This window comes from Pseudoalteromonas sp. P1-9, from assembly GCF_001399975.1.
In the GTDB taxonomy this organism is placed as follows: domain Bacteria; phylum Pseudomonadota; class Gammaproteobacteria; order Enterobacterales; family Alteromonadaceae; genus Pseudoalteromonas.
This window is the reverse complement of record NZ_LKBD01000020.1, coordinates 1-57671: the sequence shown is the minus strand read 5'-3', so window position 1 is coordinate 57671 and position 57671 is coordinate 1. Positions and strand designations below refer to the sequence as shown.

Genomic DNA, 57671 nt, shown 5'->3' with positions numbered 1-57671 from the left:
AGCGAAAGGCATGCCGGAGCTACACAAGCTAACGCCGATTATGGCAACGCTGCAAGACAAAGGCTTTAAAGTAGCGATTGTTACTGACGGCCGCATGTCGGGCGCATCAGGTAAAGTGCCAGCGGCTATTCACCTTGCGCCAGAAGCAGTAGAGGGTGGTTTTATCGCAAAAATCCGCGAAGGTGATTTGGTAACACTTGATGCTCCAAATGGCGTATTAAAAGTACATGTTGCTGATGATGAATTTGCACAGCGTGAAATTGAAATCAGCGAACAAGTTCAGACATTTGGTACAGGCCGTGAATTGTTTGAAGGTATTCGTCAAACAGTATCTAGCGCAGATTTAGGTGCCAGTGCATTTGGTCTTATCTACCCAAATACAAACCAATAACAGGAAGTAAAAATGAGTATTGAAAAAATTCTTCAAGCAGCACCGGTAGTCCCTGTTGTTGTTATTAATAACCTTGAAGATGCAGTGCCACTTGCAAAGGCATTGTACAACGGTGGTTTGCGCGCATTAGAGATTACCCTGCGTACACCTGTAGCGGTAGAAGCAATTAAACAAATTAAACACGCATTGCCAGAAGCGTACGTTGGTACAGGCACTGTAATAGATAAAGCAACATTTAACGCATCAATTGAAGCGGGCGCTGATTTTATGGTGAGCCCTGGTGTTAACGATGAGTTGTTAGCGCTTGCCAGTGAAACTGATGTGCCATTTTTACCAGGTGCCGCAACACCAAGTGAAGTGATGCAGCTGGCAGCAAAAGGCTTTGGCTTTTTAAAGTTTTTCCCAGCAGAAGCCGCCGGTGGTGTGCCAATGTTGAAGTCAATTTTTGGTCCACTACCACATGTTAAGTTTTGCCCAACTGGCGGTGTAAGCCTTGCCAGTGCGCCTAACTATCTAGCACTACCGAATGTAGAGTGTGTAGGTGGTACTTGGATGTTAGATAAAGAATTAATCGCAAATAAAGACTGGCAAGCAATCGAAGAGTTAGCGCGCCAAGCAAGTAAAGTGAATGAGGGTGAATAAGATGATCAGAGTAGCTATTAACGGTTATGGCCGTATTGGACGCAACGTATTACGCGCGCTTTATGAGTCAAATCGCGAACAAGAAATTAAAATTGTTGCAATTAACGACTTAGCACCAGCTAACGTAAATGCACACCTTACACAGTACGATTCAGTGCATGGTACGTTTGGTAAAAAAGTAACGCTTGCTGAAAACACACTGGTTATCGATAACGACGAAATTGCATTAGTGCAAGAGCGCGATCCTGCGAACTTGCCTTGGGCTGATTTAGCAGTCGACATTGTACTTGAATGTACTGGTCTTTTCACATCACGTGACGCGGCAGCAAAGCACATTGAAGCGGGTGCAAAACGTGTAATCGTATCTGCGCCAGGCACAGATATGGACGCAACGGTTGTGCACGGTGTTAACTCAGATGTATTAAACGCTGATAGCATTATTATTTCAAATGCGTCGTGTACAACTAACTGTTTAGCGCCTGTTGCTAAAGCGCTTAACGATACTATTGGTATTGAGCAAGGCAGCATGACAACAATTCATGCTTACACTAACGACCAAAACCTATCGGACGTGTACCACAGCGATTTATACCGTGCACGTAGTGCAACACAAAGCATGATCCCAACTAAAACCGGCGCAGCAAAAGCAGTAGGCTTAGTATTACCTGAGCTTGCTGGTAAGCTAGACGGCATGGCGGTACGTGTACCAACTATCAATGTATCACTTGTGGATTTAACCTTTGTTGCTAAGCGTGACACGACAGCTGAAGAAGTAAACGCAGCGGTTAAAGCAGCAGCTGAAGGTGCAATGGCAGAAGTACTTGAGTACAACGAAGCACCACTTGTATCAATTGATTTTAACCACAACCCAGCGTCTTCAGTATTCGATGCAACGCAAACTAAGGTTGATGGTAAATTAGTTAAAGTAATGGCTTGGTACGATAACGAGTGGGGTTTCTCAAACCGCATGCTCGACCAAGTAACAGCATTAGGTAAGTTTTTATAATTTGCTCTACCGACTAAGTAAAAACGGCTGCATCTGCAGCCGTTTTTGTTTTACAATGCTAAAAAACAAAGGATTGTTTATGAGTTTAGCATCACACCCTGCGACATGGTCGCACTCAATTGCCAAGTCTAAATTTCGCGTTATCGCATTTTCACTTCTTCATTTTGCTTTACTGTTTTTTGCCCTTTGGCTGTTTTTTGCCCTTTGGCTGATGTTTGACCAAATGTAACTTGAGCAGGATATTAAGGCACTTACGTTTACTGATTTACTTAGTTCGAGCAGCTTAGTGTTATTTATTGGTGGGTTTTATCCGTGTTTCTATCTGTATGCCATTTATCGTTTACTTGAAGCGAATGCGTCAGACTCTAAGTTATAAAAGTCTTATGGTCACTGTAAGCTTGTTATAAAATGCGCATTATCACCTAATTTTATTTACGTTTATTTTGTTTTAGTTTTTGTGAGGGAATATGAAAAAATCATTGTTGGTTATTTTTGCTTTATTATTTTTAAGTGCATGTAGGGACCGCAGACTGTGTAAAACAAATTTTTCTTTAATGTTGTTTGCTGTTAGTTAGAAATCTTCGAAGAAGATTTCGTTCGAGTTATTTTTTGTGGTGAGCATACTTTTCTGTATGCGAGCGAAGTTATTAATTCTATAACTCCATTATTGCTTTCTTTAAGTCCTGAACACCCATAATCGATATCATTCGCTTCATATTATAAGCCAGAACATGGAGATTCATTTCGGTACTCACGTTTTTGAACTGTCGGGTCAAGAAATGCGTTGCTCCCATTCACATTTTGATGGTTCCGAATGGGTGCTCTATTTTTTTTTACGGATAACGGGCGTCTCTCGTGCATGGTCGAGCCGTTCTAGCATGGCTTCGGTTTCTGCTTCTTGGATCCGACGTTTTATGCGCCTTGGAGCTCGTTTGGATGTGGTACGCTGACTCCGTATTTTGCAATCGCGACAAGCGATATGATTGAAGTAAGTCTCTAAGTGCAATCCACCTTCAAATACTTGCATACGGTTTTGCATTTCTTCACCAGCAGGACAAATATACACACCCTTTTCAGGGTCATATTTAAAGCGAGAGAGATTGAAAATGCTTTTTTACTTGAAGCTGATGTGTCTGTTTTCGGCATATGTGGATTGGCTCCTAAATCGAGCGAGGCTTTCACATTTTTACGACTGTAATAACCTTTATCAGCCATCACTGTAATATCTGTTTGGTTTAAAGCCTGTTGAGTTAATTTTGTTAACCTCGCTAACTCACCTCTATCCATCGTGGTAAACAATTAAGTGATGCTTTATGTCTACTGCACTTTGAATGTTGTAACAAACTTGACGCTCCATGTTTTTAGTTTTGAGCAATCTGGCATCTGGGTTGGTTAGTGATAGTTGTTTGTCTGGGTGAGCTTCTACGACTTTTTTGATTCCCTGTAAGTCACCTAAGCGCTTTTGTAGCCAAGCCAGCTCATCTTTCATGACTTGCAATTTTTTTCTCTGGCACTTCGTCACTATCAACGTCATCTAATTGCTTGAGGTACTTTTCTATACTGGCCTCAACCCGTTCGGTATGGCCTTTAGCTTTTTGTGGCGTAAAGTTGTTTGGCTTACTGTTCACGGCTTTAAACTAGCGCCATCAATCGTTACTTTACCTTTACTGAATATACCCATTTCTCGGCATATAGTGACAACAAGCTTGTTTAATGCCTTGGGCATTGTCACGCCTGAAGTCAGCTATGGTTTTGAAATCAGGCGTTAAGCACTAAAATAACCGCATAAGTTCGATATTTCTATTGGCTTCGTTTCCTAATCTTCTCGATGACTGAACACGATTAAGATACCCCTAAATATATAGTTTTAAAATGGTGGCTGGGTGATAGCCAGGACGGCCAGTTTGTTTAGCAACAACGCTATTAAACCCCATTTGCTCAAAATTGAGTTTATCTAAAAACACGTCAATAACGCGAACTTGGTTATTTCAACAATGAAGTCATTCAGAATTTCAGGAAATAGCGTGGCTTGAGTACGGCTTTGCCCCTATATATGGTTAGACATAATTAGCTAATATCTAACATTAACTTGCTGATTATTATATCAATTAAGACAACTATTAATTAGACTTATTGATCATAAGTAGCGAGTGCTTAGAGCAAAAGGTGATCAGAGTTTTCACACAGCTTGAACCGTTGCCAGACGATAGGTTATCGTATGCCGGTGAGTAAAGAAATGTATTTTATAATCTTACCTGACGGCATAGTTTCTGTTAAGCGTCTAAAGGACGTTGGTGGCACTGAAGTTAATGGACACCACCCTACAGAAATCAACTATAAAGTCATCACGATTTATGGGGAAAACCCACCAAATGTTTAATAATGATTGAGCTAAGTAGTGTTCATCAAGCTTATTAATTCCTTTGGCCACAATACTGTGTAATTACTTAATTAAAATCATTTGTTAATAGCCATTTAAACGTATAATTTATGATCGAAAAGAGAGACGAGTTCCACACAAGAATATACAAAAAAAGCTATTTTAAAGACGTTATATCAACTAAAATGAGCTTGTGTATTACCCTCATTAAAAATCAAAATAAACTTTAATTAACAATTGCTTGTTTTTTTGGAGTGCGCTCAAAAAAGCATTGCTAAGACCTCAATTTATACTGACTTAAATTTGATTTAACCAAAAGTAAATTCGAGTATAATAAAAACTTTAATTGCTTATCATATGATACAAGAAACCAAATTTTTTAACGAGCACGAAATGAACTCTTCAAAATCAATAATTCAAAAATCAGGAATATCTTTTGGCACTAGTGGGGCTAGGGGGCTCGTATCTGACTTTACTCCTGAAGTTTGCGCTGCATTCGCTTTATCATTCACGCGCGTGATGCAGAGGTTTTATAAATTTAATAGGGTAGCGATAGCGATTGATAATCGTCCTAGCAGTTATCAAATGGCCCAAGCTATAAGTGGAGGGCTTGAGCAAATCAATGTAGAATCAGAGTTTTATGGAGTTATTCCTACCCCCGCCCTAGCGTACTTTGCGATGCAAGAAAATATTCCATGCATAATGGTAACCGGTAGTCATATCCCTTTCGACCGTAATGGCTTAAAGTTTTATCGACCGGAAGGAGAAATAACTAAGGCGGATGAGAGCTTAATTTTATGCGAAGATGTGCCAATGAAAGCTTTAAATTCGTTGCCAAAACTTAATGTTTTACCTGAAGCTAAATATGCTTACATTATGCGAAATGTAACCCCATTTTCAAAAAACACTTTGACAGGAAAACGTATTGGTATATACGAACACTCAAGTGCTGGGCGTGATATTTACAGGGAAATATTTGAACAACTCGGCGCTGAAGTGATATCACTGGGGCGCAGCGATATGTTTATTCCAATTGATACAGAGGCGGTATCAGAATTAGATAAGGAAAAAGCGCTAGATTGGGTTCGGGAATATAATCTGGATGCACTGTTCTCAACTGATGGAGATGGTGACAGACCTCTTTTGTCAGATGAAAAGGGTGAGTGGTTAAAAGGGGATACGTTAGGTATTCTATGCTCTAAATTATTAAAGATAAAAGCGATCTCAACACCAATAAGTTGTAATACCGCTATAGAAAGAAGCGGAGTCTTCGAAATTGTGATACGAACCAAAATTGGTTCTCCCTATGTAATTGCAGAATTTGATAAACTAACTCGTGACTATTGCTCCGTAGCTGGTTTTGAAGCTAACGGAGGGTATTTACTGGCTAGTGAAGTCGAGTTTAATCAAACAAAAATTAAGCCGCTGCCAACTAGGGATGCAGTCCTACCAGCTATTATAGTTCTTAGTCAGTTGTTTGATGAAAGTTTATCCTCGTTAGTATCTAAGTTACCTCATCGATTTACTTCTAGTGACCGTATTAAAAACTTTTCTCGAGAACGCAGCTCGAAGCTAATAGAAAATATAAAACAGTCTTCTAGTTGGTTAGAAAAATTGGGACTTAATGAAACTTTACTCAGTCTTGAACATACTGATGGAATACGTATGACCTTTGAGAATGATTTAATTGTTCACCTCCGCCCTTCAGGTAATGCGCCTGAATTAAGGTGTTATGTTGAATCCGACAATCAAAACGAAGCAAACTTTTATGTTCAAAAAGTTTTAAATAATGCTACGCGTTTTTGTGTTTAGTAAAAACTAACTATCGCACATTAGCTTCGATTCTACTTGGAATTACGTTCTACATTATATGGACAGAGAGTGAAGATGAGCCGTTTGAATAAACGTTCTATTCTCTATCCATGTATAATGTTAATTAGCAGCGACTTTGATTACATTAATTTAGTGTTGAGTCACATGTAATTTGTTACTATAAAAACTACTAAGTTAAAGTTGAACAAAAGTTTAATGATATTAATTAGCGAGCGTTTCTGCTACATCGGCAATTTGTTGGCGCAGCCAAATATGGCTTGCATCACGGTGTAACAATGGACTCCAAATCATATCGAGTTCGAACGGTGGAATAGGGAATGGCGGTTCGACTATTTTTAGCGCATTATCACTTTCATAAATTTTAGCTACTTTGGTTGGTAGCGTGGCTATTAGATTTTGTGCTTTGGCAAGGTGGATAGCCACATGGTAATTACGAGTGAATGAGGCAATATTGCGGTGTTTACCAAAATGAGCAAGTGCTTCGTCAACCCAGCCAAGTTTTTGTACATCGGCAGGGTCCATGCCCACACCCACACCAAAACCTGTTTTACTTACCCAAATATGACGGGCTTTTAAGTATGCATCTAAGCTGTAGTTTTCTAACACCGGATTATTGGCGTTCACCACGCACGAAAAACTGTCTTTCCATATACGCTTTTGGTGAAACGATTGCGGTAAATTATCAAACCGGTTAATCGCCATATCCACTTTGCCATTCTCTACATCGTGAAAGGTAACATCACTTGGCGTAACAATATCGAGTGTTGTATCAGGGGCTAAGGATTGTAAGCGGCTTAATAACATAGGTGCTAGGGTGCTTGCAGCGTAGTCGCTGGCCATGATACGAAACACGCGATTGCTGCTTGCTGGCTCGAAATCGCGGTTAGGCTGCAGTGTTTCTTCAAGCGTTAATAATACACCGCGGATCACAGGTTGTAGTTCTTTAGCGCGCTCGGTCGGTACCATACCGTCACTGGTTCTTACTAATATTGGGTCGTTTAACAGTGCTCGCAGGCGTTTTAAACCGTTACTCATAGCGGGTTGTGTAATGTTTAACTGATTCGCGGCACGCGTCACATTACATTCTCTTAGCAGGGTATCTAAATACACCAACAGATTTAAATCGACTTTACTAATATTCATTTTATTTATGTGGCTAAAGCATTTTATAGAAGACTTTAATAAACGAATGAATAAATAACAAGGTGTTATCGTAATTTAAATCTTAGACTTTCGGGGTAAGGGTAAATATCTGTACTTATGCCTTGTTTTATTTTTTGTTGTTCATCGCGCCAAAAACTTGCGGTACTGAGCTCAGGATGCTGGTCGAGCAGCAAGGCTTTAATATGTGGATCTGTGGTAACAAACGTGGTGAGTTGCTCAATAAAAACATCTTGAGGTGCAACTGAGTAGGCATCGGGGTAATCAAAATAACCGTCAGATTTAGGTAAATCGCGAAAATTCATATCAGTTAAATACTGCACTTCATCATAATCATAGAAAATAACGCGTTTGTGCTTAGTTACACCAAAGTTCTTTAACAGCATATCACCTGGGAAAATGTTGGCCGACATCATCTCTTTAAGTGCTTGGCCATATTCGCCCATCACATGGCGTTTATCTTGTTCGTTTGCATCTTGTAAAAACAAATTAAGCGGTGTCATACGCCTTTCAATGTAAAGATGCTTAATAATTAATAAGTCACCGTCAAATTCGAGTGAACCAGCAATTGATTTCTTAAGCCGGTTTAACAAAGGCTCTGGAAAGCGAGAAATTGGGAAGGCAACGTCTGAAAATTCAATGGTATCGGCCATGCGTCCGACTTTATCGTGCTGTTTTACTAATTGATATCGTTCAAGTACGGTGCGCCTGCCAAAGGGTTTACCATCACCAAATTTATCGCGAATAACTTTAAATACGTACGGGAAAGTAGGGTGGGTAAATACTTCCATAACCATGCCTGGAGTGCCTGCGGCTACTTCGAAATCTTCTTTGCATGAGGCTAGATGGTTTAAAAATTCGCGATAAAACTCACTTTTACCTTGTTTATGAAAACCAATAGCGTTGTATAGCTCAGCGGGTGTGCGGTTTGGCATAAGCTGATTTAAAAAGCTTACAACGCCAGACGGCGAGCGAGTATTGACCATAAAGTACGCCCGAGCAAAGCCAAACACCACACGCATTTGGATTGAGTTTGTTAGCACGGCATCAATATACAGTCCTTTATTTTTTTTGTGTAAAATAGGAATAATAAACGGCTGTACGCCGTTTTTGCTGACAATACGGCCGACAATGTAAGCTGCTTTGTTGCGATAAAACGGTGCTTTTAAGATATCAAAGCGCATTTGGTGGTTGCGCGAGTTTACATTAGGTGCTTGTTTTACAAAGGCCTTAACAATATTTTTAATATCTGATTCAAGGTCGATAAACGGTGCTTTTAAGTCGAATTGAGCGAATATTTGTTTAATGGTGGGCAAAAGGCCATCGACGACAGGAAAAAAGCTTTTGTATTCTTCTTCAACCGGAACCAGTGGCGCGGTTAAAGTACTTTCAACAAAAATAAAATCGTTATTAAAATATTTGCGGTGGTATAAACGGCAAAATACCGAGTTAAAAAAGGTTTCAGCCAGCTCGGCTTGCGGGTGAAAGCTCAGTAAATCGGTGTACTCGGCTTTCGTGGCAAGCCATAATTCGGTATCAATATGTGAGGCATCAATGCGGCGTTTTAACTTTTCAATACATTCATTTACGCGCTTGTCGTAGTAACTAATACGTTCAGCGCTAATGCGTTGCATTGATTGCCAATCGGCATTGGCAAAATGCACTTGAGCTTGCGAGGTTAGTCCTTGGAACAACGAATAGTGATGGCTAAACCCTTTTAAAATTAAGTTAGCAATAACCTGGCTCAACTGCATTTTTATATCCTTTATTGTTATTATGGGTGTTGACGACCTCGAGCGTGTTTAACAATAATCGCCACCGCTTCTTCGATATCATCGGTTACAGTGAACAACGAAAAGTCACTTTGGTCAATCAATCCTTTTTTAACTAGCTGTGCTTGCATCCAATCAACCAGCCCTTGCCAAAACTCTGAGCCAAATAGCACGATAGGCATTTTTGAAATGCGGCCAGTTTGCAGTAAAGTAAGTGATTCAAATGTTTCATCGAGTGTACCAAAGCCACCAGGCATACAAATATAGCCCATAGAGTATTTTAAAAACATTACTTTACGGGTAAAAAAATAGCGAAAATCAAGAGGTTGATTTTGGTATGGGTTAGGCACTTGTTCGTGTGGCAGTTCAATGTTAAGGCCGATGCTTTTGCCGTTTGTTGCACCGCGATTAGCCGCTTCCATGATCCCAGGGCCACCGCCAGAAATTACTGCAAACCCTTCATCGACAAAGCGTTTGGCAATATCGACGGTTGCTTGATAGTATTCATCACTTTGCTCTAAGCGTGCTGAACCAAAAATTGAGACAGCTGGACCTGTATCTGATAATTTATCAAATCCATCGGCAAATTCACTGATAATACGAAACATGCGCCATGATTCGTCACCCTTTAAATCATCGATCATTGTGCATCTCCTTTTAATACCATAAACCATGCGTCAATATAATCCGGCATATGTCGGTTTGCATCGTAATAGGCGTTAATGCCTGGGTAACTGCCCGCTAAATAGTCTAGCTGATACAAGTTATTTTCAAATGCGCCACCGGTATCGGCCATCACTGCCATGCGGTATTCGCTATGACTTTTAAAATCAAATTGCGCAAAAACTAATGCGCCCAGCCCGAATTGATAAATATCTCCTGCAAACGTTACTTCAGGTAATACTTCAATTTTATGATCAGCGTCTTTACCATAGCCTAAAATGCCATTCACTTGTTTAAAGTACCAGTAACGATTTTGTAAATATGGCTTAATTGCACGGTCGTAGCCAATGCCGTTATTGCGATGCACATTGTAAACACGCTGCTGCCCGCTAACATCAACGACGATAGTGCCTTGTAAAAGTGCTGACTCTAAATCTTCTCGTGACAAATAAACCAGCGGTTTTGCAAGTTTATTGGCGTCTATCACACCATCTAAAATAGCTTGTTTACCGTATTTGAATCGCGTTAGGTGTTTTTGTGTATTTGCGTCTTCTAGCGATAGATGTTTTTCATCAAACGGTAGTGCATAGAGTGGAAACGGTGTTTCGCTTGTTTTGCTGTCACTGCCGCTCGCTAAATGCACATAGTATTTTGTCATTAATACTTTATCTGCGGTGAGATTTTTAAGTAATGGTTTTTTGTTACTTAGCTTTTTTGCATGTTTTGTGTCTGAACTAATACGATAGAAATCATAATGCTTTGTTAGAAAATCAAAACTTGTAAGCTGATGAGTCTTATTCATATCATCGTGTTTGGCAAATTCACACAATGATTTAAGCGTTCGTTCGATATCTTTCTCTGTAATACCAAATTGTGCAAGTTTATTTGCATGGATCACAGCAGGGTCGTATTCGTTACCCAGTGCTCGATAGGCAAGGGTATTATTTGCAACCTGACAAAGCTTATCGCTATCAGTATTAATTTTAAGGCTTGTTGGCGGCGTTTGTTTGCTAATTGAAAAAGAATTTGCGAACAGGTGAGTTGAGTATATAGCGCAAACTAGAAAAGAAATTAGAACATTAAACTTCATTTAAACATCAATAAGTAAGCTAAGTGATAGATGCCAGTTTACTGATTTCAAAAGTGAGAAGCTAGAAAAACGGATAGATGCTGAAGCCAATAGAAGAAATTTAATAACGTAGAATAAAATTAGATATAAAGAATTATTACACGAGAAGATATTTTGGAAGTAAATGGTGGGTCTGAGTGAATTCGAATCACCGACCTCCACGATGTCAACGTGGCGCTCTAACCAACTGAGCTACAGACCCTCTATTTATGGTTCGCATTCTACATAGAATTTTTTGTTGCACAAGCAGAATTTTCACCAAAGGCGTTTAACTGATGGATTTATATGCAGTTTGCTGTGTTCTTTTATATTCATGTTAGATGGAGTTAGGTATTGGGCGTGAGTCTAAGACGACGCCAACTCAACCACAAAAGAACATCGGGCTTAGCCTGGTTGAATGTTGCAGCGTTTATACAGTTGTTGCCACCAAGTAACATGCGCTACTGAATAGTGTTTTAGGCTGTTATCGAGCGAAAGCGGGTGAATTTTTAAATCACTCTCGTAAGGCTGTTGGTACTGGTTTTGCCAAAGGCCAAGTAATGCTGGCTTTATTTGCATATATTCCTGCAAAAGATCGTTGTGATAGCCTTGAATTTTACTGCCATAGAATTTGCTAAAAATATTTGTGAGTACGGTGGCGCTTTGATTGTTATGTCCGGTTTTACAAATGTCGCTAAATGATACAGATTCGAGCGCTTTATTTTGCTGCTGTAGTATAAAAATCTGCTCGTACAACGCACGTAATAAACTTGGTAAATAGTTGTTTTTAAATAGTGTTGCTAAATGTGCTTCTAATTCAGCGGTGTTTATTTGGTTAAATTCTTGATTTACCAAGGCGCTTTTAACGCTCGCTAAATAATTTAAGGTATTGAGCGTGTGTTGCTTTTGCGTTTGGTTAACATCAAGCAGAGAATAAGATACAGGTAAATAAAGCGAGGCAAGTTGCTTATCTAAAAACAGCATCTTGTCCCAATAGGCAAACAGCAAATCAGCTTTTTGTTGTTTTACTTTGTTGAGCTGCTTTGTAAGCTCAGTGTCGTCAAGTGTTGCAACACAATTAGGCACCATTTGGATAAAACGCACGTTATATACAAACTCGCTGCTTGGACCGCTGACTTTCCCCAGCTGAGAATTGCGCTCAGCAATCAATTGACCTAATTGGCAGTGCTGTAACTTATTAAGTTGTAGAATGCCAATAGTGCTAGCATCGATGTTGGAAAAGGTTGGTACAACCAACTTTTTACTGTCTTGATAGGGGCTAAGCTCGGGTAACGTGAGCTGGGTATTTAAGCGTGTGTGGTACTCTAAATTAATCTCGCTAGGTACCTTTGAGCACCCAGCAAGTATTAAAATAATTAAGGCTGTTGTACTAAGCGTTATTAAATGGCGCGTTAGCAAGGCGTTTCCTCACGGTATAAATTAATAAAATTGCTGCGGTTGATAATCCAACAATAATGCCGAGCCAAAATCCCTCTGGTCCCATAGGCTCAACGATTAAATCAGTTAATGCTAATACGTAACCTAAACTAAAACCGATTAACCAATAGGAAATAAACGTAATATACGAAATAGGCGCGGTATACTTTAAGCCACGTAAAATACCGGTTGCGGCAACTTGCAGCGCATCGGGTAATTGATAAAAACACGCCAGAATTAAAATCGCGCTAGCGAGGGCAATAACTTCGCTATTATCACTATAAACACTACCAATCACGCTGCGTGATAAGAAAGTAATGAGCGCCACTAGCGTTGAAATCATCAGTGCTAATAACAAACTAGTTGATACGGTACTTTTTACTGCGGCATAGTTTTTTTGTCCGGTAAGATTGCCAACACGAATGCAAATGGCGAGCGCTAGGCTCAGTGGAATCATAAATAATACCGTTGATACACTTGCTGCAACTTGGTGACCTGATACTGCAATTGCCCCAAGCGGTGCAATAAAAAGTGGAATACAGGCAAATAACGTTACTTCAAAAAAGTGTGCAAGCGCAATGGGTGTGCCAAGCTTGGTAATCGTAAGTTGCGTGGCAAAGTGTGGTTTAATTGCACGAGAAAATAAAAAACGACCTTTCAAGCGTTTTGAGTACAGCATATAAATAAACAAACTGAACGCCATTGACCAATACACAATAGCCGTCGCGATTCCGCAGCCAGCACTGCCGTAGGCGTCGATACCGAATTTACCGTGAATGAAGATATAGTTGGCGGGAATATTAATTGCTAAGCCAATTGCGGCAATGTAAACCGCGGGCTTGGTGTATGCCATACCTTCGCAGACACAGCGAAGTACATTGTAAATTAAAAAGCCCAGTAAGCCCCATTTCACATAGCTAATATAACCAAGGGCAAGACCTGCGACTTCAGGTTCCATTTTGATATAAGAAAGCGGAACATCAACAAAGAATATGAGTGCTAAACCAAGTGCTGCAAGCACCAAAGCTAAGTAGAACCCTTGATACATATCATGGCGAATCGCAAATAACTTCTTCGCCCCAAAGTTTTGCGCCACCATACCCGTTAAAGCCAATAATACACCCAGTAGTGTCAGTAAAACTGGGTTCCAAATACCTAACGCAATGGCAAGCGCTGCTAAATCATAGGCACTTACTTGGCCCGCCATTACGGTATCCACAACGCCCATTAAAATCATGGTAACTTGGGCAATAAAAACAGGGATAGCCAAGCGAAGAATAAATCTCGCTTCAAAAACATTAAAGGACATACTTGCGCATTCTAGCAAAATAAGGAAAATCATAGTTTACTGAATGTAGAGATAGATAGGAATTAAATGTTTACTGGTATTGTACAAACAAAGGCGTCGGTGGTATCTGTTTCCAAAAGTGGTGAAATTATGCGCCTAGTTTTGTCTACTCCCAACGCATATTTAAATCATTTGGACATTGGTGCGAGTATTTCAATCAATGGTTGTTGCCTTACTGTGGTGGAATACGAACTCGGACATAAAGACGTAGTTGGCCAAGTGCATTTTGATGTGATCGACGAATCCTTGAAGCTCACCAACTTAGGTAAATTAAAACAAGGTGAAAAAGTAAACTTTGAACGTTCGGTTACCTTTGGTACTGAGTTGGGCGGACATATCGTCTCTGGGCATATCCATACCGTTGCAAAGCTTACGCGTATTGAACGTGAGCAAGATAACTGCGCAATGTTTCTGTCGTTACCGGAAAAATGGCTCAAATACATTAACTACAAAGGCTTTATCAGTGTAAACGGCTGCAGCTTAACGGTTGGCGAGGTCACTCACAACGGATTTTACCTACACCTAATTCCAGAAACGCTAGAAGTAACCAATTTGGGCCTTGCACACATTGGTAGCGAATTTAATATCGAGGTGGACCAACAAACCTATACTATCGTTGAAACCATCGAACGTTATATGAAAGCGAAAGGTCTCTAATTGCTGCCGAAAGGTTTAAAAAACCTGTTCGTCATCACTGTCGACACTGAGTTCCACTTTGTTGTAAATCCTATCTATGTGCATATTTAAATGGATAGGATTGCAACAGGCTGCACAGTCTTCGTAGTATTCTTGGTCGCCGAGTGTTGTATCAAGTTCTACATCGACATGATTGCCACAATGCGGGCAAGTGATCCGTTGAAATTTATGGTCTCTCATAGCAGTTTCCAACAATAAAGACACTTGTTAAAGTGTAGTCGAAAACCTTAATTTTACCCGCTAGTCTAGACCATATCGTTGCTGGATTTTAACAACTTGCATATGCGCATCTTCAATATATTGATTACCAAAAATATTTCCATGATTAAGCACGTGGTACAAGTTATAAATATGCTTTCGTTCTTGGTAAGTTTTGGGCAGTGGATAGGTATCTTGATAGCCAACATAAAAATCATAGTGAAATTTGCCAAACAGCTCGGTCATGGCAATATCGGCTTCGCGGTCGCCATAGTAGCATGCTGGGTCAAACACGCTCGGTTTGTGTTGGCAAAAGCCTACATTGCCTCGCCATAAATCACCATGCAGTAATGATGGCTGACAATGATGGGTATGTAGTATTTGCTTTATTAAATCGACAAAGCGGTCAATATCCACCAAATGAACGTGTTTTTCCGCCAGCAGTTGCAGTTGAAAACCAATTCGCTGTTCGGCAAAAAAGGTATCCCATTTTTTATGCCACTCATTGGGCTGCGCTGTTAAACCAATGTAGTTATCTAAATCAAAGCCAAACATTTGTTGTTGATGTTTTTTATGAAGTTCAGCTAATGTCACACCAAAGTGATACCAATCAGTTTCGTTGCCGTCATCTAAATCAAGCCATTCAATTACATGGTAGGCAAACTCATTACTTTGACCGATAAGCAGCGAATCGGCAACGTAAAAAGTGCTTTCTTTGGTAAGGGTGTTTAAACCAATGCGTTCTTGTTCAAAGTTATCGAGTTTGTCTTTACTTGCGACTTTAACAAAAAAACTCTGCTTATCATCCGAAAGTTTATAAAGCAAATCATCTCCAGAGTTCGACAGTTGAATTTTGTTCGATATAGCGAGGTTACAATGTAGAGTTTTTGACAGTTCGGTGATTAGGGCATTCCACATAATTAAGTCCTTCGCAGCGATTTAGTTTGCTAGTGGCGCAAGTACACAGTTGAGCAACAAACTAACTATAGTCAAGGCTCGTTATTTTTGAGCACCGTTTACAAAAAAGCACATAAAATAAGAAGAAATTCGGCTTTTTGCCCTTGCTTCTAGCCAAACCCAAACTTTAAAATAGCGGCGATTTGGGTTTAGCTGGAATTTGGAGGGTTAGTTGAACAAGCACGCTATCACCAATCTTGTCGCTGTGGTGTTAACAGTGACGGGTTTTATATTGTCTTTACCGTGGTTACTTAGCATTGGTTTATTTGCGTTATCAGGTGCGCTAACAAACTGGCTTGCTGTGCACATGTTATTTGAAAAAGTACCCGGTCTTTACGGTTCGGGTGTTATTCCAAATCAGTTTGAACAGATTAAATTAGCCATTAAGCGCTTATTTATGTCGCAGTTCTTTACTCAAGAAAATATTAATAAGCTAATGTCAGCAGAGCTGGATAATAGCGAGAATGGCATTGATTTCACGCCGATCATTGAAAATACCGATTTAAACCCAGCGTTTGACTCGTTGGTAGATGTGGTTGAAAACTCGCAATTTGGCGCGATGCTTGGCATGTTTGGTGGTACAGCAGTACTTGAACCAATGAAACAGCCATTTATTGAAAAAATGCAGTCATCGCTTATTGAGATCAGTAGCTCTGAAGTATTCCATAAAACTGTGCAAGCACAGCTAACCTCTAACACCAGTGCAGAAAAGCTCCAATCAAAAATTGAAGCGATCATTGAGGCGCGTTTAACCGAGTTAACGCCTGAACTTGTAAAAGAACTTATTCAAAACCTTATTAAAGAGCACCTAGGCTGGTTGGTTGTTTGGGGTGGGGTATTCGGTGGTTTATTTGGCTTACTTTCTCATTTTATTTAAAGTCGGCTATCCCTTAAAGAGCATTACGTAAAAACGGAGGCTGAGCCTCCGTTTTCTTGTTCTATTTCCTTCATTATCCAAACACCATGTTAAGGTTACTTGCTGCCTGAAACATAGATGATTTGTTTTTTCGTCATTGCTAAGTCTTGAATACTGGTTGATGTTTTAACATCTAAATTCATATAGTTGCCAGTGCGATTTAGCCCATACACGCTGGCGAATTTTGTTAATGACATATCATTACAGGTTAGTTTGTCATCAATCTGAAATTTTCTTACACGATTTTCCTTAATCGCTTTTTTCATTTCTAATGGTTTGTTTGATGCAAAAGCAATACAAAGCTCAGTACCTGGCGAATTATCTGCCGCGACAAATTGTGTATCTGCAGATGCGTTTACTGAAGCGAAAAGGGTGGTGCTAATAAGTGCTGCTGCTAAAACTTTCATGTTAAATTCCTCATTACAACATTAATTAAAGTAAGTGTTCACGTTTTCAATTGAACGTACTTATATAGTCGCTGAAACTCGAAAAAATGCTGTTAACCTAACGTGACAGGGTGTAAAAGAGTATTTCAAATGTGTCACTAGCGCATAAAAAACGCCACTTTTCATGGCGTTAATATGTGACATTTGCAACAAATAGATGAAATTATTTTTCATTGCTGAAGTAATTACACTTCGCTTTGTGTGAGTTTACCAATCGATGCCTTTACGCGCTTTAACGCCGTTGTCAAAGGCATGTTTGACATTACGTACTTCAGAGACAGTATCAGCGAGCTCTTCTAGTTTGCGGTGTGCAGCGCGACCGGTCACAATAACGGATTGCTCTTTTGGGCGGTTAGCAATCGCCATTAACACATCATCAAGGTCAATATAGTCGTAATTAATCATATAGGTGATTTCATCAAGTACGACCAAATCTATGGTGTCATCTGATAAACACTGTTTGATGTCTTGCCACACAGCTTGCGCAGCTTGCGTGTCTGATTCTCGGTTTTGCGTTTCCCAAGTGAAGCCTGTCGACATAACAAAAAAGGTGGCGCCGGCATTTTCAAGTAAATTGCGCTCACCGCATTCCCAACCACCTTTAACAAATTGTGCTACGGCGGCCTTTTGCCCATGACCTACTGCTCGTGCAACCGTGCCAAATGCACTGGTCGACTTTCCTTTACCATTACCCGTGATAACGAGAAATAGCCCTTTCTCTATGGTTGCTTTGGCAACTTTTTCATCGACCGCTTTTTTGATTTTTTCTTGACGTTTTTGATGTTGTTCAAATTTATCTGACATTGTTATTCCAAAAATAATAATACTAGGCAATATATCAACACTTCGAAGATTTGCTGAGCCGCGCCCAAACAATCTCCGGTATAGCCATTAATGTGTTTTTTAAACCAAGCGATAAGTACGCTGCGAACCGCGAAACAGGTCACAATGAGTGCTACTAGCTGTAGTAAACTCATGCCATACAAAAATAATACAGCACATAGTACACAAAAGGTAAGCCATAAACGGTTCCGAGCGCTGCTTGGCAAGTGTTTGGCAATTGGTTTTACTTTGCTCGTGGTGTCTTCTGTGACATAGGGGCATGTGCCTATAATACTGGTGGCAAATGTACGGCTTATACCATGTGCCGCGATTAATGCCATGACAATATGACTTGTTGCAACGAGGGTTTGATACTTGATTGCAAACAGTGAAATCAGAGCAAGTGTACCATAGGTACCAAGGCGCGAGTCTTTCATTATCTCTAACTTTTTATGGGTTTCGAATGCACCGCCAAAGCCATCGGCAACATCTGCTAGGCCATCTTCATGAAATCCGCCCGTAAGTAATAAACCAATTATTATTACCAGCACAACCGATACGCTAATTGGCAACACTGATTGCAAAAGGTAAACACATAGCCCGAGTAAACCCCCAATGAATACGCCAACTAGTGGAAAATAACCAGACGCCTTGTTGAGTTTGTCATCACTGTAGTCTTCTATATGAATGGGAATACGCGTTAAAAAGCTGAGCGCTAGTTTAAATAACGCGATTTCATGCTGTAACTTCATTACAAGGAAATTCCCAAATCTTCAAAACTGGCCATCTCATTATAAAAGTTAACTGCGGCTTCAATTAACCCTAGGCAAAGTGCAGCGCCAGTGCCTTCACCCAGTCTTAAAGAAAGATCAAGCAATGGCTCTACCGCTAATATTTCTAAAACTAGGCCATGAGCGGACTCGTTTGATTTATGGGCAAATACTAAATTAGTTTTAATACTTGGGTTGATTGCTAGGGCAACGGCCGCTGCGCTCGTTACAATAAATCCGTCAACCAATATCAATTTGTTGTGTTTAGAGGCTTCCAGCATAGTAAAGGCCATGGTAGCAATTTCAAAACTACCTAGCTGGCGCAAAATTTCGAGCGGTTGGTCGCTGTCTACACGGTTAACCGCCTTAATTATAAGTGAACGTTTGTTGTTAAGTTGTTGCTGGTCAATGCCAGTGCCATGCCCAACCACATTCTCTACTGGTAGCTTAAATAGTTTTGCAAATATAGCACTTGCTGGGCTGGTATTACCGATCCCCATTTCGCCAAAGCCTATAAGGTTAGTGTCTAGCTGTTGTAGCAGCTTTTCACTATGCAAGCGTGCTTTATCTAACTGTGTTTCCGTTAAAGCAGGCTCTACGCTAATATCACCACAAATATTACCTAAGCGAGCACTTATTAAACTATTATGCGTTGGTAATTGGGTCTGAATACCGCAATCCACAACCTTTAATTGCCAATTTGTAGACTTTATAAAGCTATTGATTGCTGCTTGTCCGTTTAAAAAGCAACTCACCATCAGTGTAGTAACGTCACTTGGGGCAATGCTGATATTGTGTTTAGCTATACCATGGTCGCCAGCAAATACAAGTAAAGTGGGGTTTAGAAGAGATAATGAATTTGCACTACTTTGGGTAAGTTGTATCGTAGCAATTTGCGCTGCAAGTTGTTCTATTTTACCTAGTGAGCCTAACGGTTTAATCTTACCGTTAATGGTGTTTTGAATTGTGTCGGCAATATTGTTGCTGGTAGACATCTGGATTTCCAAATATTTTTTAGTTATTGTGCGTGACAAACCCAGCAGTAACAAGGGCTTTTGCTTTTAATGAAGAAAAATTTAGTAATTGGTGGTGTGCGTTCTGGTAAATCCCGTTATGCCGAAAAAACAGCGCAAGAATACGCAACTCAGTTAGGACTTCCGGTTGTTTATATCGCAACTGCTGAAGCATTTGACGATGAAATGAAAAGCCGTATCGAGCGCCACAAACACACGCGCCCTAAGCAGTGGCAAACCATTGAAAGTGGGCCAAAACTAGTTGATTCATTGAATGCAATTGAAGAAACCTGCATTATACTTATCGATTGCTTAACGGTTTGGCTAAATAACTGTTTGTATTATCAACAAATTGATTGGCAAGAAGAAAAGCAGCGCTTTCTTGATTGGTTAGCGCGAACTAAGCATGCTGTGATTATGGTAAGTAATGAAGTGGGGTTTTCGATAACCCCCGATAATGCATTAGCGCGCCAATTTGCCGATGAGCAAGGTTGGTTAAACCAAGATGTTGCGCGTATTGCAAGCACGGTTACGTTTACCATTGCAGGGATCCCTCATGAGCTCAAACACGACTAATATTTACTTACTACGTCATGGATTACCTGAGGGTGATAAATGTTTACGTGGTTTGACGGATTTTGCGATCACCGAACAAGGACTTTCACAAATGCAGCAGGCAAGCGATGGGCTAACTATCGATGCCGTTGTAAGTTCGCCACTTAAACGTTGTTGTCACTTTGCTAAAACCTACGCCGATGACAAAAATCTCAGTTTTGAAACGATGAGTGATTTTGCTGAAATGGACTTTGGCGATTGGGATGGCAAACTATTTAGCGAATTATTTGAGCACCATAACAGCCAAATTATGGCATTTTTTAAATCCCCATATTCAGTATCACCTCCTAATGGCGAGACCATGGTGGCGTTTAATCAACGTGTAATCACAGCGTTTAAATTTGTCTGTCAGCAGTATCAAGCAAAGAATCTATTACTGGTAAGTCACGCAGGTGTTATGCGCGAAATTCTACAGTTAGTGCTCGGCGTTCAGCAACCCGATGGGCAGTTTCACCAATCTATTGATTTAGCCTACGCTAGTTTGTTAAAAATTAGCGTGATAAATGACAAGGGCGACTATTTTTACCGATTACATTTGTAGCGTTTACATTTGTTTATAGCAAATAAGCGGGTGTTTACCGTAAAAATGTGCAATTGCGGCTTTTATTCGCTACATTTGAGCAGTATTTTTTCGGAGAATAACAATAATGCAAAGATTTATCCCTTCTGCGTTAGTTGTTGCTATGTCACTGGGGCTGGCAGCTTGTATTAAACAAGCACCACAAGGTGAGCACGTTTCAATTAACAAAAATCCATACCCGAGTACTTATCAACCTTATGAAAGTACAGAATTACTGATTAAGAATGCTACCGTATTAACTGGTACTGGCGAACGTCTTGATAATGCAGATGTATTGATCTTAAATGGCCAAATTTCAAAAGTAGGCGAAAATTTAAGTCATGCAAGTGCACGCGTAATTGACGCTAACGGCAAGTGGGTTACTCCGGGTATTATTGATGTGCACTCGCATTTAGGTGCATACCCAAGCCCGTCGGTTGAATCGCACCAAGACGGCAATGAAATGACTAGCCCGAATACCGCTTACGTATGGGTTGAACACTCAATCTGGCCACAAGATCCTGGTTTTAATACTGCCCGTGCTGGTGGTATTACATCACTGCAAATTTTACCAGGCTCAGCTAATTTATTTGGCGGTCGCGGCGTAACGCTTAAAAACGTGCCAGCGCACACCATGCAAGCAATGAAATTCCCAGATGCACCTTATGGTTTAAAAATGGCATGTGGTGAGAACCCGAAACGCGTATATGGTAGCCGCAAAGAGTCACCAGCAACACGTATGGGTAACATGGCTGGCTATCGCAGCGCATGGGCTGAAGCGACAGAATACAAACTTGCGTGGGAAAAATACGATCGCGAGCATAAGTTAGGCTTAACCGTCGATGCACCTGAGCGTGATATTAAACTAGATACGCTACGTGGCGTGTTAGATGGCGAGATCATGATCCATAACCACTGCTACAAAGCAGAAGAAATGGCGATGATGATTGACCTATCGGAAGAGTTCGGTTACCACGCAGGTACTTTCCACCACGGTATTGAAGCATACAAAATCGCAGACTTACTAGCAGATAACGGCAGCTGTGCTGCACTTTGGCCTGATTGGTGGGGCTTTAAGATGGAAGCTTACGACATGGTGCAAGAAAACATTGCCATTGTTGATGCGGTTAAAAATTCATGTGCCATCGTTCACTCAGATTCAGACACAACAATTCAGCGTCTAAACCAAGAAGCGGCAAAAGTAATGTACCGCGCTAATGAAAATGGTTTTGATATTAAAGAAGAGCATGCAATCCGTTGGATCACGCAAAATGCCGCGAAATCGCTGGGTGTTGAAGATAAAGTGGGTAGCCTAGAAGCGGGCAAGCAAGCGGATGTTGTTATTTGGAATCAAAGTCCTTTTAGTGTTTATGCACAGGCAGAGCAAGTATTTATCGACGGCGCAAAAGTATATGACCGCAACGATGATAAATACCAAGCGAAAAGCGACTTTATGTTAGGCCAGCAATAAGGAATACAGTGATGAAATTATTTAAACAGACCTTACTTGCTGCAGCGGTGTTAAGTTCAGCAGGCGCAATGGCGCAAACAACTGCAATTATTAACGCACAAATCCATACTGCATCTGAGCAAGGTGTTATTAAAAATGGTAGTGTGATCATTGAAGACGGCAAAATCAAAGCCATTACTACTGACGCAGCAACCGCAGATGTGATTATTGATGCACAAGGTAAAATTGTAACGCCTGGTTTTATTGGCAGCATGAACCAACTTGGTTTAGTTGAAGTTGGCGCCGTTGCTTCATCGCGTGATGGCAACGAGAAAAAAGGTGGTATTACCTTTGATCCATCACTTGCGTTTAACCCAAAATCAACACTGATTGCGTATGCACGTAAAGGCGGGATCACTCGTGATGTTATTGCGCCAAGCTGGGGTGAAAGTCCATTTGTTGGTTTAAGCTCAACGGTTAATTTAAGCGGCGAGTTTGGAACGAGTGTGGTTGATAGCCAAAATGCCATTATTGTTAATTTAGGCGGCACTAAAGATGGTTCACGTGCAGCGTCTTTAAGCGAATTTATCGATACGCTAGAAGAGCAGCAAACGAAAATTGCGAAAGCAAAAAAGTCTGACAAAAAAGATGATAAAGCCGAGCTTTCTAAAAAAGAAAAGCTATTAACAGCGGCATTAAACGGCGAAAAACCTGTTGTGGTGCGTGTGTCACGTGCACAAGACATGCTTGAGCTAATTAAAGTAAAAGAGCGCTTTGGTATCGATTTAGTGATTTCAGGCGCGGAAGATGCATTGCCAATCAAAGCAGAACTGGCAGCAGCTAAGGTACCGGTTATTTTAAGTGCGATGGCGAATTTACCGGGTGATTTTGATTCGTTAAATGCGTCACTTGAGACTGCAGGCGAGTTAGAAAAAGCCGGCGTGCTGGTGGCACTTACCATTGCAGGTGATAGCAGCCACAATGTGTATCAACTGCGTTATGATGCAGGTAATGCAATTGCCAATGGCATGAGCCGAGAAGGCGCTTTAAAAGCAATTACGAGTAATGTTGCTGACATCTTTAATATTGAAGATGCAGGTAGCATTGAAGTTGGCAAGGCGGCAGATTTAGCGGTATGGTCGGCAGACCCATTCGAATTCAGCACTACACTTGAAAAAGTGATGATTAATGGTATTGAAGTATCGACTGAGGCGCGTCACGATAAATTACGTGACCGCTATATGGCTGAAACCAATATGCCACGAGCTTACACTAAGTAAACACAAGCACATTTAAAAAGGCGCCAATTGGCGCCTTTTTTACTCAAGCTTTATTATAAGTACGGTGTGTTAGGTCTATGTAGGCTGTAACAAATGCTGTTTCTTGAAACTTTTTAAGGCCGGTATCTTCAAAGTCAATTGGCAGCGGGTTTTTCTTCAGCTGTTCTTTCATTGCCGTTGGGTTTAGTAATACCACACGTATACCGTCAATTAGTTGCAGTGCTGCTTCAATTTTAAAGCCTTGTGGGCTACCTGCAAATTTACCTTTTTGTTGGCGCTCTTTGATGGCAATGCTATCAACTTGGTAATCTTGCATTAGTTTTGCAAAATCAAACTGAAATTTACGGATACCTTCTGCATCATCGCTTTTTGGTAATACAAAACGGGTTTGACGCACATCACGAATATCAAATACGTCGTTGTCTTTTGCTAATACACAAATTAAGGCTTCAGAGCCTTTAATTTCAACACCACATGTTCTCATTGGGGCATTCCTAACTAAAAATTTTCGTTAGTTTACCACAGGCCTTATAAATAACATTAGTGTGTTCAGATAAATTACGATGATTAAGGGCGTTGTTAGGAAAGGGTAATACAGACCATTGCATGATCGGTTGTTACGTTGATTTCGTCTTGGCTGATGTGCTCGTCTTGCACCTTGAAATCAAGTGTATTCAAATTAAGTTCACTTAAAATCGATTCAGGGCAAACGATGTAGTCGAGCACGCTGCCTTTGCCATAATAATAGTGAGTCGGCTTACGGGTTTGTAATTGGCTCAAATAGAAGCTGTCGAGTAGTTTCAAATCGCCATCTAAGTCTTGTTTAAATTCAGTTTCTTCGGTAAAAAATGCTAAGTTCGATTGCACCGCTTGTTGATTAAAATCTCCCATAATAAAACTGGGAAGTGGGTGTTTAAGTTGTTGGCTAATAAAATCAAAATATAGTGCCATGGCTTCATCTGCACGTTGTTTATCAGATAGTATTCGGCCAATATGGGCAATTGCGACAGGCGAGATTTCGTCTGCATTAGGCAGTTCGTCGGCGATATCGGTAGCGCGCTTTGATTTTAAATGTGTGCCGTATAAGCGAATGTGACCATATTCAGGATGAGTGATTTCACAATTAATAATTTCACGTGATAGTGCCGACATTTTTAAAAACGGCGGCACATCAATACGCCTGACATTGGTAATTGGAAATCGCGATGCAATTAAAACAATTGGACGCTTATATAAATAAGGATTGTGTTCATCGAGCGCAGGTTCATCGCAAATCGCAAAGTGGGGAAGCTCGCATTGGGCGCTGAGTTCAGTTAATGCGCATACTGAGAACACTTCTTGAAAACAAATGACATCAGGGCGGGTGTTTAATAACAACTGACTCAGCCATGCTTCTTTTTGTTGCCATTGCGCTTTAGTGTAGGTCGATTCGAAATCATAAAAGCTGTAAGGTGGCTTGCAGTAATTGCATAAATTTAGAGAGGCTATGGTCAGTGACATTGTCTTTACTTCGCTTGCTGATTACCTCTAAGTATGTGTGATTTGGAAAATTAGTCAATCGGCTCGGTTTCTCCTTGTAATTCATAATTTGCTAGTTAAAATAACTGTTTTACTTTCATGAGCCGAGTATTTAAGTAACCACACTTATTGTAAAAGTGTTTTGAATGCTGGACTCAATTTATTAACTGCATGTGATGCATTGTAGGCATCACCACTGTAGCAAGGACAAAACATGCCAATTATTACTCTTCCAGATGGCTCACAACGAGCATTTGATAACCCTGTTTCTGTATTAGACGTTGCACTAGACATCGGCCCTGGCTTAGCTAAAGCAACCATCGCTGGTCGCATTAACGGTGAGCGCGTAGATGCATGCCAGCTAATTACCGAAGACAGCCAGCTGGAAATCATTACCGCAAAAGATGACGATGGTTTAGAAATTATCCGTCACTCATGTGCTCACCTGTTAGGTCATGCAATTAAGCAGCTTTACCCTGATGTTAAAATGGCGATTGGTCCAACAATCGACAACGGTTTTTACTACGACATCGATATGGAGCACTCATTAACAGCGGAAGATCTAGAAAAACTAGAAAAGCGTATGTTAGAACTTGCGAAAACAAATTACGACGTTGTTAAAAAGGTTGTTACTTGGCAAGAAGCACGCGATGCATTTGAAGCACGTGGTGAAACGTACAAGATGGAAATCTTAGACGAAAACATCAGCCGTGATGACACACCGGGTCTATACCACCATGAAGAATACATTGATATGTGTCGTGGTCCACACGTACCTAATATGAAGTTCTGTCAGCACTTTAAAATTATGAAAGTGGCAGGTGCATACTGGCGCGGTGATTCAGACAACAAAATGCTACAACGTGTTTATGGCACAGCGTGGGCAGATAAAAAACAATTAAAAGCGTACTTAAAGCGTCTTGAAGAAGCAGAAAAACGTGATCACCGTAAAATTGGTAAAGCACTTGATTTATGGCATTGGCAAGAAGAAGCGCCAGGCATGGTGTTCTGGCACAATGACGGCTGGAGCATTTACCGCGAACTAGAAGACTTTGTGCGTGAGAAACTGCGTGAATATAAGTACGAAGAAGTTAAAGGCCCATTAATGATGGACCGTGTACTTTGGGAAAAATCAGGTCACTGGGATAAATATGGCGATGCGATGTTTACCACTGAATCTGAAAAGCGCGAATATGCAATTAAGCCAATGAACTGCCCAGGCCATGTTCAGATCTTTAACCAAGGGTTAAAATCATACCGTGATTTACCACTTCGTATGGCTGAATTTGGTTGTTGTCACCGTAACGAACCATCGGGTGCACTACATGGCCTAATGCGTGTACGTGGCTTTACGCAAGACGATGCGCACGTATTCTGTACAGAAGAGCAGGTGATGGAAGAAGTATCATCGTGTATCAAGATGGTATACGACACATACGAAACATTCGGCTTTGAAAAAATCGTTGTAAAACTTTCAACGCGTCCGGAAAAACGCATTGGTGAAGACGAAATGTGGGACAAGTCAGAAAAAGCACTGGCTGATGCACTTGATGCAAATGGTATTGCGTTTGAATACCTACCAGGTGAAGGTGCATTCTACGGTCCGAAAATTGAATTCACATTATACGACTGTTTAGAGCGTGCGTGGCAATGTGGTACGGTTCAGTTAGACTTTGCATTACCAGGTCGTTTAGGTGCAACTTATGTTGCAGAAAATAACGAACGTAAAACGCCAGTAATGATCCACCGTGCGATTTTAGGTTCAATTGAGCGTTTCATCGGAATTCTAACTGAAGAATATGCGGGATTATTCCCAACTTGGTTAGCACCAAAACAGGTTGTGGTAATGAATATTACCGATAAACAGTCTGAATATGTGACAGAAGTTGTAGAAAAATTGAATAATCTTGGATTTAGAGCCTGTGCTGACTTGAGAAATGAGAAGATAGGCTTTAAAATTCGTGAGCATACTTTAAAGCGTATTCCGTATTTACTAGTTGTTGGTGATAAAGAAGTAGAACAACAAGAACTAGCAGTTAGAACACGTACTGGTGAAGACCTTGGCAAGTTATCAGTTGATGACTTTATTGCTAAGCTTGCTGAAGAAGTTAAAAATAGAAAATAAAATAGTGCAAGGTGTGTATAAATAATGTACATTACGCACCTTGTTTTTAAACTTGGTATTTCGTGGAGGAATGAACCATTAGAGGCGGAAAAAAGGGCCCAGCGGCTCAAAAAAATCGTATCAACGAAGAAATTACAGCAAAAGAAGTCCGTTTAGTTGGCTTTGATGGTGAGCCATTAGGTGTAGTTAGCTTGCAAGAAGCATTTGACAAAGCCGATGCAGCTGGTGTTGATTTAGTTGAAATTAGCCCAAATGCAGAGCCACCTGTTTGTAAAGTGATGGATTTCGGTAAGTTCATCTTTGAGAAAAGCAAGGCACAAAAAGAACAAAAGAAAAAGCAGAAGCAGATCCAGATTAAGGAAATTAAATTCCGTCCAGGTACTGACATCGGTGATTATCAAGTTAAATTACGCAATTTAACTAAGTTCTTAGAAGCGGGCGATAAAGCAAAAGTTACTATTCGTTTCCGTGGTCGTGAAATGGCGCACCAAGAAATCGGTATTGATTTATTAAACCGCATTAAAGACGATTTACAAGACATCGCTCAAGTTGAGTCTTTCCCTAGAAAAGTGGAAGGCCGTCAAATGATTATGATGTTATCACCAATTGCTAAAAAGTAATGGTGCAAAGATAAACTAGGTATAAAGAGAGGCTTTTAGCCTCCACCTTGTTTAGCCGGTTAAAGTGAAATTTATTTCCACCGGTAATTGGTAGTAAGTTAGGCCTGCAAAGTGAATGTAAATTCCGCCTACTTGCTGAATATTAAAGCAATATCAATTGGAGTTATTGCAATGGGCTATAAATTAAAAAGCCACAGAGGTGCTGCAAAGCGCTTCAAAAAGACTGCTTCAGGCGGTTTCAAGCGTAAACAAGCGCACTTACGTCACATTCTGACTAAGAAATCTTCTAAGCGTAAGCTTCACTTACGTCCTAAGGCTATGGTTCATAAGAACGATATCGGCCTTATCAACCGTATGTTACCATTCGCTTAATAGGGGTTTTTAGTCATGGCAAGAGTTAAACGCGGTGTTATCGCACGTGCACGTCACAAGAAAGTTTTAAAGCAAGCTAAAGGTTACTACGGAGCACGTTCACGTGTTTATCGCGTAGCGTTCCAAGCAGTAACTAAAGCAGGTCAATACGCTTACCGCGACCGTCGCGCTAAGAAACGTACTTTCCGTCAATTATGGATTGCACGTATCAACGCGGCAGCACGTCAGAACGGTCTATCTTACAGCCGTTTCATTAACGGTCTTAAGAGGTCATCTGTTGAAATCGATCGTAAGATCCTTGCAGATATCGCTGTATACGACCAAGTAGCTTTCGCAGCACTAGTTGCTAAAGCAAAAGAAGGTCTAGCTGCTTAATCTTTGATTAAAACGCTTTACAGATTTAAAGGGAGCTTATGCTCCCTTTTTTAATGCTTAGTTCTTGATGAGGAATTGTTTTTAGCAATTCGTCCATGAAGCTGGGTTACATCGGTCATCCTTGACCTCACCTCATTGCACTGCAAGACTTCGGTTACTTCAGGCATCCTGCCTTACACCCTCTGGGCCAGTATTACTGTTCAATAATATTCCCGATATTATTGTGGTTACAATTCGCCTGAACCCTGAACCCTGAACCCTGAACCCCGACACCTATCTCGACTTGGTTAAAATGCTGTCCATTAAGCGGGTCGATAAGATACGTTTTAAATAGCCAAATAGATATGTAGGGAAGGTCACGTAGTAGCGTGGTTTTGCCCGTTTTGCTTCAATGGCATGTAACAGTTTTTTATAAACAGCTTCTGGGCCAAGTGTAAATGGTTGCGCTTTACCTTTTACTTCAAGACGTGCCTGTTGTTTTAAATAGTTTTCATGGTGTGGGCTGTTTTCAGCATCGATATTAGCACTAAAAAATGCGGCTAATGCGTTGTCTCTAAATTTCGATTCAATTGGCCCAGGCTCAATTAAACTAACCTGAATATTGGTATCTGATAGCTCTTGGCGTAGTGTGTCAGTTAAGCCTTCTAGTGCAAATTTACTGGCGTTATAGGCACCACGATAGGGTAAAGTCACTAAACCTAGCACAGACGAGTTTTGAATAATGCGACCTTGGCCACGCTCACGCATATGTTTTATGGCAAGGCAGGTTAAATGGTGCCAGCCAAATACGTTTGTTTCAAATTGGGTTTTCAGTGCATGTGTTGGCAAGTCTTCTACTGCGCCCGGTTGGCCATATGCACCGTTATTAAATAGCACATCAATATGACCAAGAATATCGAGCGCTTGGCGATAACCACTCTCAATACTGGCTTCATTCGCGAGGTCAAGTTGGACACTGTGAATACCTTCTTGTTGTAGGCGCGCAACGTCTTCTAATTTACGGCAACTTGCGACGACCTTATAGCCGCATTCAACGAGTGCTTTTGCACAGTAATAGCCAATGCCACTTGAACTACCTGTTATTAGTACTGTTTTAGTCATATGTTCTGATTTTAAAGAATAATTGGCTCTACCTTAACGCGTTCAATTGCAAATTCAAGTTAATTTGATTACCGTAAAGCCAAATTATTATAAAGAAATAACACGCATGTTTTTAAACGCTTTATTACTGACTGCGAGCCTTTCTGCAGTTGACCACTTACCGCCACTTACAGCGTGGCAAGGGCAAAGTGAACGCCTATTACAACCAACCAATCCACTGGCAACACAATTTGAACGTTCAGGTGGTATCGAGTCCCCCAATTATCACGATACCATGGTGTATCTCGATAAACTGGTTGAGGCAAATAGTAAGCAGTTTAAAATCGAGTCGATTGGTACCAGTGATGCTGGTCGCGCAATAAAAATGCTTATCGCCAGTGAAACTGGTCAAATCGATAAGAATAAAGCAACTATTTTGCTACAAGCAGGTATTCACTCTGGTGAAATAGATGGCAAAGATGCCACCTTTATGTTGCTTCGCGATATTGCTCAAGGGCAGCGAAATGATATTTTAAAACGCGTAAATTTACTGTTTATTCCTATTTTAAATGTCGATGGACATGAAAATGCGAGCCGCTTTAACCGCATTAATCAGCGTGGCCCTGAGGTCATGGGGTTTCGTACTAATGGTCGCAATTTAAATCTCAACCGAGATTATACTAAACTTGAAACCCCTGGCGTTCAGGCGGTGATGCGAGTGATTAATCAGTATCAACCGGATATGTATGTCGATATGCATGTAACTGATGGTGCGGATTATCAGTATGATATTACCTACGGCTCAACACCAAGTTTTGCCTCAGAATCGCCAAAAATTGCCACGTTTATTGAAGATAAAATCAATCCTGTAATTGACGCTAAGTTGTCACGTTTTGGCCATATTCCAGGCCCACTGGTGTTTGTTATGAATAAGCGTGAAATGAGCGAAGGGTTAGCAGGTTGGGTTGCAACGCCGCGCTATTCTAATGGCTGGGGTGATATTACTAATTTACCAACCATTTTATTAGAGAATCATTCATTAAAACCATACAAACAACGTGTACTTGGCACTTATGTATTTTTAGATGGTGTGATTGACGCCGTTTCAAATAATTTGAGCAAGTTACGCCGCACTGTGAAAATTGAAAAAGACTTTATGCCGCGTGAATTAGTCGTTGCCCGTAGTTATAGCAAGGTGCCGGTAAATATTGACTTTTTGGGTATTGAATATGAAAAGTACTTCAGCGAATTAAGCGCTCAACAAGAAGTGCGTTACACCGGTAAAGCAAAAACGTACAAAGGGTTACCGGTTTTTTGGCGCAAAGAGGTGGTTGAAAAAGTGAAAGTGCCTGCCGCATATTATTTACCAAAAGCGTGGAGTAATATCGCAGCTAAATTACAGCAACATGGCATTAAGCTTGAGCGTGCCTATGGTGTTGTAAATAACTTAAAGGCAATTACGGTTACCGATCACACTTTTGCATCAACACCATTTGAAAGCAGACTGCAGGTATCGGGTCAATTTGATTATTCAAATGCCGCGAAAGTTGATTTAAGTAGCTATTACAAAATAAGTACCGCGCAGCCAAATGGTAAATTGGCGGTGCATTTACTGCAACCGGAAGCGGAAGACTCGTTCTTTAAGTGGGGCTTTTTTAATAGTATCTTTCAACGCACTGAATATTCAGAAAACTATGCGTTATTGCCGTTTGCAGAAAAAATGCTGGCAAATGACCCTGAATTAAAGCGCGCGTTTGACGAAAAGCTAGACAGCGATAGTGAGTTTAAAAACAGTGCGCAAAAACGTTTAGCGTGGCTGTACAGTAAAACCCCGTTTTATGATGGTGGCTACTTAAATTATCCCGTTTTAATTGAGTATGAGTGATTATGTTAGACGTTTTTACAAATCCTGTTACGCCGTTTGCACAAAATGCTAATTTATTAGTGTGTAAAACAACTAAACACGCTGCGATTATTGATCCCGGTGGAGATATTGAAAAGTTAATCGCGGCAATTAATAGTGCAAATGCCTCACTAAAAGCGATTTTATTAACACATGGTCATTTAGATCATGTTGGTGCTGCGAAGCAATTGGCCGAAACCTACGATGTTGACATTGTTGGTCCTCATTTAGGCGATAAGTTTTGGCTAGATGCATTGCCACGACAAAGTGAAATGTTTAACTTTCCGCTTGCTGAGGTGTTTACCCCTAATACCTGGCTAGGGGAAGGTGATACCTTTTCATTTGGTGAAATCACCCTAGAAGTGCGCTTTACCCCGGGGCATACGCCAGGTCACGTTATTTTTATTGAACATGACTCTAAACGGATATTCGTTGGTGATGTTTTGTTTAACGGTTCGGTAGGGCGCACTGATTTTCCAGGTGGCAATGCACAGCAGCTAAAGCAGTCGATTGAATCACAGATTTATTCGCTGCCAGAGGATTATACGGTTTACCCAGGTCATGGACCAACCACAACTGTAGGTCATGAAAAACGCACCAACCCATTTACCAGTGGTCGCTTTGGCTAAATTATTAATAAATCAGCAGACGCAAAGACTATTGTATAGTATTATTTAACCATTAATGTGTAAATTTAAGAATAAGCTATGTCATTAAACCAAGTAGATCGTCAAATACTCGCATTGATTCAAAAAGACGCGAGCTTATCAACGGCAGAGATTGCTGACAAAGTAGGGCTATCACAGTCTCCTTGTTGGCGTCGTATTTCTCGTTTAGAACAAGAAGGGTACATTAAAGGCAAGGTAGCGATTTTAGAGCCGAAAAAACTCGGTTTTGATATGTTGGTTTACGCGCATGTGCGCCTGTCTAGCCATGGTCGCACACAGCTAGCTGAATTTGAAGAACTTATTCAAAGTTATGATGAAGTAACTGAGTGTTACACCATGGCAGGCACCATGGACTTTATGCTTCGTATTATTTCAAAAGGCATTGAAGGCTATGAGCAGTTTGTGCGTGATAAATTACTCAGTTTAGATTACGTTCAAGAAGTACACTCGAACGTAACCATGACCTGCGTAAAACGCTCAACTTCGTTGCCTTTATAATTTCGAGTTATTGAGCACTACAACGGGGCTCATAGTTAACGACATTTATATTTAAACCGCCTTTAGGCGGTTTTTTTTTGTGAAATTTAATAAATTGTTATAAATCGTCGATTCTGCTAAACTTCGCGCCCTCAAAATAGACTAAAATAAACGCATTACAGCAAGTTTTGCTCAATGTTGTGCTACTCAATGGGAGATCCATGTTTAACTTATTATCTAGAGCCCCTAAATCGGCAAAGAACGATATTCTGTCTGGTTTAACCGTCGCACTAGCCCTTGTGCCAGAAGCGGTGGCTTTCGCATTTGTTGCGCACGTAGAACCTTTGGTTGGCTTGTATGCAGCATTTATTGTTGGTCTAATTACTGCTGTTTTTGGTGGTCGCCCAGGTATGATTTCAGGTGCAACGGGTGCACTTGCAGTTGTTATGGTAAGCCTAGTTGTGACCCACGGTGTAGAGTATTTATTTGCAACAGTACTCTTGATGGGGATTTTACAGATCCTAGCTGGTGTACTGAAGCTTGGTAAGTTTATCCGCATGGTACCGCATCCAGTAATGCTCGGGTTTGTTAACGGTTTAGCGATTGTGATTTTCTTAGCACAGCTCGGGCAATTTAAAGCGCCTGATGCTAATGGTGAGATGCAATGGATGACTGGTGAGCCAATGTTTATTATGGCGGGCCTTGTTGCATTAACCATGGCGATTATTCATTTCTTACCAAAACTCACATCTGCAATTCCTTCATCACTTGCGGCAATTGTTGTCGTAACTGGTTTGGTGCTTGGTTTAGATTTAGAAGCACGTACAGTTGTTGATTTCTTAAAAGATATGACAGGTGACGTAAACGCGACGATGGCAGGCGGCTTACCTGAATTCCATATTCCAAATGTGCCTATGACACTCGAAACCCTGTCGATTATTTTACCGTACGCCTTAGTACTTGCGGCAATTGGTTTAATTGAGTCGCTATTAACGCTGACCTTAATTGACGAAATTACTGAAACACGTGGTAACGGTAACCAAGAATGTATTGGCCAAGGTGCAGCAAACGTAACATGTGGTTTCTTTGGTGCGATGGGGGGTTGTGCGATGATTGGTCAGTCAATGATCAACATTAACTCAGGTGGTCGCTCACGTCTATCAGGTATTACAGCAGCAGTTATGCTACTGATGTTTATTTTGTTTGCAGCCAGCCTAATTGAAATGATCCCGCTTGCAGCGCTTGTCGGCGTAATGTTTATGGTAGTACTTGGCACATTTGAATGGTCAAGCTTGCGTATTATGAAAAAGGTGCCTAAGACAGACGCGTTTGTGATTGTGTTAGTATCGGGTGTTACTGTAGTAACAGACCTTGCCGTAGCGGTATGTGTAGGTGTGATTGTGTCTGCATTAGTGTTTGCTTGGGAACACGCAAAACATATTTATACGACGTCTTACATCGATGAAAACGGCTCTAAAGTATATGAGTTGCACGGCCCGGTATTCTTTGGCTCAGTTAAAAACTTCTTAGAGTTATTTGATGTTAAAAATGACCCAGCGGATGTGATTGTTGAGTTTAAGCACAGCCGTGTTGCTGATCACAGCGCCATTGAAGCGATAGACAGTCTTGCTGAGCGTTACGCAAAGCAAGGTAAAAAACTACACTTGCGTCATGTTTCTAAAGACTGTCAAAAATTATTGTCTCGCGCAAAAGACTTAGTCGAAGTTAACGTAATTGAAGATCCAACCTATAAAGTTGCGTCTGATAAATTAGGTTAATTTAGAAACCCTAGGGTCTGTTGACCTTTGCTGTTCTATTTTTGTTCTTTTTGAGCGTGCTTTTATCGCGGCGCTCGATGTGTGGCTTAGCAATCTAAGCGAATATCGAGCAACAATGAGAAAAGTGCGCTCAAAAGAACCGTTCGGCAGCGCTTGATTGGGTTTTCTACTGTGTTATCGGCTGGCTCACATAGACTAACTATGCCACGCAGCCTCTGCCTTGTATAAACCCCAATCAAACTGCTGCAAAAACGAACTTGAAAGGTCAACAGACCCTTGAAAGCTGGCTTCTGCCAGCTTTTTTTATGGCAAATTGCAACTGCCTTGCGATGAGTTGCATGGAAAGCAAGGTAGCTGTCAGTGCCTTTCTGGCCCACATTCTTATAATAAGAGATATCAAGGATACATGAATTTAAGAATTTTGAACTGGCAAAGACTAGTAGAAGACAGACAAAAGTTTTTTTGGGTATTACAAATAGCCGGCTGGATTGGTTATGCCCTTGTAAACTATATTGGTTCACGTGTTTTCGAAATGCGCGACATCTACGTATTTGTTATTGTGCTAAATGCCTATGCAGGATGCTTGTTAACGATCCCTCTGCGTTATTTATATCGTAAGATTTGGAATGCCAAGCCGCTATTTTTAATTTTTGTGGTATTTGTTGCCTCGTACATTGTTGGTACATCTTGGTCAGTTATTCAAAAATTTAACTTGTGGGAAATTTATCGTCACGGTTATCGCCCCGATGAATGGTTTTACTATTTCAAACAAGGCCTAGATTCAGTTTATATTGTGCTGTGTTGGAGTGGTTTGTATTTTGGTATTAAATACTATCAACTACTACAAGGCGAAAAGCAAAAGGCTTTAAAAGCGAATACCATGGCACATGAAGCGCAATTAAAAATGTTGCGTTATCAACTTAATCCACATTTCTTATTTAATACGCTTAACGCAATTTCGACGTTGATTTTGGTAGAAGAGAACAAAAACGCTAACCAGATGGTATCTAAGTTAAGTGAATTTTTACGTTATACCTTAAACACCGATCCGATTAAACGCGTCCCTTTTGAGCAAGAACTGCATGTTCTAGGGCTATACCTTGATATTGAAAAAGTACGCTTTGACGACCGCTTGAGCATTGAAATTGATGTAAGCGAGGAAGCAAAACATGCACTGGTACCCAGTATGATTTTGCAGCCCTTGATTGAAAACTCAATTAAGTACGCCATCGCCAATTTAGAAAGTGGCGGAGCAATCGCAATCAAGGCACAGGTGTTTGCTAACGAATTATTATTAGAAGTATCCGATAACGGTCCTGGTACGGATATCAGTGAGGGTGAATTAGTGAAAAGTTCAGGTGTCGGGCTTGCAAATACGCAAGATCGCTTAAAGACGCTTTACGAACATAACTATTCATTTGTATTATCTAACAATCAGCCGCAAGGTCTTGTTGTAAATATACGTATACCGTTTGAAAAAGGATAACCATGAACACAATAAAAACACTTATTGTTGATGACGAACCTCTCGCACGAAAGGGGTTATCAATAAGGTTAAGAGATTTCCCACAAATTGAAGTAGTGGGCCTTTGTAAAAACGGTGAAGAAGCGTTGGCGGAATGTAAACGTCAGCAAGTAGATCTAATGTTTTTAGATATACAAATGCCTGGGTTGTCGGGGTTAGAAGTTGTAAAACAACTGTCTGAATCGGCGTTAGGGATCCCAGCGATTGTATTTGTTACTGCATTTGACCAATACGCAGTGAAAGCATTTGAAATTCACGCATTAGACTACCTTCTTAAACCAGTAGACGACAACAGATTGAAGAAGGCGGTAGAAAAAGTGCAAACATATTTAAAATCACAAGAAGATACAAGCCATAAACGTAAACTTGCTAGCTTTGTTGCGGGTATTACGGGTAACAACTGTGAAGAAATTCTTAAAAAGCTTGCTGCTGGCGATAAACTAGAAGAAACCCGTTTCCCAGAGTCCATTGCGGTAAAAGAGCAGGGTGAAATTGTTCGTGTGCAGGTGAGTAGTATTCAATGGGTTGACGCCGCAGGCGACTACATGTGTTTACACTGTGCTGATGGTAAAACACATATTTTACGCAAAACCATGAAAGAGCTTGAAGCAGAACTTGATCCAAAAGAGTTCGTGCGCGTACACCGTAGCGCTATTGTAAATAGCAAGCAAATCAACAAGTTAGTGACGCAAGTAAGTGGTGAGTACTTGCTAGTACTAGAAAACGGTCAAGAATTAAAAGTAAGCCGCAGTTACCGCGATAAAGTAAAAGCCGCATTAGCGAGCTAATAAGTTGATAAATTGCTAGCATAAAGTATCTGTTGCGCATATCGAGCACCAGATACTTTATTCACGTGCTGTTGCCTCTTTTTCACTGTGGCAATTTAATCGCGATTGTTATATTTCACTTCTCAACGGCTAATTGCCACATTATTCGAAATTGAGCACAACGCGACCACATCGCCCTTTTTGTAAAAAACGTGAGATAGCACTTTGGTAGTCTTCGAAGAGAAACTCACTGTCAACACAGGTTTGAATTTCTCCTTGCGCGACCCAATTTACGATTTGTGTTAATTTTGTGCTATCACCTTTATCCACGTACAAGTATTTGGTTTTTTGCTTTCTAAATGCATTCATAACAAAACTTAAAAAGTGTTTGTTAGGCTCAGCAGGTATAAAGACCCCGTAACTTACTAGCAGGTGTTTTACTTGTTTATATAGTTTTGTATTGGATAAATCCAAAATAACGTCGTACTTTTCTTTTAAAGATTCTAAAGGGCTAGCGTGATAGTCGATTACATCATCGGCGCCAAGTGATTTTAAAAATTGCAGATGATTATCGCTAGTAAGCGCAGTCACGTTTGCACCAGTGCGCTTAGTAATTTGAATTGCATATACGCCAAGTCCGCCTGATGCACCGATTATAAGCACTTTGCTGTTACTCGTGAGATTAACTAACTCGTTAAGCGCAACATAACTTGTTAGTGCACCAAGCGCTAGGGCAGCTGCGTGTGAAAACGACAGGGTAGAGGGCATTTTTGCAATGTATTGCTCGTTTACACTAACAAATTCTTGGTGGGTTTTATCGCTCTTTAGCAGATTGACATAACCAAAAACCCTGTCTCCTTTTTTAAATGCTTGACCATCGGTTGCCACTAGGCCTGAAAACTCGATTCCCGTCTTAACTGTGTAGTTATTCCTTGCCAATTTAAGAAACAAATCATACTTTCCTTTCGCAAACTCCAAATCGATTAAGTTAATCGTTGTGCTTTTAACTTGAACGAGTACTTCTCCTTCACCAACCAGTGGCATGTTCAAATCGTGTTTAATTACTAATTGCCTATTTTCAGCGACAAGTCCTTTCATATTTCACCTTATATAATTATTAGGTCATTTGACCTATTGCTATATTTGGTCAGTCGACCTAAAATGTCAATGGTTGGTGTATTTAAAATTTTAAAGTTGGTAGATATCCCGTAATGACTAAACAAAACGACAAGAATAAAAAGATATTGCAGGTGGCAACTCAGCTATTAAAAAGTGAAGGTGATATGGGCCTGACGATGCGTAAAGTGGCGACCTCAGCAGGAATGTCGCTTAGTAACGTACAATATTATTACACCAACAAAAATGTCTTGCTTCAGGCGATAGCAGATCAATATTTTGATGAATGCGTAACTCAGTTAAAGCAACAAACTCCGCTTGAAAGCTTTGAAGAGTTACATTTATTTATAATATCTCAGCTTAATTACGCTCGAGAATTATCAGATATGTGTCGAATATTTAGAGAGTATTGGGCGATTTCAACACGAAATGACGCGATAAATGAATATTTACGCCGCTATTACGAAACCGTGTATACAGTTATATGCGATGTGTTAAGGCCACTAAGTCGTGATGATTGCACGCTTAAAAAGTCGGCAGCACTGCTTGTGTCATTTGTCGAAGGTTATTCGATAACAGGTAAATTTATGCCTGTTGATACTGAAAGCATAGCAAGTACTTTAGTAGAGGCTGCGCGTGGTAGTTTAACTAAGTAATAAGATGTGTCGCCCAGTAATTAAAGTGGTTACTGGGCGCGATGAATAAGACTTGGTAGGCCAAAGCTAATCGATTTTAATCTAAATTAAAGTTCAACTGGTTAAGGCGTCTGATAATTTTCTGGTTATAGGTATTGCTGTAACTGGTGGCGCTAAAGGCGGTTTCGGTGGCAGTGTTATTTAGCATGCCAACCATAATGTTGCTTTTATTCTCTTTTATCGCTTCAACCGCTGCGACACCTAGCTGAGTCGCGAGTACTCTGTCAGGCGCAACTGGGCTGCCACCACGTTGAATATACCCTAAAATTGCCGCCTTGCTGTCTACACCGGTATAGCGTTCGATTTTCTTACTTAAGTCATGCGCACTAAAGCTAAGCGAATTTTCCGCCATAACAATAATGTAGCTGTCGGTTCGATGGCTGCGAATGGCTTTATTGATGTTGACGAGGAGGTTATCAATAAACTGAACTTCATCTTCAATGATTTCTTTGCAAACAATATGTTCGGCACCAGAACCTATGGCGGACTCAACCGCTAAAAAGCCACAGTTTCGGCCCATTACTTCAACAATAAAAATACGCTCAAACGCGTTAGCGGTATCGCGAATTTTATCTATGCTGTCGAGTGCAGTTTCTACTGCGGTCCAAAATCCGATAGTTTGATCTGTACCGTTAATATCGTTATCTATGGTGCCTGGAATACCAATGATATTACCTTGCCACAGTTCGCTAATGGTTAAACAGCCTTTAAAGCTGCCATCACCACCAATCACGATTAATGCGTCGATGTTATTGCTTTCTAATGTCTCAACCACACGTTTAGGGCCGCTATTCTCATGCATTTCAGGGCAGCGTGCTGATTTTAAAATGGTACCGCCTTTACGAATAATATCGTCGACTTTATGGCAATCAAGGATAATAAAATGGTTGTCAATTAACCCGTTATAACCGCCGATAAAACCGAGTACCTGGTACTGACATTTCTCAGCTTGTAATGTTACAGCGCGAATTGCGGCATTCATGCCGGGCGCATCGCCGCCAGAAGTAATTAACGCAATTTTTTTAGACATAGTAACGCGAGCCATATTGAGGGCTGATAAACCAATACTAGTAAAAAATAGTATTAAATTAAATAGTTGTTTGATATGAAAAAGAAAAAAGGAAGCCGACGCTTCCTTTTATAAAGAGATAAGTAGCAAATTGATTAGAGTTGTATAACGTTCACGTCTTGTTCGTCAATTTCTAAACCAACGGGGACCGCAGGTACATCAGGTTTATCAAGGGCGATATCGCCTTCGTCAATGTGCGAATCTTTATTTAACTCAACAAAATTAAAGATTGATGGGTCCGCTAAATGCGATGGCACCACGTTTTGCATTGATGTAAAAATGGTTTCCACACGGCCTGGGTGGGTTTTATCCCATTCATTCAACATTGCTTTAATGTGCTTACGCTGTAAGTTTTCTTGCGAGCCACATAAGTTACACGGAATAATTGGGAATTCTTTTGCTTCAGCGTATTTTACAATGTCTTTCTCTTTACAGTAGGCAAGTGGGCGAATAACCATGTGCTGACCATCATCGCTTAATAGCTTTGCCGGCATGCCTTTTAATTTACCACCATAAAACATATTCAAGAACATGGTTTCAATCATGTCATCACGGTGGTGGCCAAGTGCGATTTTAGTTGCGCCCATTTCTTTTGCTGTACGGTATAAAATGCCACGACGTAAGCGTGAACACAGTGAGCAGGTGGTTTTACCTTCAGGAATTTTATCCTTTACGATGCTGTAGGTATCTTCTTCGACGATTTTATACTCAATACCCAGAGATTCGAGGTACTCAGGTAAAATATGTTCAGGGAAACCAGGTTGCTTTTGATCTAGGTTGATTGCAAATAGCTCAAAGTTAATCGGCGCAGAGCGTTGCAGGTTTTGCAAAATATCAAGCAGCGTATAGCTGTCTTTACCGCCTGATAAGCACACCATAATGCGGTCGCCATCTTCAATCATATTGAAGTCTGCAATTGCTTGACCAGTAAAACGACGAAGTCGTTTCTGTAACTTATTAAGGTTATATTTCGCTTTAGCTTCTGCTGAATGCGACATACAAATACGCCCCTAGAACAAATAAAGGGGCGTATTATAGGTGAAAATATTAACGAGGTTAAGACTTATCTAAGGGGCTTTTATAACCTTGTGGTTTTAAGGCTAATACATCGCAATTTAAACTATCAATTACATGTTCAGCGGTGTTACCAATAAGTGCTGCGCTAATGCCAGTGCGCCCAACGGTGCCCATTACAACCAATTCTGCATCTAATTGGTTTGCTACTTGTGGCAGTACATCTTCAGGTAAGCCTTCGTTAATATAGCAATGACTTGGCTCGACTTGATATTGCTCAGCAAGTTTATGGGTAGTTGCAACATGATGCGCTTTTACTGATTCAGCGTATTGGCCCGCGTCGAATTCTGGAATTTCAATTGCAATATTAACCGGCGTACCTGGATAGGCATTGACTAAGTTAAGATTACCATCAATTAAATCAGCAAGGTAAGCGGCTTCTTTCATAATTGTATGGTTAAGTGCTTGATGGGTTTCTTCTTCGCTTGATGCATTAACTGCAGCCAAAATTTGTCCGCCTGCTGGCCAATCATGCTCTTTTACAAGTAACAAAGGCACAGGGCACTTACGAATTAGGTGCCAGTCGGTAGGCGTGAAAATAACGGATTTAAGCGTATCATGCTGATGCGTGCCTTTTACAACCATGTCGTAGTTTTGCTCAAGCACCGCTTCAATAATGGATTCGAAAGGACGGTTATGCCAAACTACTTGGCAATCGACTTTTATGTCACCGCCATGCTGGTTAATTAAAGATGTGATCCATTCTTTTCTGTCGTTGATAACCGCGTCGCGCATGGCATCGCGCTCTTCACGACTGAGCATAGTTGTCATTTCATATGAAAAGTCGTAAATAGACAAAAAGGCAGTAATTTGAGCGCCGGACTTTCTAGCCAACTCGAATGAGCGGTTTAGCGCGATTTGCTTATCTTTACTTGGGTCGATAACCGCAAGAATTTTTTTGATGGTATTCATAAAAACCTCCCAAATTGTAAATTCAGTGTACTGGATCTATACTAATTTGAAAGGTTTCTAATAGATTATTTTGTTTTAGATCAAGACTTAATAGAAGCGACTTTGAATAATTCATCAGCATCTAAAATGGTAATGAACTTACCTTCAACTTTGATGATCTCGGCTTTTTGAAAGCGGCTCAATAAACGGCTGATAGTTTCAACAGTTAGGCCAAGGTAATTGCCAATTTCACCACGGGTCATGGTTAGACGGAATTCTTTTTTGCTAAAACCACGCTCACCAAAACGGGTAGAAAGATTCGCTAAAAACGCTGCTAGGCGCTCTTCAGCGGTCTTCTTGTTGAGCATCAGTAACATTTCTTGGTCGTAATTGATCTCATTGCTCATCATACGCATCACTTGGTGACGTAATTTAGGCAATTTACCTGAAAGGTCATCTAATGTGGTGAATGGAATTTCACATACCATGGCTGTTTCCATCGCTTGTGCGTAGCTTTTATGGCTCATCGTACTAATGCCATCAAAGCCAACAATGTCACCTGCTAAATGAAAGCCAGTGATTTGCTCTTCGCCACTTTCAGTTAGGGTATATGATTTAAACGAGCCCGAACGCACAGCGTAAATAGAACGAAGCGGTTGTCCTGCTTCAAATAAGTAATCACCTTTATGCAGCGGTTTCTTTCGCTCGATGATGTCATCTAATTTGCCCATTTCTTCCGCGTTAAGAGAAACCGGAATACACAGCTGGCTGATACTACAATCCTGACACTTAATTGCGCAGTTTTTCGATACTGATTTTTTGTTCAATTCCATGACACACCTAGAGAAAAGGAAATACCAGAATAATTTATACTAAAACCTTATAGTAACGCAATTATCAAAAGGTATAAACCGTAGAAAATGAAGATGTTACCAAACACCATACGTATCATCGTATGATTAAGTATTTGCTTAAATTTTTCTGCCGCAAATGCCAGTCCCACCATGGCTGGTAACGTGCCAATGGCAAACAACAACATAAAGGCTGCGCCTTGAATTGCTGATTGAGTTGATATAGCAAAAAGCAGGGCAGAATAGACTAAACCACAAGGCAACCAACCCCACAACATACCATACGCAAATGCTTTTGTTTTTGTGTTAATCGGTAATAAGCGTTTGTTTAGTTTAACTAAATGTTGCCAGATAGCGACTTTACCAAAACTTTCAATCCAATTAAGCGAAAACGTAAGGCGCATAATATATAGCCCAACCAAAATCATAAACACACCGCTTAATATTGATAAAGCATATGAAAATGTGGTTGATTGCGAAGCAAACTGCTGACTAATGCCAGCGGCCAGTGCACCGGCGATGCAATAGCTTAGTACGCGGCCTAAATTATAGAGTAGGGTATAGCGTTTTATTTGTGCTTTGTCTTTAACGGCAAGCGTTAATGATGACGCAACACCACCACACATTGCTAAGCAGTGTCCGCTGCCTAACAACCCCATAACAAGCGCTGATATTAAGTGACTAGTTGTCATTACTTTTGTTGTGCTGCTCTTTATCGTCTTCGAATAATATGCTGTGTGCTTGTTTATCAAGGTTATTAAACTGCTCACTGCGAACAGCCCAAAAGAACACGCCTATTGCAACAATTACCAGCAAAATAGCGATGGGAATTAATACATAAATAATGCTCACAGTTACGCGCCCCTTTATTTAAGTAAACGTAATGAATTACCGATTACAATTAGTGAACTTGCCGACATACCGATAACAGCAACCCATGGAGGAACCATGCCCATTGCTGCAAGCGGTAATATAGAGCCATTGTAACATAGCGAAATAGCAAGGTTTTGTTTTATCACTCGGCGAGTCAATTTAGCGGTATTAAATAATCGACTGATGCCATTAAGTTCGCTGTTTAGCAAAACAACATCGGCGGTATTTTTCGAGATATCTGCGCCCGATGCCATCGCAATTGACAAATGCGCGCTATTAAAAACCGGGCTGTCATTCACGCCATCACCGACCATAGCAACAATCTTGCCTTGATGCGAAAGTTTCTCAACCTCTTTTTGTTTATCGCTTGGGCTACAACCTGTTTTTACATGATCAATACCTAAGCTTGATACGAGCTGTTTACCTGCAAGCGAAGGGTCACCCGTTAAAACTTGCAGCTGCAAATTATTAGCTTTGAGTGCACTTAATGTATCTGCCGCATGGTCGCGAATTTTATCCTGCAATTTAAAGCCCGCGATCACGCGCTCGTTTAGGTATAAAAACACGTCGTGCGTTGTATCTGCTACTTGGCAATGCCAGTTTGCTTTACCGATAGCAACCGTTTGCTGTTGAAATACTGCAGAGATACCTTTTCCTGTTTCAATTTTAACATCGCTAATTGCAACAGGTGACACATCTAATTCGGTAAAGGCTTTACTAATAGGGTGCTCTGAATAGGTTTCCAAGGTTTTTGCCAGTGCGTAAACCTGTTCTAATGACACGCTGTCATCAAACAATTTGGTATCAAGTAAGGTGAATTTACCCTCGGTTAATGTACCTGTTTTATCAAACGCAATATTTGTAACCTTAGTTAGGGTTTCGAGTACGTGGGAGCGCTTAATAAGTACCCCTTGCTGGGTGAGTTTGGCAACAGCACAGGTAAGCGCTGTGGGAATAGCTAAACTCAGTGCACATGGGCAGGTAGCTACAAGTACTGCGATAGTCACCCAAAACGCATGTTCTGGTTCGATGTGGTACCAAGAAAAAGCTGTAATCGATGCAAATACAAGTAAACATGCGACAAACCATTGCGCCACTTTATCGGTAATTTCTGCGATTTTAGGGCGCGAAGTGAGCGCTTGATGTTGCAGACGGACTATCTGATTAATAAGCGTGTCTTGACCAATTTGGTTAACTTTAATGCTAATAACGCCATCGTGATTGACCGTACCGGCATAAACTTGGTCGCCAACCGTTTTAGCAACGGCGGCATGTTCGCCTGTCATCATTGCTTCGTCAACAGACGTTTTACCGTCAATTAAAATCCCATCCGCAGGGATTGTTTCACCTGCTTTGATCATCACTTTGTCGTTTAATCTAAGACGCTTTGCTGCAATTATTTCTTCTTCATCATTTACTAAACGGGCGGTAAGCGGTAACAATTTTTGTAAGTTGGCAGTAAATTCAGAGGCTTTTAAACGAGCGCGGAATTCTAAATATTTACCTAACAATAATAAGAAGGTAAACATGCAGATAGATTCAAAATACACTTCGCCAGTTTGAAACACGGTTGCCCAGCAACTTGCACCGTACGCGCCAAAAATAGCAAGTGATACCGGTAAGTCCATATTCAGTTGCTTGGCTTTTAAACCGCGAATAGCTGACGTAAGAAATGGCAGGGCAGAGTAGAGAATAACCGGTGTGGCAAGTACTAAGCTGATCCAACGGAAGTATTGCTCAAAGCCTTCATCCATGCCTGAGAACATACCAAAGTACATGGCAAAAGCGAACATCATGACTTGCATGGTCATCAGGCCAGCGACACCTAACCTGCGCACATAGGATTGGGCTGTTTGTCGCTTTTGTTGCTCTTCATGATCTTGTTGAAAGGGGTAGGCACGGTAACCAATGCGTGCCAATGATTCAATAATGGTACTGAGTTTTAGTTTTGACTGATCCCATTTAACCATGGCGCGATAGGTTGACGTATTAACATCAACACGCACCACGTGACCTAGATTAAGTAACTGTTTTTCAATAAGCCAAGCACATGCCGCGCAACTAATGCCTTCGACACTCAACAATATCTCTGCGATATCACCTTGCTTGGTGAGAAATTCTGACTGAATATCTTCATCATCGTAGCTTTGGAACATTTTTATCTGTTCCGGCACTAGTTCTTGAACTTTACCTGCGCTGTCGGTGCGGTATTTGTAATAATCCGACATACCTTGGTCGATAATCGCCTCGGCAACTGCTTGGCAGCCCAAACAACACATCGGCTTTTCGTCATTTTCAAAGGTAATGCTTAATGAAATACCTGCTGGAATAGGCTCTAAGCAATGAAAACAGTTTTTAGACATAGGTTACTTATATTCTGGCTTAATCTTAAATGCGCTGTCGTAAGGTAGTTTTATGTTTTCTTTTAATTTCCATTCGCCGCCAATCGGTTCAATAAATACCGTGTAGCGTGCATCAAGCAATTTTTCGCTAACGCCTGAATACGCACCATTGGCGTTAGGTGCTAGCATTAAGTCAACGTCTTTATCTTTTAATGTGGTGTGATAAAACGATACTTTTAGTGCTGCTGGCTTAAGTGAGTCGCCCTTTGTGAAAGTAACGGTAACAACACCGTTACTAACGGTTAGGTCTGCGTGCAAGTAAAGTGCTTTAGCACGGTCAAACTTAGAGAGCTCTAAGTTAATTGCTTTGCCTTTTTTGTAATAGTCGTCAACAACCATTGAAGGCCCTTTGTCAGACATATAAAAAAGCAGGGTAATACATGCGATAACGGCACTCGCTGGTACAAAGATGATAAACCAAGGCCAAAATTGTTTATACCAAGGGGTTGTAGACATAGTGAATAATCGTTAAATCAAATGTGGCGTTATTCTACTTGATGTGGTGTGAAAAGGGTAAAAAAAAGCTCCCGATTGGGAGCTTTTTTGATCTAGATTCGTACTCTTAACGCAATTTTAAAATTAGTTTAAATAACGCGTTAAGTTTAACTAATCAATTACTTATCTTGAGATAAGCTGTATACGTACGCTGTTAAGATATGTACTTTATCTTCGCCTAGGATATCTTTCCACGCTGGCATTACACCGGCACGGCCATTGCGAAGCGTTTCTTCAACCGCACGTTGTGAACCACCGTATAACCAAATATTATCTGTTAGGTTAGGTGCACCAAACGCGTAGTTACCTTTACCGTCCATACCGTGACACGCAGCACACATTGCAAATTTAGTTTGACCCGCAGCTGCATCTTTTTGGTTAACGGTACGACCTGAAAGGCTTAGTACATAGGCTGTAACTTCTTTAACGCCATCTTCACCAAGTGCATCAATCCACGCTGGCATTGCAGCAACACGACCGTGAAGAAGTGTTTGTTTGATAGCTTCAGGTGAACCACCGTATAACCAATCGTTATCCGTTAGGTTAGGGAAGCCTTGGCCGCCACGTGCATCAGAGCCGTGACACTGAGCACAGTTTTGCGAGAATAAACGTTGACCGATTTCTAGAGCTTCTTCGTTAGTCGCAAGATCTTTAATATCTTGTTTTGCGAATTGCTGGAATACCGGACCAAAACGTTCTTCTGCAGCTTCCATTTCTTTATCTAGCTGTACGCGTTTGTCTGCGTTAGCTATCACAGCGTCTTTTGACTCTTGGATATTCAAAACACCTTGGTTTGAACTCGTCCAGTCTAAAACACCTTTAAAGTTACCCATACCCGGATAAAGGATAAGGTATACAACGCCCCATACGAAGGTTGCGAAGAACATAATTGTCCACCACTTAGGTAGTGGGTTGTTTATCTCTTCGATACCATCGAATTCGTGGCCACATGTTTCATTTTCTTCAACGCCTACGTAGTTCTTTAAGTTCCAAACTAGTAGTCCGAAGCAGATTGCTAAGCATGCTATGGTTAATACAATAACCCAAATGCTCCAAAACGTAGTCATTTCTCAGACTCCTTTTTTTCCTTTTCGCCAACTGTATTGTTGTGTACGTTCTCGTCTTCGAAAATCGCGTTTGCTGCTTCATCAAAGTTCTTTTTAGAACGTTTGCTGTAAGCCCACCATACAATGGCAATAAAAAGTACTAATAATACCAGAGTAAATATGCCTCTGAATGTGCCGTAATCCATAGTGGTTACTTTAAGTGAGTACCAAGCTGCTGCAGATACGCAATAAGTGCTTGCATTTCAGTTGCACCTTGCCCATCGTTCATCGCTTCAACTGAAGCAACATCAGCTTGTAATTCTTCATCACTGCCGTAACCACGACCTGGATACGCTTCTTGGTTAATACCAAAGTTGTCACGGAACACTTGTAATTTCTTAAGTGTATGCGTTGTGTCAACTTTGTTTGTCGCTAACCAAGGGTAACCTGGCATGTTTGACTCTGGAACTACATCACGTGGGTTTACCAAGTGAGCATAGTGCCAATCGTCTGAGTAACGACCACCTACGCGAGCTAGATCTGGACCAGTACGCTTAGAACCCCACTGGAATGGGTGATCCCAAACGCTTTCACCCGCTACCGAGTAGTGGCCGTAACGCTCAACTTCGTCACGGAATGGGCGGATCATTTGTGAGTGACAGTTGTAACAACCTTCACGCACATAGATATCACGACCTTCCATTTCTAACGCTGTTAGCGGACGTAAGCCATCTACAGGTTTTGTCGTATCTTCTTGGAACATTAGTGGTGTAATTTCCACAAGTGCACCAAAGCTGATTGCGAAAACCGTTAGGATAGCCATTAGGCCAACGTTCTTTTCAACAATCTCGTGTTTGTTTTGTGAATTATTCTGGCTCATACATTACTCCTTAAGCAGGCTGAGCTTCAGCTTGCAATGCACCTTTTTCAGCTGCAACAGTTTTAACAACGTTGTATAACATGATTAGCATACCAACAACGATGAATACACCGCCTACAAAGCGCATGAAGTAGAATGGATACGATGCTTCAAGTGACTGAACAAAGCTATACATTAATGTACCGTCAGAGTTAACCGCACGCCACATTAGACCTTGCATTACACCTGAAATCCACATTGCAACGATGTACAGAACAACACCTACTGTGTGTAACCAGAAGTGTGTGTTGATAAGCTTAGTGCTGTACATGCGAGCTTGACCAAATAGGTTAGGGATTAAGTGATAAACCGCACCGATTGATACCATTGCAACCCAACCTAATGCACCTGAGTGTACGTGACCAACAGTCCAGTCAGTGTAGTGAGATAGTGCATTTACAGATTTGATTGCCATCATTGGGCCTTCGAACGTTGACATACCGTAGAACGATAGTGAAACAACTAAGAAACGAAGAATTGGATCGTGGCGAAGTTTATGCCATGCGCCAGATAGCGTCATGATACCGTTAATCATACCACCCCATGATGGTACAAATAGGATTACTGACATTACCATACCTAAAGACTGAGTCCAGTCAGGTAGAGCAGTGTAGTGTAGGTGGTGAGGACCCGCCCAAATATAAAGAGAAATTAGTGCCCAGAAGTGAACTACCGATAAACGGTAAGAGTAAACTGGACGACCAGCTTGCTTAGGAACGAAGTAGTACATCATACCTAGGAAACCAGCTGTCAGTAGGAAACCTACTGCGTTGTGACCGTACCACCATTGCACCATGGCATCTACTGCGCCCGCGTAGATAGAGTACGACTTAGTCAGGGAAACTGGAATTGCCATGCTGTTTACAATGTGTAAAACAGCAACAGTGATAATGAAACCACCATAGAACCAGTTAGCAACATAAATATGCGACACTTTACGCTTGATTAAGGTACCAAAGAATACAACCGCATAAGCAACCCAAACAACCGTAATTAGGATGTCAATTGGCCACTCTAGCTCAGCGTACTCTTTACCACTTGTGAAACCAAGAGGCAGTGTAATTGCTGCTAATACAATAACAAGTTGCCAACCCCAAAAGGTAAATGATGCAAGCTTGTCTGAGAATAAACGCGTTTGACAGGTACGTTGTACAACGTAGTAAGACGTTGCAAATAGTGCACTTGTACCAAATGCGAAAATAACTGCGTTCGTATGTAACGGACGAAGTCGAGAGTAAGTTAACCATGGAATGTCAAAGTTTAACGCAGGCCATACTAGCTGAGCTGCGATGAAAACCCCGGCACCCATGCCAACAATGCCCCAAATCACCGTCATAATGGCGAATTGGCGTACAACTTTATAGTTGTATTCTGTTTGTGATGCTACTGTTGTTTGGCTCATTTTCCGGTTTCCGCTGCAATAAATTGCAATAAGAAATGAATTTCCCAGTTCTAATTAAAGAAATGGGGCCTCTAAAATATTTACCAAATTCGTTACCTTACTAACTCGAACTTTTTTGTACGACTAAAGTCAAAGATTAAGCTGGCAAGAAAACAAACCCAGTAAAACTCTTTTTTTGCATGAGAAATAATAAAATTTTTGCTTTTAAAAAGATAGCGCATTTGCCCAAAATTATGACCTCAATCAAATATTCTCGGTGAGGGTGATTTATTTTTGTGCAAATTTAGTCTAAATTCGCGGCCATCTTACAAACGCCCGTTATTGAAGAGAAATTAATGCGCATTTTAACCATCATTTTTACAGCACTAATTTTAACAAGCTGTGGTGAGTTTAGTCGTTCACAAAAAGCACCGAGTAAAGAGCAACACATAAATTCTTCTGAGCTCAAAATTAATGAACAAACCGTCAAACCAGAAACCGAGTTTGAGATTGTTTTTACCCCGCGTAATAAAATTGAAATCATCGACGCGCATATTGAAGGGGTAAATATGTATATGGGAAAAATCCCATTATTCTTTTCGCAAAAAGATAGCTCAACTTATCACGCCATGGGCATGGTTGGGGTATGTAGCAAGCGCGAAATGGTGTGGCAAATTCAGCTACGTTACCGTGATGTTTCAAGCCAGCTTGAAAAAACAGCAACTCTCAACTTTGTCGTAACAAATGCTTAACTGAGCGTCTACAGATGTAGCTTGGTTACAATTGATTACATCTGGTAACGCACGAAAACGAGTATCAATAAAAGCACGTTATTAGTGTGTAAAATACTGATAAATAAGCAGTAAAGATGTTATTTCTGTTAATCTTATCGTAACAAACGGCGCATCCTAAGCGCCGTTTTTTATGCCTGAACAAAAGCTGAACTCGCATTCAGTTTTCATTCATTTTCACAAGCCTAGTTTGCTGCATCCGTTTTCAGATTTCTCCCTGGTTTTATATCCGAAGCCATGTTTCTAGCGTCAATTTAGGAACAACAATCTGTATCTGAAAGTGGGTAATGCAACAAGTTATTCACTTAGTTGAAGTGCTTTCAACTAAAGGGTTAGACAACTAATAAAGGTTTATTATGAATAAAACTAAATTGGGCTTAGCGATTGCCGCAGCAGTTCCACTATTCTCTGCTCATAATGCTGTAGCAGCTGAAGAAACGTCAGCAAGTGCTGTAGAACGTATCGAAGTAACAGGTTCACGTATCAAACGTACTGATATGGAAACAGCAAGCCCGGTAACAGTAATTGGTGCTGAAGATATTCGTGCCTCTGGCGCAGCGTCAATTGATGCCGTTTTACAAAAAATGACTGCTGCAAGCGGTGCAATGACTAACCCAGCAGTAAACAATGGTTCTGGTGGTAATGCGCGTGTTGATTTACGTGGTTTAGGTGCACAACGTACACTAGTACTTGTTAATGGTCGTCGTATGATCAACTCAGGTACAGGTGCTGCATCAACCGTCGATTTAAACACAATCCCAGTGTCGATGATCAAACAGGTTGAAGTACTAAAAGATGGTGCTTCGGCAGTATACGGCACTGACGCAGTAGCGGGTGTTGTAAACATTATCTTAAAAGATGATTTCGAAGGTCTTGATATGAACCTTAACGGCGCGATTAGCGGCGAGGGCGATGCAGACGAAACATCATTTGATATCACAATGGGTTCAAGCTTTGACCGCGGTAACGTGGTAATTGGCTTACAATACACAGACCGTGGTGATGCGTCTCAAGCAGACCGTGATTTCTCTGATTGCCCAATCGAAGAAGATTTCGAAAATGGTAGCTTCTACTGTGGTGGTTCTCCTTACTCACCGTTCGGTCGCGTATGGGGCGACACTGCTGACCTTCAAGGTAACGCAGACGGCAGCTGGCATGATTATGTAACTGAAAACGATGCATATAACTTCTCACAGGCGAGCTATTTATATACGCCAATGCGTCGTTTAAACCTAACGGGTGTTGGTAACTTTGACCTAACTGACGATACACGTTTAGTAACTGAGTTCACTTACTCAAAGCGTTGGTCAGATCAGCAAATGGCACCACAGCCAGTATGGTTTGATTTTAAATACGATGCTGACGCAATGGGTGATTCACTATTATCTCACGGTGTAGTTGATGGTGAGGAGATCTCTTACGGTCGTCGTATGACTGACGTTGGTCCTCGTGGTTACGAGCAAGTTGTTGATACAGTTCGCGCAGTAATTGGCTTAAACGGTGAATTCGATAACGGTTGGGGCTGGGATACATCAGTTGTATTCGGTCGTAACGACTCAGTTGACCGCGCTACAAACTTACTAAACATGGGCTCAATTCAAGACGCTATCAGCAAGCAAGAATTCAACCCATTAGATCAAGGCGACTGGTCAAAAGAGAACTTAAAGCCTTACAACTACACTGAAAACAACTCAGGTGGTAGCCAGTTATTAGTTCTTTCGGCTGGTTTAAACGGCGAAGTAATGGAACTACCAGCAGGTTACGTAGGTTTCGCTGCAGGCATCGAGCACCGTGAAGAAAAAGCGTGGTATGTGCCAGATTCACTTACATCACAAGGTTTAGCTAATGACCCGCGAGTTGATCCTACAGGCGGCCGTTTTGACGTAAACGAAGCTTACGTTGAATTAGCAGTACCACTTCTAGCTGACGCACCATTTGCTGAAATGGTTGATTTAAGTGCCGCGGTACGTGCATTCGATTACAGCACATTTGGTTCTGACGAAACATGGAAGCTAGGTTTAACATGGCGTGTAAATGATGAGTTTATGGCTCGTGCGGTACGCTCAACAGCTTTCCGTGCACCAACAGTTAACGAACTATATGCAGGTCAAGGTCCGTCATTTGAGCAAATCGATTTACCATATGCTCAAAAGCAAGCTGAAGTAACAGTTGGCGGTAACGAAAACCTAACACCAGAACAAGCTGACACACTAACAGCTGGTTTTGTATACGCACCATCTTGGTTAGACGGTTTTTCAATGACGGTTGATTACTTCGACATCGAAATTGAAAACGCAATCGCACGTGAAAATGAGCAATACATTGTTGAAACATGTCTTGATGCGACAGGTCAAAACGTTAATAACGACCTAGCACTATGTCAGTTCGCATCTGTTAAATACAACGACAAAACACGTCGTGTAACGTTTAACAACCAACTTAAAAACATTGGTACTGAGCACACTAAAGGTTACGATGTAAACTTCAAGTATACATTCGACGCACTTGGTTTAGCTTGGCGTACAGGTCTAGATGTAACCATTCTAGACGAATACACAGTTGAATCGGCAGGTGCAGGCAGCGTAGATTACGCAGGCCTAATCACTTCAGGTTTAGGTAGCTACGCAGAGCTTAAAACTAACTTAAATCTTAAAGTGTCTGGCGACAACTGGGATGCACAGTACGAAGCGCGTATGATCGATGGTGTTGACGACTACTCATGTCAAAAAGCAGACGCAAAATGTTTAGTACCAAGTGTTGGTACTGTGGTTTACCACGACATCAGCGGCTCTTACATGCTTAATGACACTGTGTCATTACAAGCTGGCGTAAACAACTTATTTGATAAGCAAGCGCCTTACTACACAGGTAACAACGATTCAAACACTGACCCGTACACGTATGATGTACTAGGTCGTCGTTTCTTCGCTGGTGTAAACGTTAAGTTCTAATATAAGAATAATTAGCGATAAAGCCGTAGGTTAATAACCTGCGGCTTTTTTATTCTCAAAACGATCATCGCTATGCCATTCAATTGTAATATTAAGTATCAATTATCGAATGAAATGCGCTGTAAACTAGTTTTAGAATGCATTGCTCGCCTATTTAATTTACCTGTCACTAAACTGCAAACTAATTGTCATTAAACCCGCCTAAGCTCTCGGCAAATCCACAATTGAGTTGAAAGCACATGGGAATCATCAGGAATAGAAGTTTAATTAGTCGCAATAAGCAGCAAGATAATCGCGTTTATGTACCGGCTGATTCAAGGGACAATCAGTATGTGATCGCGGAGCTCGCGGTAAATGACGCGCTTGTTGCACAATTATCTGACAAAACACTTAACCCATCGCCAAAAGAATTACTTTCGTTATTGCTTAACAAGGTAAGACGTATTGTCGCAAACCATGAGATAGATTTTGTTGCTTTGATTGCGTCAAACAAATTTATTCGAGTACGCTATGGTGTTGATAATGAAATTAACACCACTAATGAGCAGCACATCGTTTACTACAACCCAGAAAAAAGTAAAGGCGTGGTGGGTGTATGTGCAGACGATGCAAACGCAATCCACTCTTTTCGCTTAGTGTGTTTCGCTACCGGCGAAAATTTACGTGAAAATGCAGCGTTATTTCATCAAAAAGTTGTGATGTTGGTAAATGAAATAAAAGCGGCATTTAGCTTTGTTGATGCAATTAAACTGCAAGACCACCAACACATTAGTTTCGGGCTTGAAAAGCACTCGTCGGCTACCCAATCGAAAGCTCATGGTTTTCGTGTTATTGAAAAACGTTATGAAAGCTCTGGTTTAACCTTGCCGCAAGAGCGCAACAGTAAAGCCTTTATCGTGGTAAAAGCCAACTTTAGTGAACTGCTTAGTGAAAAAGTGCTGAATCATGAATACGATGTCAGCCAGATGCATGGGGAAGTATCTCACTTGCTTATTCAACTTGCACAAGAAGCTGGCATAAGCCATTTAGCCTATGTTGCATCGAATCGCTACCCGGTTGTTAAGTCAAACTTAGTCTCTGGCAGTGCTAATCAAAACGGTGAGCTAGTGAGTTTAAATTTTGGCAATACAGAACATGAAGTGATCCAACTAATTGACGACGATTACATCAATAGTAACGCTTATTTAGTATTTTATATGCCTGAATACTGTGTAGTGAAAGCAGGTTATGCTGCCTACATTAACAAGGTGATTAAATTGATTGATAAACTTGGTCAAAAGTTGCACCTAGCCGAACACGACAAAGCCATGCTACTAAGGTTTTATCAACACTTTAGTTATAAAGCTTGAATCTAAGCTCACATATTTGTCATAGTGTAGGAAAACAAACTTATCAACCGCACTATGACAATCCAGCCTAATCAAGAATTTTGTGTACCTTACGTTGAAGGTGACGGTGTAGGCCCCGAGTTAATGAGCTATGCCCGTACTGTAGCGGAGCACGTGCTTAAAAAATGCTATGGCGAGCAGCGTAGAATTATTTGGAAGGCGGTACTTTGCGGTGAGAAAGCCGCAGCGCAGTATCAAGGTGATTGGTTTCCTGAAGAAACACTGAATGTTATCGAACAATACAAATGCGCATTAATAGGGCCTATTACCGCACCGATAGGCTATGGTTTTAAATCCCTTAATGTCGCGCTACGCCACGAACTTGGGCTGCGTGCGTCGTATACACGATATGTATCACATAATGGTAATTCTCTTTATGTACTGCGCGATAACAGTGAAGATCTGCCGATAAAGCTTGAGTGGCAAACGGATTCATTTGATGGCAATTTACTTGCGACATTTTTAAAAGAAGAGCTCGGTGTCAATAAGGTGCCGCTGGCAGAAAAAAGTGTAATGGCACTTAAATACATTTCAGAAAGTGGTGTCGATATGTTGATATTTTCTGCAATTGAGCTCGCAAAATCGCGTAATATTAAACGCATCACCATAGTGCACCATGCCAATAGTTTACCGATTTCTGAGGGCAGTGTTGTGCGTTGGGCGCTCAGTTCAATCAAGCGTTACAGTCAAAACTCAGACGAAAATTCATTGCCAAAATATGTTGATGATATTGCAATTGATGTGTGCTCTTTGCTGCAGTTTTTCACTCAAAACCGCACAGAGCAGGGCGATACCATTTATATTTCAGCGAACTATTTAGCGACCATTTTAAATGAATATTTTACGGGTAGTTTAGGGCAAATAAACAAGGTAAGCCAAACTAATTTTGGCAATGACATCTGTATTTTTGAACCAAAACACGGACCGTTGCACAGTTTAGTGGGTAGTGATGAGATAACCCCAGTTGCACTGATAAATGCGGTTGTTTCGCTGTTTTATCATTTGGATTGTTTTGATGCGGCTAACTGTCTAACTAAGGGTTTATTTGAGGCGGAAAAAAGCTTAAAGGATAACAATATATCCTTTAAGCAATTTCAAGAAACATTAGCCTTAACATTAGGCTGATAGTTTTAGTTGTGATTGATAAAGCGGTCGCAAGTAATCAACGCATTGTTGATATACTGATAGCAGCGCTGCATCAATATTCTTAACATCAACGACTTGCGCATTACCTGCGGCAGCAATAAAAGCTGCAAATACTAACGTTGGCGTGGGGCAGCTGTATTTATCTTTAATTTCTAAGGTTTCACCGGCCAACAGGCGAGCCGTAATGCTTGGTGTTGTAACGCTTGCAAGTTCACAGAGTGATTCATTGCTAATCGTGTGTTCACGCGGCTTAGTAATCGCTTTTCTGATTTTGCCACCAAATTCTTTCAATAGTTTGATGTAATTCTCGATAAACTGCGCCTGACATTCTGCGTTATCTAAATGGTAAGTTGCTGTTAACTGGTTAAATAAGTTTTCTTCAATGTATAAGAATTGATGTTTATGAAATTGACCTGAGCTCATTGTAATGTTCCTCGTTTTTGTTGATAAATTGGCATTTGCCTTAACAAAAAGAGTAACTAACCTAATCAAAATTTAAAAATTGAATAATTCAATTGTTGATATAGATGCTGTCTATATTGCTGTACTAAACCTAAGTTTAACTCGGTAAACTCAATGCAAACTCTGTCAGTTGCTGGCGCAGCCAAGTGTGCGCTGGGTCGTAGTGCTTTATGGGGCTCCAAACCATGCTGATCTCTTGCGGCACCATTTGAAATGGCAATGGCAGGGTAACCAATGGTTCGTTTTGAAAACTCGCCAATGCCAAGCGGTTAGGAATAGTAAGCAGTAAACTTGTACTTCCGGTGATTAACGCTTGTGCTTGAAAATGACGGGTAAAGACTTGAATATTACGCTTTTTTTCCATCTGCCAAAGGGCTTCGTCAAGCTCGCCAAGCTTACTGGGATGACTATCTTTTGAAATGCGGTTTTCACTGATAATACCACTGCGACTCACCCAAATATGAGGCTGTGTTAAATAGCTATCAAGACTTGGCATTTGTGCAAACGGATTATCCTGATGACAGATCACCCTAAAATTATCGCGCCATAATCGTTTTTGGTGAAATGATGTTGGCACTTGTTTAAAGCGGTTAATTGCGATATCTACACTACCTTCTTGTAATTCAGCAAGTGAGCTGTCGCCAGGGGACGTAATGTTGTAGCTAATATTAGGATAACACTCAGCGGTTTTCGCTATAAACGGAAACAGTAAACAGCTTTCAATATAATCGTTGGTTAAAATTTTAAAGGTGTGTTGCGCAGTAACCGGGTCAAATTGGCTGTCGGATTGGGTGATCGATTCACTGAGACGAATAAATTCGTTGATCTGCGGTTTAAGTGCTAGTGCTTTTTCAGTCGGTTGCATGCCACCTGCGGTGCGAACCAATAAAGGATCAGAAAAATATTCACGTAGTCGTTTTAATGCAGCGCTGACCGTTGGCTGTGTTAACGCAAGCTTGTTTGCAGCGCGTGAAACACTTCGTTCTTCTAATAAGACGTTTAAATATACCAGCAGATTTAGGTCAATATTGCGAATATTCATAAGTTTCTGTATACGCTTTGCGTTAAATGAGAGTACAACTTATACCAATTTGAATATTTATGCGATGCTTCTCGCACATTAAAATATGTATTTAGAACAGTTAGATGTGAGTGCACTTAGCTTAATAATAAATCTGTTTGCGCGGTAATAAGGGTTTAGTATTAGCTAAATTTAGCGTTATTTAAAAATAAAAAAAGCCGAGATAGCTCGGCTTTTTATTCAGTATTTGACCCATCCTAAATAAGGTTGACACTTTTCCAACTTAAATTTAGAGAATGTCATGAAACCTATATCTAAGAGAACTCAAAAAGATTATTCGCTTGCCTTTAAATTATCAATTGTGGAAAAAGTAGAAAAAGGCGAGTGTACATACAAACAAGCGCAAGACCACTATGGTATCCAAGGTGC

General features: G+C 40.8%; 57 protein-coding genes, 1 tRNA gene and 2 pseudogenes (1 of these 60 running past the window's edge). 28 read left to right on the top strand and 32 right to left on the bottom strand.

Annotation, left to right across the window (positions count from 1 at the left end):
* From edd to AN214_RS23315, 5 genes are all read left to right on the top strand, one after another.
* Nucleotides 1-391, top strand: partial view of a phosphogluconate dehydratase gene (gene edd, locus AN214_RS13200; RefSeq protein ID WP_054980156.1) — the 3' portion only. 1472 nt of this gene lie to the left of the window's left edge; 391 of the gene's 1863 nt are visible here — the last part of the coding sequence; its start codon lies off the left edge, out of view; the stop codon is at nucleotides 389-391.
* A 12-nt stretch (nucleotides 392-403) separates the two neighbouring features.
* The gene (locus tag AN214_RS13195) at nucleotides 404-1033 is read left to right on the top strand and encodes a bifunctional 4-hydroxy-2-oxoglutarate aldolase/2-dehydro-3-deoxy-phosphogluconate aldolase (protein ID WP_054980135.1); all 630 of its coding nucleotides are present in this window, start codon (nucleotides 404-406) and stop codon (nucleotides 1031-1033) included.
* A gap of 1 nt (nucleotide 1034) precedes the next feature.
* A complete protein-coding gene (gap, locus tag AN214_RS13190) occupies nucleotides 1035-2039 on the top strand; it encodes a type I glyceraldehyde-3-phosphate dehydrogenase (RefSeq protein ID WP_010560259.1) in 1005 nt (334 codons plus the stop codon).
* A 79-nt stretch (nucleotides 2040-2118) separates the two neighbouring features.
* Nucleotides 2119-2268 (top strand): hypothetical protein, encoded by a 150-nt coding sequence (locus AN214_RS22715; RefSeq protein WP_161805684.1) that lies wholly within the window; start codon nucleotides 2119-2121, stop codon nucleotides 2266-2268.
* 238 nt (nucleotides 2269-2506) lie between these two features.
* Entirely contained in the window at nucleotides 2507-2614 is a 108-nt protein-coding gene (locus AN214_RS23315) for a lipoprotein (RefSeq protein ID WP_161805683.1), read from the top strand.
* 78 nt (nucleotides 2615-2692) lie between these two features.
* Here AN214_RS23315 and AN214_RS13185 read toward each other — a convergent pair.
* Nucleotides 2693-4050 (bottom strand): annotated as a pseudogene (locus tag AN214_RS13185) (IS1182 family transposase).
* A gap of 726 nt (nucleotides 4051-4776) precedes the next feature.
* On the opposite strand from AN214_RS13185, the gene AN214_RS13180 reads away from it, so the two are divergent.
* A complete protein-coding gene (locus AN214_RS13180; RefSeq protein ID WP_235576753.1) occupies nucleotides 4777-6231 on the top strand; it encodes a phosphomannomutase in 1455 nt (484 codons plus the stop codon).
* Between the two features lie 222 nt (nucleotides 6232-6453).
* Here the strand turns inward: AN214_RS13180 and AN214_RS13175 are convergent, their stop codons facing one another.
* From AN214_RS13175 to AN214_RS13145, 7 genes are all read right to left on the bottom strand, one after another.
* The gene (locus AN214_RS13175; RefSeq protein ID WP_054980134.1) at nucleotides 6454-7395 is read right to left on the bottom strand and encodes a LysR family transcriptional regulator; all 942 of its coding nucleotides are present in this window, start codon (nucleotides 7393-7395) and stop codon (nucleotides 6454-6456) included.
* Between the two features lie 65 nt (nucleotides 7396-7460).
* Nucleotides 7461-9167, bottom strand: a complete 1707-nt coding sequence (gene aceK / locus AN214_RS13170) for a bifunctional isocitrate dehydrogenase kinase/phosphatase (protein ID WP_010560255.1) — start codon at nucleotides 9165-9167, stop codon at nucleotides 7461-7463.
* A gap of 20 nt (nucleotides 9168-9187) precedes the next feature.
* Nucleotides 9188-9829, bottom strand: coding sequence for a TIGR00730 family Rossman fold protein (locus tag AN214_RS13165; protein ID WP_054980133.1), 642 nt, complete (start codon nucleotides 9827-9829; stop codon nucleotides 9188-9190).
* Nucleotides 9826-10938, bottom strand: a complete 1113-nt coding sequence (locus AN214_RS13160; RefSeq protein WP_054980132.1) for a hypothetical protein — start codon at nucleotides 10936-10938, stop codon at nucleotides 9826-9828. Before AN214_RS13160 ends, AN214_RS13165 begins: the two co-directional genes overlap by 4 nt.
* Nucleotides 10939-11102: 164 nt before the next feature.
* Nucleotides 11103-11179 (bottom strand) — tRNA-Val (locus AN214_RS13155).
* A gap of 182 nt (nucleotides 11180-11361) precedes the next feature.
* Nucleotides 11362-12375 (bottom strand): DUF3080 family protein, encoded by a 1014-nt coding sequence (locus AN214_RS13150; RefSeq protein ID WP_054980131.1) that lies wholly within the window; start codon nucleotides 12373-12375, stop codon nucleotides 11362-11364.
* Nucleotides 12347-13702 carry an MATE family efflux transporter gene (locus tag AN214_RS13145; protein WP_054980130.1) on the bottom strand — a complete coding sequence of 452 codons (1356 nt, stop codon included), beginning with the start codon at nucleotides 13700-13702 and terminating at the stop codon, nucleotides 12347-12349. The genes AN214_RS13150 and AN214_RS13145 overlap by 29 nt, the downstream gene beginning before the upstream one ends.
* Before the next feature lie 66 nt (nucleotides 13703-13768).
* Here AN214_RS13145 and AN214_RS13140 point away from each other — a divergent pair, with 66 nt between their 5' ends.
* A complete protein-coding gene (locus AN214_RS13140; protein ID WP_054980129.1) occupies nucleotides 13769-14398 on the top strand; it encodes a riboflavin synthase in 630 nt (209 codons plus the stop codon).
* A gap of 15 nt (nucleotides 14399-14413) precedes the next feature.
* On the opposite strand, the gene AN214_RS13135 is transcribed toward AN214_RS13140, so the two are convergent.
* The gene (locus AN214_RS13135; RefSeq protein WP_054980128.1) at nucleotides 14414-14617 is read right to left on the bottom strand and encodes a CPXCG motif-containing cysteine-rich protein; all 204 of its coding nucleotides are present in this window, start codon (nucleotides 14615-14617) and stop codon (nucleotides 14414-14416) included.
* A 60-nt stretch (nucleotides 14618-14677) separates the two neighbouring features.
* Nucleotides 14678-15553, bottom strand: a complete 876-nt coding sequence (locus AN214_RS13130; protein WP_054980127.1) for a fructosamine kinase family protein — start codon at nucleotides 15551-15553, stop codon at nucleotides 14678-14680.
* A gap of 211 nt (nucleotides 15554-15764) precedes the next feature.
* Here AN214_RS13130 and AN214_RS13125 point away from each other — a divergent pair, with 211 nt between their 5' ends.
* Nucleotides 15765-16469: a hypothetical protein gene (locus tag AN214_RS13125; protein ID WP_054980126.1), complete on the top strand. Its 705-nt coding sequence runs from the start codon at nucleotides 15765-15767 to the stop codon at nucleotides 16467-16469.
* Nucleotides 16470-16564: 95 nt separating this feature from the next.
* Here the strand turns inward: AN214_RS13125 and AN214_RS13120 are convergent, their stop codons facing one another.
* The 4 genes from AN214_RS13120 to cobT form a co-directional block, all read right to left on the bottom strand.
* Nucleotides 16565-16915 carry a DUF3718 domain-containing protein gene (locus tag AN214_RS13120; protein ID WP_054980125.1) on the bottom strand — a complete coding sequence of 117 codons (351 nt, stop codon included), beginning with the start codon at nucleotides 16913-16915 and terminating at the stop codon, nucleotides 16565-16567.
* Nucleotides 16916-17161: 246 nt separating this feature from the next.
* Nucleotides 17162-17758 (bottom strand): cob(I)yrinic acid a,c-diamide adenosyltransferase, encoded by a 597-nt coding sequence (gene cobO, locus AN214_RS13115; protein ID WP_054980124.1) that lies wholly within the window; start codon nucleotides 17756-17758, stop codon nucleotides 17162-17164.
* Nucleotides 17759-17760: 2 nt separating this feature from the next.
* Nucleotides 17761-18528, bottom strand: coding sequence for an adenosylcobinamide-GDP ribazoletransferase (gene cobS / locus AN214_RS13110; RefSeq protein ID WP_054980123.1), 768 nt, complete (start codon nucleotides 18526-18528; stop codon nucleotides 17761-17763).
* Nucleotides 18528-19541, bottom strand: coding sequence for a nicotinate-nucleotide--dimethylbenzimidazole phosphoribosyltransferase (gene cobT, locus AN214_RS13105; protein ID WP_054980122.1), 1014 nt, complete (start codon nucleotides 19539-19541; stop codon nucleotides 18528-18530). Before cobT ends, cobS begins: the two co-directional genes overlap by 1 nt.
* 69 nt (nucleotides 19542-19610) lie before the next feature.
* Between cobT and cobU the strand changes: the two genes are divergently transcribed.
* The 4 genes from cobU to AN214_RS13085 all read left to right on the top strand — a co-directional run bounded on the left by cobU (nucleotide 19611) and on the right by AN214_RS13085 (nucleotide 23463).
* Nucleotides 19611-20135 carry a bifunctional adenosylcobinamide kinase/adenosylcobinamide-phosphate guanylyltransferase gene (gene cobU / locus AN214_RS13100; protein WP_054980121.1) on the top strand — a complete coding sequence of 175 codons (525 nt, stop codon included), beginning with the start codon at nucleotides 19611-19613 and terminating at the stop codon, nucleotides 20133-20135.
* The gene (locus tag AN214_RS13095) at nucleotides 20116-20715 is read left to right on the top strand and encodes a histidine phosphatase family protein (RefSeq protein WP_054980120.1); all 600 of its coding nucleotides are present in this window, start codon (nucleotides 20116-20118) and stop codon (nucleotides 20713-20715) included. The genes cobU and AN214_RS13095 overlap by 20 nt, the downstream gene beginning before the upstream one ends.
* 106 nt (nucleotides 20716-20821) lie before the next feature.
* Nucleotides 20822-22204 carry an amidohydrolase gene (locus tag AN214_RS13090; RefSeq protein ID WP_054980119.1) on the top strand — a complete coding sequence of 461 codons (1383 nt, stop codon included), beginning with the start codon at nucleotides 20822-20824 and terminating at the stop codon, nucleotides 22202-22204.
* 11 nt (nucleotides 22205-22215) lie between these two features.
* Nucleotides 22216-23463, top strand: coding sequence for an amidohydrolase family protein (locus AN214_RS13085; RefSeq protein WP_054980118.1), 1248 nt, complete (start codon nucleotides 22216-22218; stop codon nucleotides 23461-23463).
* Between the two features lie 43 nt (nucleotides 23464-23506).
* Here the strand turns inward: AN214_RS13085 and AN214_RS13080 are convergent, their stop codons facing one another.
* Nucleotides 23507-23947 (bottom strand): DUF3010 family protein, encoded by a 441-nt coding sequence (locus AN214_RS13080; RefSeq protein WP_054980117.1) that lies wholly within the window; start codon nucleotides 23945-23947, stop codon nucleotides 23507-23509.
* 95 nt (nucleotides 23948-24042) lie between these two features.
* A complete protein-coding gene (locus tag AN214_RS13075) occupies nucleotides 24043-24963 on the bottom strand; it encodes an endonuclease/exonuclease/phosphatase family protein (protein ID WP_054980116.1) in 921 nt (306 codons plus the stop codon).
* Between the two features lie 232 nt (nucleotides 24964-25195).
* On the opposite strand from AN214_RS13075, the gene thrS reads away from it, so the two are divergent.
* The 4 genes from thrS (at nucleotide 25196) to rplT (ending at nucleotide 28473) form a co-directional block, all read left to right on the top strand.
* Entirely contained in the window at nucleotides 25196-27106 is a 1911-nt protein-coding gene (gene thrS, locus AN214_RS13070; protein WP_054980115.1) for a threonine--tRNA ligase, read from the top strand.
* Between the two features lie 77 nt (nucleotides 27107-27183).
* The gene (gene infC / locus AN214_RS13065) at nucleotides 27184-27726 is read left to right on the top strand and encodes a translation initiation factor IF-3 (protein ID WP_082428570.1); all 543 of its coding nucleotides are present in this window, start codon (nucleotides 27184-27186) and stop codon (nucleotides 27724-27726) included.
* Between the two features lie 171 nt (nucleotides 27727-27897).
* Nucleotides 27898-28098: a 50S ribosomal protein L35 gene (gene rpmI / locus AN214_RS13060; protein ID WP_010560234.1), complete on the top strand. Its 201-nt coding sequence runs from the start codon at nucleotides 27898-27900 to the stop codon at nucleotides 28096-28098.
* 15 nt (nucleotides 28099-28113) lie between these two features.
* Nucleotides 28114-28473 carry a 50S ribosomal protein L20 gene (rplT, locus tag AN214_RS13055; protein WP_054980113.1) on the top strand — a complete coding sequence of 120 codons (360 nt, stop codon included), beginning with the start codon at nucleotides 28114-28116 and terminating at the stop codon, nucleotides 28471-28473.
* 273 nt (nucleotides 28474-28746) lie between these two features.
* On the opposite strand, the gene AN214_RS13050 is transcribed toward rplT, so the two are convergent.
* Nucleotides 28747-29574: an SDR family oxidoreductase gene (locus AN214_RS13050; protein ID WP_054980112.1), complete on the bottom strand. Its 828-nt coding sequence runs from the start codon at nucleotides 29572-29574 to the stop codon at nucleotides 28747-28749.
* Between the two features lie 106 nt (nucleotides 29575-29680).
* Here AN214_RS13050 and AN214_RS13045 point away from each other — a divergent pair, with 106 nt between their 5' ends.
* The 6 genes from AN214_RS13045 (at nucleotide 29681) to AN214_RS13020 (ending at nucleotide 36692) form a co-directional block, all read left to right on the top strand.
* Nucleotides 29681-31438 carry a M14 family metallopeptidase gene (locus AN214_RS13045; protein ID WP_054980154.1) on the top strand — a complete coding sequence of 586 codons (1758 nt, stop codon included), beginning with the start codon at nucleotides 29681-29683 and terminating at the stop codon, nucleotides 31436-31438.
* Nucleotides 31439-31440: 2 nt separating this feature from the next.
* Nucleotides 31441-32085, top strand: a complete 645-nt coding sequence (locus tag AN214_RS13040) for an MBL fold metallo-hydrolase (protein WP_054980153.1) — start codon at nucleotides 31441-31443, stop codon at nucleotides 32083-32085.
* Between the two features lie 78 nt (nucleotides 32086-32163).
* On the top strand, nucleotides 32164-32622 hold the full coding sequence (locus AN214_RS13035; RefSeq protein ID WP_054980111.1) for an Lrp/AsnC family transcriptional regulator: 459 nt from the start codon (nucleotides 32164-32166) through the stop codon (nucleotides 32620-32622).
* Nucleotides 32623-32822: 200 nt separating this feature from the next.
* Nucleotides 32823-34379: a SulP family inorganic anion transporter gene (locus AN214_RS13030; protein WP_054980110.1), complete on the top strand. Its 1557-nt coding sequence runs from the start codon at nucleotides 32823-32825 to the stop codon at nucleotides 34377-34379.
* Nucleotides 34380-34800: 421 nt separating this feature from the next.
* Nucleotides 34801-35865 (top strand): sensor histidine kinase, encoded by a 1065-nt coding sequence (locus tag AN214_RS13025; protein WP_054980152.1) that lies wholly within the window; start codon nucleotides 34801-34803, stop codon nucleotides 35863-35865.
* A 2-nt stretch (nucleotides 35866-35867) separates the two neighbouring features.
* Complete coding sequence (locus tag AN214_RS13020; RefSeq protein WP_010560227.1) at nucleotides 35868-36692, top strand: LytTR family DNA-binding domain-containing protein; 825 nt, start codon at nucleotides 35868-35870, stop codon at nucleotides 36690-36692.
* A gap of 141 nt (nucleotides 36693-36833) precedes the next feature.
* On the opposite strand, the gene AN214_RS13015 is transcribed toward AN214_RS13020, so the two are convergent.
* Nucleotides 36834-37769 carry an NAD(P)-dependent alcohol dehydrogenase gene (locus AN214_RS13015; protein WP_054980109.1) on the bottom strand — a complete coding sequence of 312 codons (936 nt, stop codon included), beginning with the start codon at nucleotides 37767-37769 and terminating at the stop codon, nucleotides 36834-36836.
* 113 nt (nucleotides 37770-37882) lie between these two features.
* Here AN214_RS13015 and AN214_RS13010 point away from each other — a divergent pair, with 113 nt between their 5' ends.
* Complete coding sequence (locus AN214_RS13010; protein ID WP_054980108.1) at nucleotides 37883-38443, top strand: TetR/AcrR family transcriptional regulator; 561 nt, start codon at nucleotides 37883-37885, stop codon at nucleotides 38441-38443.
* Between the two features lie 76 nt (nucleotides 38444-38519).
* Here the strand turns inward: AN214_RS13010 and AN214_RS13005 are convergent, their stop codons facing one another.
* The 12 genes from AN214_RS13005 to ccoN all read right to left on the bottom strand — a co-directional run bounded on the left by AN214_RS13005 (nucleotide 38520) and on the right by ccoN (nucleotide 49504).
* Entirely contained in the window at nucleotides 38520-39512 is a 993-nt protein-coding gene (locus AN214_RS13005; RefSeq protein WP_054980151.1) for an ATP-dependent 6-phosphofructokinase, read from the bottom strand.
* Between the two features lie 134 nt (nucleotides 39513-39646).
* Nucleotides 39647-40549, bottom strand: coding sequence for a tRNA 2-thiocytidine(32) synthetase TtcA (gene ttcA / locus AN214_RS13000; protein WP_054980107.1), 903 nt, complete (start codon nucleotides 40547-40549; stop codon nucleotides 39647-39649).
* Between the two features lie 58 nt (nucleotides 40550-40607).
* The gene (gene uspE, locus AN214_RS12995) at nucleotides 40608-41537 is read right to left on the bottom strand and encodes a universal stress protein UspE (protein WP_054980106.1); all 930 of its coding nucleotides are present in this window, start codon (nucleotides 41535-41537) and stop codon (nucleotides 40608-40610) included.
* An 80-nt stretch (nucleotides 41538-41617) separates the two neighbouring features.
* A complete protein-coding gene (locus AN214_RS12990) occupies nucleotides 41618-42349 on the bottom strand; it encodes an FNR family transcription factor (protein ID WP_010560221.1) in 732 nt (243 codons plus the stop codon).
* Between the two features lie 47 nt (nucleotides 42350-42396).
* Nucleotides 42397-43059: a sulfite exporter TauE/SafE family protein gene (locus tag AN214_RS12985; protein ID WP_054980105.1), complete on the bottom strand. Its 663-nt coding sequence runs from the start codon at nucleotides 43057-43059 to the stop codon at nucleotides 42397-42399.
* Nucleotides 43049-43219 carry a cbb3-type cytochrome oxidase assembly protein CcoS gene (gene ccoS / locus AN214_RS12980; RefSeq protein WP_010560219.1) on the bottom strand — a complete coding sequence of 57 codons (171 nt, stop codon included), beginning with the start codon at nucleotides 43217-43219 and terminating at the stop codon, nucleotides 43049-43051. Before ccoS ends, AN214_RS12985 begins: the two co-directional genes overlap by 11 nt.
* Nucleotides 43220-43233: 14 nt before the next feature.
* A complete protein-coding gene (locus AN214_RS12975; RefSeq protein ID WP_054980104.1) occupies nucleotides 43234-45603 on the bottom strand; it encodes a heavy metal translocating P-type ATPase in 2370 nt (789 codons plus the stop codon).
* Between the two features lie 3 nt (nucleotides 45604-45606).
* Nucleotides 45607-46098: a FixH family protein gene (locus AN214_RS12970; protein WP_054980103.1), complete on the bottom strand. Its 492-nt coding sequence runs from the start codon at nucleotides 46096-46098 to the stop codon at nucleotides 45607-45609.
* Nucleotides 46099-46256: 158 nt separating this feature from the next.
* Nucleotides 46257-47204, bottom strand: a complete 948-nt coding sequence (ccoP, locus tag AN214_RS12965) for a cytochrome-c oxidase, cbb3-type subunit III (RefSeq protein WP_054980102.1) — start codon at nucleotides 47202-47204, stop codon at nucleotides 46257-46259.
* Nucleotides 47201-47389: a cbb3-type cytochrome c oxidase subunit 3 gene (locus tag AN214_RS12960; protein ID WP_010560215.1), complete on the bottom strand. Its 189-nt coding sequence runs from the start codon at nucleotides 47387-47389 to the stop codon at nucleotides 47201-47203. The genes ccoP and AN214_RS12960 overlap by 4 nt, the downstream gene beginning before the upstream one ends.
* A 5-nt stretch (nucleotides 47390-47394) precedes the next feature.
* Nucleotides 47395-48063 (bottom strand): cytochrome-c oxidase, cbb3-type subunit II, encoded by a 669-nt coding sequence (gene ccoO, locus AN214_RS12955; RefSeq protein ID WP_054980101.1) that lies wholly within the window; start codon nucleotides 48061-48063, stop codon nucleotides 47395-47397.
* A 10-nt stretch (nucleotides 48064-48073) separates the two neighbouring features.
* Nucleotides 48074-49504 (bottom strand): cytochrome-c oxidase, cbb3-type subunit I, encoded by a 1431-nt coding sequence (ccoN, locus tag AN214_RS12950; RefSeq protein ID WP_054980100.1) that lies wholly within the window; start codon nucleotides 49502-49504, stop codon nucleotides 48074-48076.
* A gap of 335 nt (nucleotides 49505-49839) precedes the next feature.
* Between ccoN and AN214_RS12945 the strand changes: the two genes are divergently transcribed.
* The 4 genes from AN214_RS12945 to AN214_RS12930 all read left to right on the top strand — a co-directional run bounded on the left by AN214_RS12945 (nucleotide 49840) and on the right by AN214_RS12930 (nucleotide 55738).
* A complete protein-coding gene (locus tag AN214_RS12945; RefSeq protein ID WP_054980099.1) occupies nucleotides 49840-50235 on the top strand; it encodes a hypothetical protein in 396 nt (131 codons plus the stop codon).
* Nucleotides 50236-50630: 395 nt separating this feature from the next.
* Nucleotides 50631-53225 carry a TonB-dependent receptor gene (locus AN214_RS12940; RefSeq protein ID WP_054980098.1) on the top strand — a complete coding sequence of 865 codons (2595 nt, stop codon included), beginning with the start codon at nucleotides 50631-50633 and terminating at the stop codon, nucleotides 53223-53225.
* Between the two features lie 239 nt (nucleotides 53226-53464).
* Nucleotides 53465-54574, top strand: a complete 1110-nt coding sequence (locus AN214_RS12935; protein ID WP_152960766.1) for a DUF3083 family protein — start codon at nucleotides 53465-53467, stop codon at nucleotides 54572-54574.
* Between the two features lie 54 nt (nucleotides 54575-54628).
* The gene (locus tag AN214_RS12930) at nucleotides 54629-55738 is read left to right on the top strand and encodes an isocitrate/isopropylmalate family dehydrogenase (RefSeq protein WP_054980096.1); all 1110 of its coding nucleotides are present in this window, start codon (nucleotides 54629-54631) and stop codon (nucleotides 55736-55738) included.
* On the opposite strand, the gene AN214_RS12925 is transcribed toward AN214_RS12930, so the two are convergent.
* Together AN214_RS12925 and AN214_RS12920 are read right to left on the bottom strand one after the other, a co-directional pair.
* Nucleotides 55730-56182 (bottom strand): hypothetical protein, encoded by a 453-nt coding sequence (locus AN214_RS12925; RefSeq protein ID WP_054980095.1) that lies wholly within the window; start codon nucleotides 56180-56182, stop codon nucleotides 55730-55732. The genes AN214_RS12930 and AN214_RS12925 overlap by 9 nt on opposite strands.
* 136 nt (nucleotides 56183-56318) lie before the next feature.
* Nucleotides 56319-57263 carry a LysR family transcriptional regulator gene (locus AN214_RS12920; RefSeq protein ID WP_054980094.1) on the bottom strand — a complete coding sequence of 315 codons (945 nt, stop codon included), beginning with the start codon at nucleotides 57261-57263 and terminating at the stop codon, nucleotides 56319-56321.
* 280 nt (nucleotides 57264-57543) lie between these two features.
* On the opposite strand from AN214_RS12920, the pseudogene AN214_RS22505 reads away from it, so the two are divergent.
* Nucleotides 57544-57671 (top strand): annotated as a pseudogene (locus AN214_RS22505) (IS3 family transposase); the annotation flags it as partial.

Coding starts and splice junctions, on each gene's coding strand:
- AN214_RS13195 (WP_054980135.1), top strand. CDS start 404: ATGAGTATTGAAAAAATTCTTCAAGCAGCACCGGTAGTCCCTGTTGTT.
- gap (WP_010560259.1), top strand. CDS start 1,035: ATGATCAGAGTAGCTATTAACGGTTATGGCCGTATTGGACGCAACGTA.
- AN214_RS22715 (WP_161805684.1), top strand. CDS start 2,119: ATGAGTTTAGCATCACACCCTGCGACATGGTCGCACTCAATTGCCAAG.
- AN214_RS23315 (WP_161805683.1), top strand. CDS start 2,507: ATGAAAAAATCATTGTTGGTTATTTTTGCTTTATTATTTTTAAGTGCA.
- AN214_RS13180 (WP_235576753.1), top strand. CDS start 4,777: ATGATACAAGAAACCAAATTTTTTAACGAGCACGAAATGAACTCTTCA.
- AN214_RS13175 (WP_054980134.1), bottom strand. CDS start 7,395: ATGAATATTAGTAAAGTCGATTTAAATCTGTTGGTGTATTTAGATACC.
- aceK (WP_010560255.1), bottom strand. CDS start 9,167: ATGCAGTTGAGCCAGGTTATTGCTAACTTAATTTTAAAAGGGTTTAGC.
- AN214_RS13165 (WP_054980133.1), bottom strand. CDS start 9,829: ATGATCGATGATTTAAAGGGTGACGAATCATGGCGCATGTTTCGTATT.
- AN214_RS13160 (WP_054980132.1), bottom strand. CDS start 10,938: ATGAAGTTTAATGTTCTAATTTCTTTTCTAGTTTGCGCTATATACTCA.
- AN214_RS13145 (WP_054980130.1), bottom strand. CDS start 13,702: ATGTCCTTTAATGTTTTTGAAGCGAGATTTATTCTTCGCTTGGCTATC.
- AN214_RS13140 (WP_054980129.1), top strand. CDS start 13,769: ATGTTTACTGGTATTGTACAAACAAAGGCGTCGGTGGTATCTGTTTCC.
- AN214_RS13135 (WP_054980128.1), bottom strand. CDS start 14,617: ATGAGAGACCATAAATTTCAACGGATCACTTGCCCGCATTGTGGCAAT.
- AN214_RS13130 (WP_054980127.1), bottom strand. CDS start 15,553: ATGTGGAATGCCCTAATCACCGAACTGTCAAAAACTCTACATTGTAAC.
- AN214_RS13120 (WP_054980125.1), bottom strand. CDS start 16,915: ATGAAAGTTTTAGCAGCAGCACTTATTAGCACCACCCTTTTCGCTTCA.
- cobO (WP_054980124.1), bottom strand. CDS start 17,758: ATGTCAGATAAATTTGAACAACATCAAAAACGTCAAGAAAAAATCAAA.
- cobS (WP_054980123.1), bottom strand. CDS start 18,528: ATGAAGTTACAGCATGAAATCGCGTTATTTAAACTAGCGCTCAGCTTT.
- cobT (WP_054980122.1), bottom strand. CDS start 19,541: ATGTCTACCAGCAACAATATTGCCGACACAATTCAAAACACCATTAAC.
- cobU (WP_054980121.1), top strand. CDS start 19,611: ATGAAGAAAAATTTAGTAATTGGTGGTGTGCGTTCTGGTAAATCCCGT.
- AN214_RS13095 (WP_054980120.1), top strand. CDS start 20,116: ATGAGCTCAAACACGACTAATATTTACTTACTACGTCATGGATTACCT.
- AN214_RS13090 (WP_054980119.1), top strand. CDS start 20,822: ATGCAAAGATTTATCCCTTCTGCGTTAGTTGTTGCTATGTCACTGGGG.
- AN214_RS13085 (WP_054980118.1), top strand. CDS start 22,216: ATGAAATTATTTAAACAGACCTTACTTGCTGCAGCGGTGTTAAGTTCA.
- AN214_RS13080 (WP_054980117.1), bottom strand. CDS start 23,947: ATGAGAACATGTGGTGTTGAAATTAAAGGCTCTGAAGCCTTAATTTGT.
- AN214_RS13075 (WP_054980116.1), bottom strand. CDS start 24,963: ATGTCACTGACCATAGCCTCTCTAAATTTATGCAATTACTGCAAGCCA.
- thrS (WP_054980115.1), top strand. CDS start 25,196: ATGCCAATTATTACTCTTCCAGATGGCTCACAACGAGCATTTGATAAC.
- rpmI (WP_010560234.1), top strand. CDS start 27,898: ATGGGCTATAAATTAAAAAGCCACAGAGGTGCTGCAAAGCGCTTCAAA.
- rplT (WP_054980113.1), top strand. CDS start 28,114: ATGGCAAGAGTTAAACGCGGTGTTATCGCACGTGCACGTCACAAGAAA.
- AN214_RS13050 (WP_054980112.1), bottom strand. CDS start 29,574: ATGACTAAAACAGTACTAATAACAGGTAGTTCAAGTGGCATTGGCTAT.
- AN214_RS13045 (WP_054980154.1), top strand. CDS start 29,681: ATGTTTTTAAACGCTTTATTACTGACTGCGAGCCTTTCTGCAGTTGAC.
- AN214_RS13040 (WP_054980153.1), top strand. CDS start 31,441: ATGTTAGACGTTTTTACAAATCCTGTTACGCCGTTTGCACAAAATGCT.
- AN214_RS13035 (WP_054980111.1), top strand. CDS start 32,164: ATGTCATTAAACCAAGTAGATCGTCAAATACTCGCATTGATTCAAAAA.
- AN214_RS13030 (WP_054980110.1), top strand. CDS start 32,823: ATGTTTAACTTATTATCTAGAGCCCCTAAATCGGCAAAGAACGATATT.
- AN214_RS13020 (WP_010560227.1), top strand. CDS start 35,868: ATGAACACAATAAAAACACTTATTGTTGATGACGAACCTCTCGCACGA.
- AN214_RS13015 (WP_054980109.1), bottom strand. CDS start 37,769: ATGAAAGGACTTGTCGCTGAAAATAGGCAATTAGTAATTAAACACGAT.
- AN214_RS13010 (WP_054980108.1), top strand. CDS start 37,883: ATGACTAAACAAAACGACAAGAATAAAAAGATATTGCAGGTGGCAACT.
- AN214_RS13005 (WP_054980151.1), bottom strand. CDS start 39,512: ATGTCTAAAAAAATTGCGTTAATTACTTCTGGCGGCGATGCGCCCGGC.
- ttcA (WP_054980107.1), bottom strand. CDS start 40,549: ATGTCGCATTCAGCAGAAGCTAAAGCGAAATATAACCTTAATAAGTTA.
- uspE (WP_054980106.1), bottom strand. CDS start 41,537: ATGAATACCATCAAAAAAATTCTTGCGGTTATCGACCCAAGTAAAGAT.
- AN214_RS12990 (WP_010560221.1), bottom strand. CDS start 42,349: ATGGAATTGAACAAAAAATCAGTATCGAAAAACTGCGCAATTAAGTGT.
- AN214_RS12985 (WP_054980105.1), bottom strand. CDS start 43,059: ATGACAACTAGTCACTTAATATCAGCGCTTGTTATGGGGTTGTTAGGC.
- AN214_RS12975 (WP_054980104.1), bottom strand. CDS start 45,603: ATGTCTAAAAACTGTTTTCATTGCTTAGAGCCTATTCCAGCAGGTATT.
- AN214_RS12970 (WP_054980103.1), bottom strand. CDS start 46,098: ATGTCTACAACCCCTTGGTATAAACAATTTTGGCCTTGGTTTATCATC.
- ccoP (WP_054980102.1), bottom strand. CDS start 47,204: ATGACTACGTTTTGGAGCATTTGGGTTATTGTATTAACCATAGCATGC.
- AN214_RS12960 (WP_010560215.1), bottom strand. CDS start 47,389: ATGGATTACGGCACATTCAGAGGCATATTTACTCTGGTATTATTAGTA.
- ccoO (WP_054980101.1), bottom strand. CDS start 48,063: ATGAGCCAGAATAATTCACAAAACAAACACGAGATTGTTGAAAAGAAC.
- ccoN (WP_054980100.1), bottom strand. CDS start 49,504: ATGAGCCAAACAACAGTAGCATCACAAACAGAATACAACTATAAAGTT.
- AN214_RS12945 (WP_054980099.1), top strand. CDS start 49,840: ATGCGCATTTTAACCATCATTTTTACAGCACTAATTTTAACAAGCTGT.
- AN214_RS12940 (WP_054980098.1), top strand. CDS start 50,631: ATGAATAAAACTAAATTGGGCTTAGCGATTGCCGCAGCAGTTCCACTA.
- AN214_RS12935 (WP_152960766.1), top strand. CDS start 53,465: ATGGGAATCATCAGGAATAGAAGTTTAATTAGTCGCAATAAGCAGCAA.
- AN214_RS12930 (WP_054980096.1), top strand. CDS start 54,629: ATGACAATCCAGCCTAATCAAGAATTTTGTGTACCTTACGTTGAAGGT.
- AN214_RS12925 (WP_054980095.1), bottom strand. CDS start 56,182: ATGAGCTCAGGTCAATTTCATAAACATCAATTCTTATACATTGAAGAA.
- AN214_RS12920 (WP_054980094.1), bottom strand. CDS start 57,263: ATGAATATTCGCAATATTGACCTAAATCTGCTGGTATATTTAAACGTC.